We start from the raw sequence: 57,671 nt of genomic DNA on the forward strand, positions 1-57,671 counted from the left end.
CCTTGGCGGCGGGGGGGTGGGCGCGGGCGGCGCGGCGCTGCTGGGGGGGGGGGCGGTCCTCGCCCCGCGGCGGGGGCCGGGCCGCGGCGGCGGGGGGGGCCCCCCCCCCCCCGGCGGCCCGTAGGGTGGGTGTCGTGATCACCTGCGTCGTGCACTACACCGTGGACCCCGCGCAGATCGAGGCGTTCGAACGCTTCGCCCGCGAGTGGATGCGGCTGGTGGCCAAGCACGGCGGCGTGCACCACGGCTACTTCCTGCCGGCCGAGGGAGCCAGCGACCGGGCCGAGGCTTTGTTCAGCTTCGAGAGCCTGGCGGCGTACGAGCGCTACCGCGCACGGTTCGGCGACGACCCGGAGTTCGTGGCGGCCGACCGGATCCGCGACGAGTCGGGCTGCGTCCTGCGCTACGAACGCACCTTCATGCGCCCACTCCTGCCGACCGACTGATCCCACGATCTCCCGGCGCCGTGCGGAACCTGGCGCGGTTGATACTTGTCCCGTGACGGAGGAGCGCGCAACGGAGTCGACCCGGTGGACGATCCACGGTGAGCGGGTCGTGGACGACACCCGGCGAGCGCGGTTGAGCATCGCCGACGTCGAGCTGCCGGACGGTGTCCGCTTCGAGCAGTACGTGATCCGTGCGCCCCGCTCCGCCATGGTCGCCGTGCTCGACGAGCGGAATCGGTTGTTACTGATGCGACGACACCGGTTCGTCTTCGACCGGTGGGTGTGGGAACTGCCCGGCGGCTACGTCGACGACCAGGAGGAGCCGGCCGTCTGTGCAGTGCGCGAGGTCGAGGAGGAGACCGGCTGGCGGCCACGCACAGTCGAGCCGCTGCTGTCCTTCCAGCCGTGGGTCGGCACCGCCGACGCAGAGAACATGCTGTTCCTGGCCCGGGCGGCCGACCGCACCGGCGCAGCCACGGACGTGAACGAGGCGGAAGAGGTCGCGTGGATCCCGCTGGATGAGGCACGCAACCTGATCCGAACTGGTGAGATCGTCGGGGCCGGCACGGTGGTGGCCGTGCTGGAACTGATCGCCCGTCAGACGAGCGGCGAGTTGTAGCCGTCAGCGCCGAGTGCCGAGCGCAGCGCCGATCTGGCCGAGGAACAGTCGGACCGTCGGCCGGCGGCGGTGCGGTACCAGCCGGGCCTCAAGGTCGCGGAGATAGCGGACGGCCCGGGACGAGCGGAGGTGCCTGACCAGGGCCAGCGACTCCGCGCCGGTCGCGCACGCCCGGTCCGGCTCACCGCGTCGCAGTTGCACCGAGGCGAGCAGTGCCAGGTTGAACGCCTTGCCGCGGACATACCGCTGGTCCATCCGCAATGACCGGATGGCGAAGCGTTCGGCCTGGACCGGCTTGTCGAGGGCATGGAAACAGTGGGCGAACTTGGCCGACAGGTACGCCTCGTCGAAGTAACCCAGCCACTGGGGATTGGCGCTTCGATCCGCTCGGTCGAGCGCCCGCTCGGCGCGATGGAGAGCGGTCGCGCAGGCCCGTTCGTCCCCGGTCGTCGCCAAGGCGTGGGCCTCCAGGACGTACGCCTCGGCGGTGAGAACGGCAAGGCCGGCGCGCTGGGCGGTCAGACGGGCGGCGCGGGCGAGGTCCACGCCGACGGCAGCGTGACTCAAGTAGGTGGCTTGATGGCTCATCGCGGCCAGTACTTCTGCACCCAGGCCGGCGTCCTCGGCAGCGCGGGCGAGATTTAGCGCGAGGGTCAGGTAGCGCTGGGCGACGCCGTGCTCGGCCACGTCGTAGGCCTGCCAGCCGGCGAGCTGGGTGAGTTCGGCGGCTGCGCTCAGTAGGCGGCGGCCGGAGGCGCCGTCGTAGCGTCCCTCGGTCAGGAGCGGGGTGACCTCCTGGTGGAGGTAGCGCGCGACGGCCACCCGTGCGTGTCCGCCGCCGTACTGGTTGTCGAGGCGGCGGTATGTCGTGGACATCTCATGGATGGTGTCGATGTCGGGCTGACCGACGGCACGACGGCCCGTCGCGGCCACTGCCTGGCCGGTCGGCGCGGTGAACCAACGGAGTGCGGGGACTGTGTAGCCGGCCGACGTGAATGTCACCTGGCGGATCATGTCTCTCCGGTTCACATCGCCTTCCCAGAGCCGTACAGCGGTGCGGATGTCGTCCCGCCAGGATCGGTCGACCGGCGTGGCACTCTGCCGTCCCGGAGGCGGAGGGGCCGCGTCGGCGTGACATGGCCGTCTGCGGGGTGCCAGGCCGCCGAAGGCCATCCGCGACTCGTCCGGCATCTGGAGCCCGTCGGCGATGCGCTCCAGCACCTCGATGGACGTGACTTTGCGGCCGGCGATGACGCGACTGATGTAACCCTGCTCCAATCCGACTGCGGCACCGATCCGGGTCTGACTCGCCCCGGTCAAACCACAGATGCGCCGGAACAGCCCGCCCACGTCCCGGCTGCCGAGCGCGGTGCGCACGGCGGGATCGGTCCAGGCGCCCTCGGGGATACGGAGTGGATCGAGCAACACATCAGCTCCCGGCGTTGCGGAACGACTACCCACGGTGCTCGCCCCGCAGCCTAGCTGTGCGGTGGAGGCGGGACGAGAGGGTCATGTCGTCGTGACATGACCAGCCGACATGGCCCGTCGCCGGGGCGGAACGGGATGGTGCCGCCATGACGTGTGACTGTTCGGACCCGATCCATCACCGTGTCCTTCGCCCGGCCGGCAGCAGGTCCTGGTGGGACGGCAGATGAGAAGGCCTCAACTCTCTGGCGGCCGACAGGTGTCGTACGACGGGTACCTGATTGTGGCGGCGATGACGTTGGCGCGACGGCACCGGCCGGTGTGGTCGTGGCAGAGGTGGCGTCGGGTCTGCCGCTGCGGATCGGACTTGCCGTGCCGTGCCCGCCACCGCATCCCGATCAACCGGGCGCACTGGCCGGGAGAGCAGGAGTGACCAGCGCGTCCTTCCGGCTCAGGTGCTTCCCATGAGCGCCCATGGGCCAGTTCTGCCGATCTGGGCGTGTGGTGGCTGTGGTCGTTCATGGCCCTGTCCGACCCGGCGCCAGGAGTTGCGGGCGGAGTACGCGGGCGCTCCCGTGTCGCTTGCGCTCTACATGGGTGCGCAGCTCGTGCGAGCGTCGACCGACCTGCACTGGCTGCCAGCCGGTGCGCTGCACCGGCGGTTTCTGGGGTGGATGAGGTGAGCATTCTGCGTGCCGGCGACGAGAAGTTCACTACAGCGATGGTTCGCACCGGTGGATGCCGCCGACTCCGGACTATGACCAGGAGGTCTGGGAGGACCACGTGCGGCAGCATCAGGCGCGGCATCTGCGGGGCGAGCGGCCGTCGGTGCGCATGGCGCGGCTCGTGTGAGCGGGGTTTCGTTGACCGAGGACGCGTGGCGCTTCTACGGTGCACCCACTCCCACCGCTTGTGGAGGCAGCAGATGACGCAACGAGTGAAGGCGGCCGGCTCGCCCCTTACCGGAAGGAGACCCCCGCATGGCTGACTTCGTCGGCGCCGTGGACCAGGGCACCACCAGCACCCGTTTCATGATCTTCGACCACGGTGGCAACGAGGTCGGCCGCCACCAGCTCGAACACCAGCAGATCCTGCCGCGGGCGGGCTGGGTCGAGCACAACCCCCTGGAGATCTGGGAACGGACCCAGACGGTGGTCCAGACCGCGATGAACGAGCACGGCCTGGCCGGCTCCGACCTCGCCGCGCTCGGCATCACCAACCAGCGCGAGACCACGGTGGTGTGGAACCGCCGGACCGGCCGGCCCTACTACAACGCGATCGTCTGGCAGGACACCCGCACCGACCGGATCGCCTCGGCCCTGGAACGCGAGGGCCGGGGCGACGTCATCCGGCTCCGGGCGGGGCTGCCGCCGGCGACGTACTTCTCCGGCGGGAAGATCCAGTGGATCCTGGAGAACGTCGACGGGGTCCGGGAGGCGGCCGAGCGGGGCGAGGCCGTCTTCGGCAACACCGACACCTGGCTGCTGTGGAACCTGACCGGCGGCACCGAGGGCGGCGTGCACGTCACCGACCCCACCAACGCCAGCCGCACGATGCTCATGAACCTGGAGACGCTCGACTGGGACGACGAGCTGCTGTCGTTCTTCGGCATCCCGCGGGCCATGCTGCCCGAGATCCGGCCGTCCTCCGACCCGCGCTCGTACGGCAGCACGGTGCCGCACGGCCCGTTCAGCAGCCCCGTCCGGATCACCGGTGACCTGGGCGACCAGCAGGCCGCCACGGTCGGGCAGGTCTGCTTCGCGCCGGGCGAGGCGAAGAACACCTACGGCACGGGCAACTTCATGCTGCTCAACACCGGCACCGACATCGTGCGGTCCACGGCGGGGCTGCTCACCACGGTCTGCTACCAGTTCGGTGACGAGGCGCCGGTCTACGCGCTGGAGGGCTCGATCGCGGTCACCGGCTCGGCCGTGCAGTGGCTGCGCGACCAGCTCAAGATCATCAGCAGTGCCGCGCAGAGCGAGATCCTGGCCCGCCAGGTCGAGGACAACGGTGGCGTGTACTTCGTGCCGGCGTTCTCCGGGCTGTTCGCCCCGTACTGGCGCTCCGACGCCCGGGGCGCGATCGTCGGCCTGTCCCGGTTCAACACCGACGCGCACATCGCCCGGGCCACCCTGGAGTCGATCTGCTACCAGAGCCGCGACGTGGCCGAGGCCATGGAGCAGGACTGCGGGGTGCCCCTGGAGTGCCTGAAGGTCGACGGCGGCGTCACGGTCAACGACCTCTGCATGCAGCTCCAGGCGGACATCCTCGGTGTGCCGGTCAGCCGCCCGGTGGTCGCCGAGACCACCGCCCTGGGCGCCGCCTACGCGGCCGGGCTCGCCGTCGGGTTCTGGAAGAGCACCGACGAACTGCGCGAGAACTGGAACGAGAGCCGGCGCTGGCAGCCGACCTGGTCGCCGGAGCAGCGCGAGACCGGTTACGCCCGGTGGAAGAAGGCGGTCGGCCGCACCCTCGACTGGGTCGACGTCGACTGAGGGTGCCGGTCGGGTCAGCGCAGCGCGATGGTGACGGTGGCGGTCAGGCCGTCGGCGCGGCGGCGCAGGCTCAGCGAGTCGGCCAGGTGGTCCGCCAGCCAGAGGCCCCGGCCGCCCGCCGCGTCCCCGCCGACCTGCCGGATCGGCGGCGCGCCGATGCCCGGGCCGTGATCGACGACGTCGCAGAGCAGGAGGTCACCCTGCCGCCGCAGGTGCAGGTGGCCCGCGCCGCCGCCGTGGCGTACGGCGTTCGTCGCCAGTTCGTGGACCGCCAGGACGAAGTCCTCGGCGGGCTCGTCGGTCAGCCCCGCCGCCGCGACGGCCGCGGCGACGGCATGCCGCAGCTCGGTGATGCTGGCCGCGGTGAAGGCCCGGGAGAGCAGCGACGACGCCTCACGTCGCGCATGCCCGGCCCCCGTGGAATTGATGTCGGCCGGCGGTACGGAACCGCCCATGGGAAAAGAGGCTACCTGCATTCCGATTTTCCGCCCGCGTCGCCCCGGCCCCGCCCGCCTACCCCGGTGTGCCGGCGGGCTCCGGCGGAATCCGCAGCACGAGCAGGGCGATGTCGTCGTCGCTGCTGGCGGCGAATCGGGCCAGCAACTCGTCGCAGAGCTGCTCGGCGGTCGACCCGTGCCGGCCGGTGAGGCTCCGCACCAGTTCCGCCAACCCGTCGTCGATGATCGCGTCGCGCCGGTCGATCAGACCGTCGGTGTACAGCACGACGGCGCTGCCGGGCGCGAGGGTGACCCGGTGGTCGCCGCGCGCGACGCCGGCCTGGACGCCCAGCAGCATCTCCGGCGGCGTGCGCAGCAGGGTCGCGGTCCCGTCGGGGTTGACCAGGACCGGCGGCGGGTGCCCGGCGTTGGACCACGACAGGGTGTGTACGCCGCTGCGGGCCTGCTCCTCGTCCTGCTCCACCCGGGCCAGGACCGCGGTCGCCAACGCGTTCACGCCCAGGCCCCGCGTCGCCGCCTCCAGGCCCTCCAGCACCCCGCCGGGCGGCTTCCCCGCCGTGTACGCGACCCCGCGGAGCACGTTGCGGATCTGCGCCATGGCCGCGGCGGCCTGCTGGTCGTGGCCCGCCACGTCCCCGATCACCAGGGTGAGGGAGCCGTCGGGCAGCAGGAACGAGTCGTACCAGTCGCCGCCGATCCGTGCGCGTTCCGCCGCCGGCTGGTAGCGGACCGCCACCTCGGTCCCGGGCGGCTGGGCGGGCGGGGTCAGCAGGCTGCGTTGCAGCCGCTCGGACAGGTCGCGTTCCAGGATCGCGACCCGCCGTTCGGCCTGGCGGGCCTGGGCCCGCTGCAGCGCCTGCGCCACCGTCGTGCCCAGCAGCCGCACGAACCCCACGTAGCCGTCGTCGAGGGGCAGGTGCTGGCTCAGCCGTGCCACCAGGACCGCGTCCGCGGACGGTGCCGGGCCCGGCAGGCGCATCCGCATCACGGGGACGTCGGCCGTCGTCTCCAGCGCGAAGTCCCCGTCGCGGAGGATCGTCGACGGCAGCGCGGGCAGCGGCGGGCGGGCGGCGTCGCCGGCGGCGTCCGGGACGAGGATGTCGACATCCGGCAGGTCCTGCGGATCGGTGCGCAGCACCCCCAGCGCCCGGTCCAGGATCTCCGCCGGGTCCTCGAGGCCGCTGAGGGCGTCGCTGAGCCCGACCAGCATGATCAGCCGCCGCTGGGACAGCACCTGCGTGGTGGTCTCCGTCGCGATGTCGATCACGCCCTCGGCCCGGCCGTCCGGGTCGCGGACCGCGGAGTAGGAGAACGTGAAGAAGCACTCCTCGGGGAAGCCGCGCCGGTCCATGAGCAGCCGCATGTCCCGGGTCCAGGTCGCGCGCCCGGTCGACCGCACCGAGCGGAGCATCGGCCCGATGACGTCCCAGATCTCGGCGAACACCCGCGCCGCGGGGGCGCCGAGCGCGGCCGGGTGCTTCTGCCCGATCAACTCGACGTAGGCCTGGTTGTAGACCATGACGAACTCCGGGCCCCAGAACAGCGTCACCGGGAACCGGGAGTGCAGGGTGAGGTCGACGGCGGCACGCAGCGTCGGGCTCCAGTCGCGCACCGCGCCCAGTGACGTGGACGCCCAGTCCACCTCGCGGTACGCCGAGCGCAGCGTCCCTGCCGGCTCGAACAGCTCATCCACCGCCCGACCATAGCCGCACCCCCACCCCCCGGTGGGGCGCCGGGCTCAGGGGGTGCCCGAGCCCACGGCACCGTTCGGGCGGAGCCCCCGCCCGGGTGCCGGGCCGGACCCGGACGGCGCGTCACCGGTCCATGACCGCGGGCGTCGCTCCGGCCGGCCAGGAGCCGGCCGAAGACGACGGGGGCGGCGGCGCTGCTCGGTGAGAAGTGGCGGTTTCCGGATCCGACGTCGGCCGAGCCACCTGGCGAACCCCGCTCGAAAATCGATGGGAAAGAGCTTTGTGAAAAGCCGGTGACAGGACTGCGACGACACCCGGTCGAGGCGAGCCAGGGCGCTTTGTTGAAGCGCTTTTCCGACAGTCTCGGAATTGCCGAACAGCAGCAACAGGGTGGCGTCATCCCTGCTCAAGCCCCATGTCCCGGCCAGGGGAACCGGCAATGGTCGCACGCCCACCCCGTCCGGGTAAATGGCTGAGTCCGTTTGGTATCAGGAGCCTGGTGAATGAATTTCAGCGCCGCAGAATTCGAGGGCGACCGGGGGAATTGTCGCCCCGGCGGCTCTCATCATCAGGAGGTAACACCGTATGAGTCCAATGACATCGGGCGGACGCGGGGGAACGGTCGTGCGCCGTACCCTTTTCGCGTTGGCCGCCGCGATCGTCGCCACCGGCGCCCTCGGGACGCCGGCCATGGCCGACAGCAAACCCGTCACCCCGTCGACCCAGCCGGCCGAGGCCGTGCCGGGCGGGTTCGCCAGTTGGCGGGCGCTGTTCGCCGAGCAGGACCGGCTCAACGCGGCGGCCGGTGAGATCACCGCCGCCCGCGGCGAGGGCTTCGCCGGCGTGGTCGCCGCGCCCGAGGCCCGCAGGCTCACCGTCTACTGGAAGGGCCGGGTGCCCGGGTCGGTCCGTGACCTGGCCCGGCGGCTCTCCGTTCCGGTGAAGTTCAAGCCGGCCCGGTTCCACCAGCGCGAGATGGTCGCCGAGGCGCAGCGGCTCGCCGCCGACCCGCGGGCCGTCTCGGTCGCCGCCAAGGTCGACGGCAGCGGGCTCGCGGTGACCGTCTCCGGCAAGGCGCTGGCGTCGGGCAAGCGGGACGTCCTACGTACCGCGCGGCTGCCGCTCAGCGTGAGCACCACGCCGAGTGCCACGCCGCTCAACCGCCAGAACGACTTCGCCCCCTACTGGGGCGGGGCGCGCTACTACGCCGGCGGCGGCTGCAGCACGGGCTTCGGGGTGTACTGGAACGACGCCCGGCAGATCCTCAGCGCCGGGCACTGCGGCATCAACGGTCAGGTCGCGTACGACGGTGGTGGTCCCACCAACACGATGGGCCCGATCATCAACGACTGGAACCCCCGGGACACCTTGATGATCAGGGTCGCGGCCGGCGGCCGGATCTACACCGGGCCGTACAACGCGGCCACCAGCGTCGGGGTCGGCGGCGCCGCCTCCGACTACGTCGGCAACTACGTCTGCACCGGCGGATCCTCCAGCGGCGAGCACTGCAGCCTGCGGGTCGACGTGGTCAACCAGTTCATCAACATCGGGTACGTGATCGGGCCGGTCACGCAGGCCAACCACATCGTCGCCGGGGGCTGCGCCGCGGCGCCGGGCGACAGCGGCGGGCCGGTGTACTCGTACCGGTCGGACGGCCGGGTCGACGCGCGCGGCACCGTCTCCGCCGGCGTGCTCGGCACGGCGACCTGCCCCGGCGTGAGCCCCAACGGCTCCCGGACCGTCTGGTACGCCCCGCTGCTGCGCCCGGTCGGTGACGCCCAGATCGGGTCGCTGACCTACTACGGCGCCTCGCTCATCCAGGGCTGAGGTTCCGACGCCGGCAACGGCCGGCGTACCGCACGACACGACAGCGTGGGCCGGTCCATCCGGGACCGGCCCACGCCGACGCCTCAGCTCGCCGTCAAGAAGCGGTTCCGGCCGGTTCACCCGCCCGAGCGGCGCTGGCAGACTGGGGCGATGCCCTCCGCCGAGACGCCCGTGCCGCCCGTTCCCCGCCGCCGCACCCGGGCGCTCGTCGCGGTGGTCGTCGCGCTCGCCGTGGTGGGCGGGGTCGGCGCCTGGGCCCTGCGCGACCGGGTCGCCGGCGAGGGCGGCGCGGCGGATCCGGGTGGCGCGGCCGCGCTCGCCGGCCCGGCGGGCGGTGGCCGGGACTGCGCGGGCCGGCCGGCCCGGGCGACCCGCGAGCTGCGCGGCATGTGGATCACGACGGTGAACAACATCGACTGGCCGAGCCGGCGGGGGCTGCCGGCCGAGGCCGCCCGGGCCGAGTTCCGCGGCTGGCTGGACCTGGCGGTGCGGCGCAACCACAACGCGGTCTTCGTGCACGTGCGGCCGAGCGGGGACGCGCTCTGGCCGTCGAACTACGCGCCCTGGTCCGAGTGGCTGACCGGGCGCCGCGACGGCCGCGACCCCGGCTGGGACCCGATGGAGTTCATGGTCGCCGAGGCGCACGCCCGCAACCTGGAGTTCCACGCCTGGTTCAACCCCTACCGCGGCGGCCAGCCGGCCACCGTGGGCGGGCCGGGCCCCCGCCTGGACCAGCTCGCGCCGACCCACCCGCTGCGGCGGCACCGCGACTGGGTGGTGACCTATCCCAGCGCCGACAAGCCCGGCAGCCGCCTCTACTTCAACCCCGGCATCCCGGAGGCGCGCCGGTTCGTCGAGGACGCGATGCTGGAGGCGGTCCAGCGGTACGACGTCGACGGGGTGCACTTCGACGACTTCTTCTACCCCTACCCGGAGGCCGGCCAGGACTTCCCGGACGGCGCGGCGTTCGCCCGCTACGGCGGGCGGTTCGCCGACAAGCACGCCTGGCGCCGGGACAACGTGAACACCCTGGTCCGGGAGATGAGCGAGCGGATCAAGGCGATCAAGCCGTGGGTCAAGTTCGGCATCAGCCCGTTCGGCATCTGGCGCAACAAGCGCACCGACCCCGCCGGCTCGGCCACCGCCGGCCTGCAGAGCTACGACGACATCTACGCCGACACCCGGCTCTGGGTACGGCGGCAGTGGCTGGACTACGTCGTCCCGCAGCTCTACTGGACCATCGGCTTCGGCAAGGCCGACTACGCCAAGCTGCTGCCGTGGTGGGCGGCCACGGTGCGCGGCACCCGGGTGCAGCTCTACATCGGCCAGGCCGACTACCGGGTCGGCGAGCGCGGCGCCTGGCGGGATCCGGCCGAGCTGGACCGGCAGCTCGCGTTGAACCGGCGGTACGGGGTGAGCGGCAGCGTGCACTTCAGCGCCCGCCAGGTGCGCGCCGACCGGCTCGGGGCGGTCAGCCGGTACAGCCGGGCGCACTACGCCGCCCCCGCGCTGCTGCCCACGATGGCCCAGCTGCCGGCGGCGCCGCCGCCCGCGCCCGCCCTCACCGGCGCGCGGCGCCAGGACACCGGCGGTGTGGCGCTGACCTGGCGCGGCGACGACGCCGTGGGCTTCGCCGTCTACCGGGTGGACGGCGGAACGGCCCGACTCGTCGGCACCACCCGTGGTCGGGACTGGGTGGACCCGGCCGCCCCGGCCGGCGGACCCCTCACCTACTGCGTCTCCGGCCTGGACCGCGGCGGCAACGAGGGCGGGCTCAGCGCGCCGGCGTCCGTCGCGTGACGGTGGCGGGAGGCGCCCCGCCCGGCACGTCGGCCGCGCCGGGGTGTGCCGCCGCGGCCGGCTCCCGGTCGTCGGGCGGCCGCGAGGGGTCGGGCGGCTGGGGCGGTGAGATCCAGGTGACCAGCACCACCGAGATGATCATGAGGAGGAACCACGAGGCGAGCTTCGCCGGCGAGACCAGCTGCCAACCGCCCAGTTGGCTGGGGTAGAGCCAGGCGTTCGACCAGGTGGCGATGTTCTCGGCGAGCCAGATGAAGAAGGCGACCAGGAGGAACGCCAGCAGCAGCGGCATGCGCCACCGGTACCGGAAGATGCGGAACTGCATGACACAGCGGCCGAACACGAGCGCGACGGCGGCGATGAGCAGCCACCGCACGTCGAGCACGTAGTGGTTGGTGAAGAAGTTGGCATAGATCGCCGCGGCCAGCACCGCCGTCAGCCAGCGCCTCGGGTAGCGGGTGAAACGCAGGTCGAACAGGCGGTTCACCCGGACCAGGTAGGAGCCGACCGCGGCGTACATGAAGCCGCTGAACAGGGGCACGGCGCCGACCCTCAGCAGGCCGTCGGACGCGTAGGACCAGGAGCCCACCTCGGTTTTGAACAGCTCCATGGCCGTGCCGACGAGGTGGAACAGCACCACCACCCGCAGCTCGCGCAGGGTTTCCAGGCGGCCGGCCACCATCGCGACCTGGATGGCGACCGCCGCGAGCGTCAGGAGGTCGTTGCGGGCGAACGCCGCGTCCACCGGATACCAGAGGTGCGCCGCGAAGATGACCGCCAGCAGCGCCCCACCGAAGACGCACGCCCAGGCCTGTTTGAGCCCGAAGACGGCGAACTCGGTGAGCCAGCCGGCCGGCCCGTGCCGGGGCAGCCGGGCGAGGATCGCCCGCGAGCGGGTGTCGATGGCGCGTTCGGCCGTGGTCAGGGCGGCCGGTCCGGACGGGTTGGGCATCGCCGTCGACGCTATCGCGGGCCCGCCGGGGCCGTCCGGGTCGTCCCGCGCAGCCCGAGCAGGGCGACCAGGGCGAGCACGATGACCGCGACGGCGTACTCCTCGGCGGTCCGGCGCAGGCCGCCGCCGTGGACCACGAGGAAGCCGGCGATCACCGTGGGCAGGCCGAAACCGACGTAGGAGACGATGTAGAGCAGGGAGAGCACGCTGGCGCGCTCGTGCGCCTCGACCAGCGGCGTGACGGTCTTGAGGCTGCCCTGGAAGCCGCCCCCGAAGCCGACGCCCCCGAACGCGAGGCCGACGAAGAAGCCGGCGATGGAGTCGGCGGAGACCGACACCAGGGTGATGATCATGCCGATCACGAGCGCGGTGCTGCCGGTGAGCATGACGGTCCGCGCGGGCCGGTCGCGCAGCACGAGGATGGCGGCCGACCCGAAGACGGCGAAGACGAAGATGCTCAGGCCCCCGGCCACGATCGAGGAGTTCATGAGCGCGCGCACGAGCGCCGGGCCGAGCGCGGCGAAGAACCCCGCGAGGGCCCAGACGGCGAAGGCGACCGGTGCGACGACCAGCAGCGGCCCGCGTACCGCGCGGGGCAGCCGGATCTCCGGCCGCAGGCTCCGCAGCGCCCCCGACATGGGCGTGACCGTCTCCGGCATCAGCACGACCCCGACACCCTGGACGAGCAGGACCACGAGCAGGACGACGTACACCAGGCGCGTCGGAGCGGGCAGGTACTGGACGAGCAGCGCGGAGAGCAGGGCACCGACGCCGGTCCCGATGCCCGGGGCGATCGAGTTGGCGAGCGTGCCGCGGGCACGGTCGATGTCGAGCATGGCGGCGGCCGCCGCGCCGGTGGCGGTGCCGGCCGCCAGGCCCTGCACGACGCGGGCGGCGACCAGCGCCGGTACGCCGCCGGCGAGGACGAAGATCACCAGCGAGATGATCTGGACCGCGATCGCGGCGAGCAGGACCGGGCGCCGCCCGACATGGTCCGAGAGCTTGCCGACGGTGAGCAGCGAGGCCAGCACCGCGACGGCGTAGACGGCGAACACCACCGTGGTGGTGATCGGTGAGAAGTGCCAGCGCGCCTGGTAGATCCCGTACAGCGGGCTCGGGGCCGTCGACGCGGCGACGAACGACACGATGATCGAGGCGAGCAGGACCAGGGTGACGTTCGGCGTGAGGCGCTTCTGCTGCTGGGCGATGCTCATCGGGCGTGCTCCTCGGGTGAGCGGCGCGCGGCTCAGGCGGACACGTCGACGGCCGCGGCGCCGACGACGGCCCGCTCACCCTCCTGCTGCACGTAGCCGACCACCGACGCCTGCGCGGGGTCCAGATCCGGTGGCACCGCCAGGTCCACCCGGCCCTCCTCGGCGCCCAGTCCGACCGAGGTGAAGGCGCGTACGACGTTGTCCTGCCGCAGCCGGCGGCCGGCGTTCTCGCCCCGGGGGACGTCGTTCTCCAGGCCCCGCTCGACGACCGCCACGTGCAGCATGCCCCGCGCGGGCGGATGCTCGGTCCGGTAGTCCACCACCACGTGCCCGCCGCCCGCGTCCCCGACCGACAGGGTGAGCGGCGTGGTGGCCGCCGCCGACAGCGCGGACGTGATGGCCTCGGCGGCCCGCCGCCGGTCGGAACCGACGAACTCGGCCGTGCCGTTGACGACCATCTGCGGGGTGTAGAGGTGTCCGGTGCCGAAGGCCCGGGCGTACGCCTCCTGCCGGGCGGTGTACGCCGCGGCGGCGTACGGGTCCGGCCAGCCCAGGTGGTCCCAGTAGTCGACGTGGAACCCCAGGGCGAAGACCGGCTCGCCCCGCTGGCGGGCGTCCCGCTCGATCTCGGTGAGCACCTCCTCGGCGGGTGGGCAGCTCTCGCAGCCCTGCGAGGTGAACATCTCCACGACGGCGAAGCCGCCGTCGCCGGCCCGCGGCGGCGACCCGGTGGGCGAGAGGTCCGTCATGGCGTGGCTCCTGGCGTCCGTCGGTGCTGCTGGCGGCACTCCGATTCCCGTTGCGGCCCGGACCATGCGCCGACGTCCGCCCCGCTCAGGTCGGCGCCCCGTCCAGCGCCGCCAGGAAGTCGGCCACGAGGTCGGCCGTGTCCTCGATGCCGGTGGAGACGCGGACCAGCCCCTCCCCGATGCCGGTGGCCGCGAGCTGCGCGGCGTCCACGATCCCCGCCCACATCGACCGGGGGTGCACCACGAGCGTGCTGACGCTGCCCAGGCTGGCCGCGCGCTTCGCCAGCCCCAGCCCGGCCAGCAGGGCGGCCGCTCCCGCCCGGCCCGCCGCGAGGTCGACGCCGAGCACCCCGCCGAAGCCGGTCATCTGCCGGCGCGCGAGATCGTGCTGGGGATGCGACGGCAGCCCCGGGTAGCGGACCCGGGCGACCGCCGGGTGCCCCTCCAGCGCCCGGGCCAGGGCGAGGGCGTTGTCGTTGTGCCGCTGCACCCGCAGCGGCAGCGTGCGGATCCCGCGCAGCAGCAGCCAGGCGTCCACCGGGCCGAGCGTGCTGCCCGTGACGACGGCTGTCCGCCACACCCGCTCGACCAGCCCGGCCGGGCCGACGACCACCCCGGCGGACACGTCCGAGTGACCGCCGAGGAACTTGGTGCCGCTGTGCCAGACCAGGTCCGCCCCGGCGCTCAGCGGGCGCTGGTTGACCGGCGTGGCGAAGGTGTTGTCGACCACCACCAGCGCGCCGGCCGCGTGGGCCGAGGCGGCCACGGCCGCCAGGTCGGTCAGCTCCAGCAGCGGATTGCTCGGCGTCTCGACGAGCACCAGGCGGGTCTCCGGGCGCAGCGCCCGGTCGAAGGCCCCGCTGTCGGTCTGGTCGACCTGGGTGCAGGACACCCCGAAACGCGCCAGCAGGCCGGTGGCGAGCGACGTGGTGCCGCCGTACGTGCTGCGCTGCACCACCACATGGTCGCCGGCCGAGAGCAGGGCCAGGGCGATCGTGCTGATCGCGCCCATGCCGGAGGCGGTGACCAGGCCCGTCTCCGCCCCCTCCAGCTCGGCCACCACGGCGGCCACCTGCGCGTGGTTCGGGTTGCCGTAGCGGGTGTAGAAGGCGCTGCCCCGGGCCTCGGTGGCGATCTCGGTGAACCGCTCGTCGGACTCGGCGCTGAACGTCGCGCTCTGCACGATCGGCGGGGCCACCGCCCCACCGGGGACCAGGCCGTCGTCGCCGTGCACGGCGGCCGTGCTGAGGCCGGTCACGAGCGCGCCACCCGGTCCACCAGCGCGCCGTAGCTGCCGAGCGCCGTGAACTCGGGCAGCGTGAGGTCGCTGCCGTGGCGCTGCCGCAGCACGGTGACCAGCCGCAGGGCGCGCAGCGAGTCCCCGCCGGCGGCCAGGAAGTCGGTGGCCGGGTCGCGCGGCGCGGTCCCGAGCACCTCCTGCCAGGCCCCCGCCACCCGGGCGGCCCACTCGCCGCGCGGGTCGCCGGCCGCCGGCCCGGCGGCGGCGACCGGCGGCAGCGGCGCGGCCGGGTCGGCGGCGAGCAGCCGGCGGAAGCCGTCGGCGAGCGCGTCCACCCGCTCCGCGGGCACGTGCCGGTGGTCGTACTGGACGGTGAGGGCCAGCCGGCCGGTCCCGGCGTCCAGTTCGGCGTCGACGGCGAGGCTGAACGCCACGTCGACGGTGATGCCCCGGCTGTCCACGACGCGGCTCCCGCCGCCGGCCGGACCGGCCGGGAAGTGGGTCCAGTTGAAGAAGTGGTCGAAGCGGGGGACGCCCCCGCCGGCGCGGACGATCTCGGCGAGCGGGAAGCGGTGGTGCCCCATCAGCTCCCGCTCGGCGCGCCACACCTCGGCGGCCAGCTCGGCCGGCGACCGGGTGCCCAGCGCCACGCTCACCGGCAGGGTGTTGAGGAACAGCCCGAGGGTGGCGTCGCTGCCCTCGCCCTCCGGCCGGCCACCGACCACCAGGCCGCTGACCACGTCGTCCCGGCCGGCCAGCTCTCCGATCAGTCGCAGGTGGGCGGCGAGCAGCCAGGACTTGACCGGCACCCCGGCGGCCCGGGCCGCCCCGGCGACGACCTCGGTGGTGCCCGCCTTCAACGGCACGCGCTGGGTGGTGGTGGTCCGGGGCTGCGCCCCGCCGAGCAGCAGCGGCCGCGCCGCACCGGCGCCGTCCAGCCAGAACCGGCGGGAGGCCGGGTCGGCCAGGGCGTGCCGCTCGGCGGCCACGTACTCCCGGAACGGCAGGCCGGGGTCGGCCGGGTGGGCCCGGCCGGCCCGTTCGGCGTCGTACGCGGCGAGCAGGTCGGTGAGGAACCGGTGCAGGCTCCAGCCGTCGAGGATGCCGTGGTACTCGGCGACGAGCAGCGTGAACGCGTCCGCGTCCTCCCGCACGGCGTGCAGTCGCAGCAGCGGTGGGCGGGCCCAGTCGAAGGGGCGTACCCGCTCCTCGGCCACCAGGTCGTCGATCCGTGCCCGGCGGGCCTGCGGGTCGGCGGCGGCCAGGTCGGTCACCGGCACCTCGACCGGCACGTCCGCGTGCACGAGCTGCAACGGCTCGGAGTACGAACCCAGTGCGAACCCGGTCCGCAGCACCGGGTGGGCGGCCACCAGGCCGGCCAGCGCGCGGCGCAGCGCCGCCGCGTCCAGCGGCGCGGCGACCCGGTGCGCCGTGACGTTGTGGTACATGGCCGGGTCGCCGGTCAGCTCGCCGTGGTAGACCATGCCCTGCTGGAGGGCGGTCATCGGGTACGCGTCCGCGAGCCCGTCCGGCAGCCGTTCCCGGTCGGCGGCAGCCACCAGGGCGAAGCGCCCGGCCTCCGCCGCGCCGGGTGCCGTCTCGACGCCGTCGACGGTGAGCTGCCCGTGCGCGACCAGCTCCCGGATCGTCTGGTGGGTGAAGATGTCGTTGAGCTGGAAGGACAGCCCGCGCTTCTGCGCCGCCACCTGCATCTGGATGCTGCGGATCGAGTCGCCGCCGAGGGCGAAGAAGCTGTCGGTCACCCCGAAGTCCGCCACCCCGAGCACCTCGCGCCACGCCTCGACCAGGATCTCCTCGGCCCGGTTGGCGGGCGAGACGCCCCCGCCGGCGCCGGGCCGGCCGAGCCGGGGCGCGGGCAGCGCCGCCCGGTCGAGCTTGCCGTTGCGGGTCAGCGGCAGCTCGTCGAGGAGGACCACGGCGGCCGGGAGCAGGTGGGCGGGAAGCCGGTCGGCAAGCCAGCCGGGCAGCCGCTCGGACAGCGGGCCGGCCGCCGGCGCGGCCGGCGTGACCACGGCCGGGCGCGGGTCGGCGGCGTACTCGGGGCGCACCGCGTGCAGGGTGTGCCGGTCGGTGCCGGCCAGCAGGTCGTCCTGCCGGGTGACCACCGTGAAGCCGCGCGCCTCGAAGATCGCGACCAGCTCGGCCAGCCGGCCCGCGGTGTCGGTGCCGGGAGCGTCGTGCACCTCCATGGCGACCTGCGCGATCAGCGGCCAGTGCCGGTCGTCGAGGCCGGCCAGCACGTCCGCCTCGGCCCGCTGCACGTCGATCTTCAGCAGGTCGATCCGCTCCGGGGCGAGCTCGTCCAGGACGGCCGAGAGCGGCCGGACCGGCACGGTGAGCCGCCGGCCGGCGAAGCGCTCGGCGAGCAGTTCGTCGACCCGGCCGAGCAGGACGTCCCGCTCGCCCGCGCCCGCGTCCCGCTCGTTGGCCAGGAACCGCTTGATCACCGCCACCTCGGCGGCCGGGTCGGCGTACGCGGCGTGGCCGGACATCATCGAGTAGCCCGGGTAGTAGGTGAAGGAGACCTCCCCGGCCGCCCGGGACAGCCCGAACCCGTGCACCGTGGCCGGCACGCCGAACTCGGCGACGTTGCGCCGCAGCACGTCGACCACCGACGGCACCGGCTCGAACGCGTGGATCGTCGCGTCCGGGCAGACGGCGTGGACGAACAGCGAGAACATGCCGATGTTCGCGCCCACGTCGAGCACCGTCGCCCCGGGCCGCAGCACGATGCCGTCGCGCAGGTAGACCTGCTGCACGAAGATCTCGTCGTACAGGTAGCGGGTCTCGTGCGGGTTGACCCCGGCGATCCGGTCGACGTCGACGGCCGGGGCCGGGCCGGCGCCGGGCCGGACGTAGGCGACGAGGCGGTCGCCGTACCCGTCGTCGTCGCGGGCCACCACGGCGGCGTCGGCGACCTCGGGGTGCCCGCGCAGGACGGCCGCCACCTCGCCGGGCTCCACCCGGAACCCGTGGATCTTCACCTGGTCGTCCAGGCGGCCCAGGTAGCGCAGCCGCCGGTCGGCGTCGAATCGGACCCGGTCACCGGTCCGGTACACCCGTGCGGTGCGCCCGGTCGGCAGGGCCACCTCCACGAACCGCCGGGCCGTGGCCTCCGGGTCGCCCAGGTAGCCGTCGGCGAGCTGGGGGCCGCTGACGCAGAGCTCCCCGGCCACGCCGGGCGGCACCGGCCGCAGCCACTCGTCGAGCACCCAGACCGCGACGCCGGGCAGCGGCCGGCCGATGCTCGGGGCGTCCCCGGCGCGGATCTCCGCGGCGCTGGTGTCCACCGTGCACTCGGTCGGGCCGTACAGGTTGACCGCGCGGACGCCGGGCAGCGCCGCGACCGTCTCCCACAGGTCCGGCGGGACCGCCTCGCCGCCGAGCAGCAGCAGGCCGGGCAGCGGGGTGTCGCCGGCGCCGGCGAGCAGGATGCGCAGTTGGGCGGGGGTCAGGTCGAGCACGTCGACGTGCTGGTCGGCCAGTGCGGCGGCCAGCGCCGCGCCGTCCCGGCGGACCTCCTCGGGCACCAGGTAGAGGCCGCGCCCGTGGCCGAGCTGCACGAGCTGCTTGACCGAGGCGTCGAAGGTGAGCGGGGCGTTGACCGCCACGCGCAGGCCCGGGCGGCTGCCCGCGTACACCGTCTGTTCCAGCGCCCCGGCGAGGTGCGCCGCGGCGCCGTGCGACACCCGCACCGGGCGGGGCGTTCCCGTGGAACCGGACGTGAAGATCACGTACGCCGGGTCGGCCGGGACCGGCGCCGCGGCCGGCGGCGGGCCGCCGGCCGCGACCAGGTCCGCGACGCTCACGGTCGCCGGGCCGCCGGCGCCGACCACGACCTCCGCGCCGACCGCCCGGAGCTGGGCGGCGAGGCGCGCCGGCGGGGCGTCCGGGTCCAGCGGCACGAACACCGCCCCGGCCCGCAGCACGCCGAGGAAGGCCACGACGGTGTCCCGGGAGCGGGCGGCCAGCACCCCGACCGGCGCGCCGGCCAGGCCGCGCGCCGCGAGGGCGCCGGCCACCCGGCCGGCCCGGTCGCGCAGCTCACCGGCGGTGTAGGCGCCGTCGGCGGCGACCACCGCCGGGGCGTCCCCGGCCATCCCGGCGAGGCCCGCGTCCAGCAGGTCCACGAGGGTACGGCCGGGCGCCTCGGCCGCGGTCCCGGCCGCGTCGGCCAGCCAGCCGGCCTCCGCGTCGCCGAGCAGGGCCGGCGGGGCGTCCCCGGCCAGCGCGGCGGGCAGGGTGCGCAGGACCGCCAGCAGCGCGTCGAGCAGCCACTGCCCGCCGACCACCCGCAGGGTGACCAGGTCGCCGTCGGTCAGCGCGGTGAGCTGCGGACCGGTGGCCGGCGCCGGGTCGGCGACCGTCACCGCGGCCCCGCCGAGACCGGCCACGGTGGACGGATCCACCGCGGGCCGCAGCGCGAAGCCGGCGACCGCGCCGGACTGCTCGTCCACCGGGTCGACCAGGTGGAACGTCTCGTCGGCCGCGGCCTCGGCGGCGCCGACCAGCGCCAGCAGGTCGGCGGCGGAGGCCGGCAGCGGCAGGGGCAGCCGGAGCGGCCCGTAGCCGCCCAGCGGGCCCACCACCCCGGCGGTGCCGTCGGCCTGCCGGCCGTCGCTCCACCGGGCCAGCACCAGGTCCGCCTCGTCGGCCCCGTCCGGCGCCTCGGCCCGGCGGGACACGGCGACGGCCCAGGCGGCCAGCAGCACGGTACCGGGTGCGACGCCCGCGTCCCCCGCGGCGCCGGCCAGCGCGGCGGCGGGCACCGTGGCGGTGACGGCCGCGCTCGGGTCGTCACCGTGCGGGGTGACCAGCCGCGCGGCCGGCGCGGCCGGCTCGGCGGCCGGGGCCTGCTCCCGCTCCTCCAGCTGCCACTCGGCCACGTCGAGGAACTGCAACGCCTCCGGGTCCTCCGGCAGCGCCTCGCCGGCGTAGGCCCGCGCCAGGTCGGCGAGGAGCAGCCGCAGGCTGGCCGGGTCGGCGATCAGCGGGGTGGCGGCCACCTCCAGCGCGTCCTCGGTCAGCGTCACCGACAGGTCGCCCTGCGCCCCGACCGTCACGGTGCGGGCGTCGTCCACGTCCTGCAACGGCACCCGCAGCCCGGGGTGGTGCACCAGGGTGAGCCGCAACGCCTCGTGCCGCGCCACCACCGTGTCGACGGCGGCCTGCAACCGGGCCCGGTCCAGCGGCCGGTCGAGCCGGACCCGCGCCCGGACCAGGTCCTGCTTGCCGGCCCAGGCCAGGCGCTGGATCGGCGACAGACGGTATCCGTTCACACCACACTCCGGTTCACGTAGAGGTCGGACATGGCGACCAGGATCTGCCGGTCGCCGCTGAAGGGTTCCCGGCCGTGGGTGGCCAGGAAGTTGTCCACCACCAGCACGTCACCGCGCTGCCAGGGCACCGAGACGGCGTGCTGCCGGTACAGCTCGCGGATGCCGGTGACCACCTCGTCGGGGATCGGCTCGCCGTCGCCGTAGTAGGCGTTGCGGGGCAGCCCGTCCGGGCCGTACTCGCGCAGCAGCGCGCCGGACACCTCGGCCGGCATGTTGGAGACGTGGAACAGGTGGGCGTGGTTGAACCAGACCGTCTCCCCGGTACGCGGGTGCGTGGCCACCGCCTGCCGGCGGGCCCGGGTCCGCAGCCCGTCCCCGCCCAGCCAGGTGAACTCGGTCGCCGAGGCGGCGCAGTACGCCTCCACCTCCGCCCGGTCGGTGGTCTGGAACGCCTCCTGCCAGGGCAGGTCCAGGTGCGGGCCGTAGTTGCGCACGTAGCTGACGCCGGTGCGGAGGAACCGCTCCCGCACGTCGGCCGGGATCAGCGGCGTGATGACCCGCTCGCTGGCCAGCGGGGTGGCCCCGCCGCTGCCGGTGGCCGGCTGAGCGCACCAGAAGTAGAGGTGCGTCGGCCAGTTGTGCGAGTACGACATCTCGTGGTGCAGCGGGATCCACTGCTCGGCGTTGAACTCGGTGGAGGTGAACACCCGGTCGGCGACCTCGTGCCGGGGCGCGGCCCGCTCCAGGTAGCCGAGCAGGTCCGGGTTGACCGCCCGGGCGGCCAGGCTGAAGTCGTCGGGGGTGCGCACCTCGAAGCCGCGGAAGAACACCGCGCCGTGGCGGTCCAGGTCGGCCAGCAGCTCGTCGCGGCGGCCGGCGAGCCAGCCGGCCAGATCGAGGTCGGGCACGGCGGCCTCGACGAGCAGCACGAACTCCTCGTCCACGAGCACCCGCCGGGTCACCGGCGCGGTGACCGTGCCGGTGGCGCGCCGCCGGGGCGCCGGCCCGCTCGCTGCGCCGTCCTTCGTACGCGACTGCGGGGCTCGCAGGCCCGGCTCACTCCCCGCGCTCACGCCCGGCCGCCCGTCGCGGTCGCCACGGCGCCCGCGCGCAGCGCCTCGGTCAGCTCGGGCGCGGCGACCGGGTCGGACATCGCGGTGAGGATGCGCCGGGGCGGGGTGAACGGCTCCCGGGCGTGCGCGGCCAGCATGTTCTCCACCAGCAGCACGTCGCCGCGCTGCCAGGCGAAGGAGCGGGTCTCCGCGGCGTACGCGGCCCGCAGCTCGGCCAGCACGTCGTCGGGGATGGGCGTGCCGTCCCCGTACGCGGTCTGGTAGGGCAGGTCCTCCTCGCCGAGGGCGGCCCGCAGGCCGGCGCTGACGTCGTCGGGCAGCGAGGTGACGTGGAAGAACAGCGCGTGGTTGAACCAGGTCCGCTCCCCGGTGACCGGGTGCCGGCGCACCGCCGGCCGGACCTGTCGGGTCCGCAGCTGGCCCTCGCCCACCCACTCCACGTCGATCAGCGCCCGGGCGCAGTACGCCTCGACCTCAGCGCGCGAGTCGGTCTGGAACGCGGTCTGCCAGGAGAGGCTGATGCCGGGCAGGTAGTTGCGCCGGTAGAGCACCCCGTGCCGCTCGAACCCGGCGACCGTCTCCGGGCGGAGGCGGGCCAGCACCCGGCGGCTGTCCGCGAGGGGGGTGCGCCCGCCGGCGGCCGGCTCGACCTCGCAGTGGAAGACGATCCGCAGTGGCCAGTTCACCGTGTACGACTGCTCGTTGTGCAGCACGATCGGCTGGTCGGCCGGGTGCTCGGTGGAGGTGTACACCCCCTCGGTGACCTGGCTGCGCGGTGAGGAGCGTTCGCCGTAGGAGAGCACGTCGCCGGAGAGGGCCGCCATCACGGCGCGGAAGTCGTCGGCGCCGGCCACGGCGAAGCCGCGGAACAGCACCGCCCCGGCGCGCCGGGCCAGCTCGTCGACCTCGTCGCGGTGGCCGGCCAGCCAGCCGGTCAGGTCGACGTCGGGCACGTTGGCGCGCACCAGCGCCGGCAGCGGCCCGCCGGGCCAGTCGGGGCGCACGTCCACCAGGTTCCGCTCACGGCCGCGGCGGGGAATGGTCCGCGCGACCCGGTTCTGCTCAGTCATCTCTCACTCTCCAGCGGTGTCGACGCAGTCGGCGAGACTGCGCCGGGGGTCGGCGGCGGCGGTACGCAGCACCGCGCCGAACCGGCGGTGCCACGCGGCCACGCCGTCGTGGTCGAACAGGTCGGTGCGGTAGGTCCACAGGGCCGCCAGCCCGTCCCGCCGCTCGTCGAGCCAGAGCGTCAGGTCGAGCCGGGCGGTGTCCGGGGTGAGTTCCACGCCGGTGAACTCGACGCCGGCCGCGCCGCGGTGCCGGGCCGGCGGGGCGTTCTGCACCCCGAAGGCGACCTGGACCAGCGGGTTGCGCCGCGGCCGCCGGGTGGGCCGCAGCCGCTCCACCAGCAGGTCGAAGGGGACGTCCTGGTGGGCGGCGGCGAACAGGGTGACCCGGCGGGCCTCGGCGAGCAGGTCGGCGAAGCCGCGGTCCGGCGCCGGCCGCAGCCGCAGCGGCAGCGTGTTGACGTGGCAGCCGACGCTCTGCTCGGCGGCCACGCTGGTCCGGCCGGCGAAGGCGACGCCGACGAGCAGGTCACGCCGGCCGGTGGCGGCGCCGAGCAGGGTGGCGAACGCGGCCAGCCCGACCATGTGCAGGCTGGCCCGCCCGGCCCGGGCCAGCTCGCGCGCCGCGGCGGCGGTGGCGTCGTCCACGGTGGTCCGCAGCGCCGCGCCGCAGGGCCGGCCGTCACCGGGCCGCGCGGCGGGCGGCGGGCCCGGCCGGGCCGGAGCGGTCCAGCCGCGCCGGGGTGGGGCGGCGGGCAGGTCGAGCAGGTCCGGGGCATCCCGCAACTCGTCCAGCACCTCGGTGACGGCCCGCCGCCCCGCCGGCCCGGCCAGCCAGTCCCGCTGGGCCAGGGCGAACGTCGCCGGGCCGGCCGCCGGCGGTGCGGGCGCCGCCGCCGGGTCGCCCTCGGTGTCGTACGCCCGCGCCAGGTCGCGCACCAGCACGCCGAACGACCAGTCGTCGCAGACGATGTGGTGCACGACCAGCAGCAGCGCCAGCGCGCGGCCGGTGCCGTCGGGCACGAGGTGGGTGCGGAGCAGCGGGCCGGCGGCCAGGTCCATGGGCGCCCGGGTGGCCTCGGCGGCCAGCCGGCGCAGCCCGGCGTCGAGCGGTGTGCCCGGATCGGCCGGCGCGACGACCAGCGTGCCGTCGGCGGCGGGGCCGGCGTGCTGCACCGGCCCGTCCGGGCCGGACGGGAAGACCGTGCGCAGGGCCGGGTGCCGGTCCACCACCCGGCGCACCGCCCGGGCCAGCCGGTCCGGGTCCAGCGGCGTACCGAACCGGACCGCGAAGGCCAGCAGGTACGAGGTGTCGGCCGGGTCGAGCCGGTGCAGGAACCAGAGCCGGGCCTGCGCGGCGGAGAGCGGGGCGGGACCGGCCGGCGCCGCACCGGGCGGCCCGGCGACCGGATCCGGGTCGGCGGGGAGCCCGTCGAGGTGGGCGGCCAGCGCGGCGACGGTCGGGTGGGCGAAGAGGTCGGCCGGCCGGACCGGCCGGCCGGTGGCGGCGGCCAGCCGGGTCGCGCAGCGGACCGCGAGCAGGGAGTCGCCGCCGAGGGCGAGGAAGTCGGCGCCGGCGCCGGTCACCGGCACCCCGAGCAGTTCCCGCCAGACCGCGGCGACCGTCCCGGCCGTGCCGTCGAGCGTGGCGTGCGCTCCGGTGCCGTCGCCCAGGACGGGCGCAGGGAGGGCCCCGCGGTCCACCTTGCCGTTGGGCAGGGTGGGCAGCCGGTCGAGCCACACCACGGTCGCGGGGACCAGCGGGGCGGGCAGCGCCTCGGCGAGCCGGGCCCGGACGTCGTCGCGCCGCTCGCCCACCAGGTAGCCGACCAGCAGCGGGTCCCCGCTCGGTCCGGGGCGCACCGCGGCGGTCGCCTCCCGTACGCCGGGCAGGGCGGCGAGGCGGGCCGCCACCTCGCCGAGTTCGATCCGGTAGCCCCGCAGCTTCACCTGGTCGTCGAGCCGGCCCAGGTACGCGAGCTGCCCGTCCGGCCGCAGGCGGACCCGGTCGCCGGTGCGGTACATCCGTTCGCCGGGCCGGAACGGGTCGGGCCGGAACCGGGCGGAGGTCTCCTCGGGCCGGTCGAGATAACCCCGGGCCAGGCCCGCCCCGGCCAGGTGCAGCTCGCCCGGCTCGCCCGGCGGGACCGGCCGACCGTCCGGGCCGAGGACGTACGCGCGGGTCTGCGGCAGCGGCCGGCCGATCGGCGGGTCCCCGCTGTCCGGTGGCACCTCCGCCCAGGTCGAGTAGGTGGTGTCCTCCGACGGGCCGTAGAGGTTGCAGAGCCGGCGGACGTGCGGGCGGGCCCAGACCCGGGCGGCCAGCGCGGCGGTCAGCGGCTCGCCGGCCAGGCAGACGGTGCGCACGCTCGCCGGCAGGGCCGACGCGGTGAGCAGTTCCCCCATCGCGGAGGGCACCGTGTTGACCAGGGTCACCGGCAGCCGGTCCGCGCCGGGGGCGGCGAGCGCCAGCACGTCGTCGACCAGCAGCACCCGGCCGCCCCAGCAGAGCGGGCCGAAGATCTCGAAGACGGACAGGTCGAAGCAGACCGAGGTGGCGGCGAGCAGCCCGCCCAGTTCCGCGTCGTCGAAGGTCTGCCGGACCCAGTGCATGAGCACCGACGCGGAGCGGTGCTCGATGGCCACGCCCTTGGGGCGCCCGGTCGAGCCGGAGGTGTAGATGACGTAGGCCAGGTCCGCCGGCGTGGCCGGCACCGCCGGGTCGGTGCCGTCCTCCACCGGGTCGAGCCGGTCGACCGGGACCGCCGTGCCGGGGAACCGGCCGGCGAGGTCGGCGCGGGTCAGCACCAGCCGCACCCCGGAGTCGGCGGCCATGAACGCCACCCGGGCCGGCGGGTACGCCGGGTCCAGCGGCACGTAGGCGGCGCCGGCCTTGAGCACGGCGAGCAGGGCGACCACCAGCTCGGGGGTGCGCGGCAGGCAGACGCCCACCCGGTCCTCCCGGGTCACCCCGCGCCGCAGCAGCACCCGGGCCAGCCGGTTCGCCGCCTCGTCCAGCTCCCGGTAGGACAGCGCGTGGTCGCCGTGCCGGACCGCCTCGGCGTCCGGGGTGCGGGCGGCCTGCGCGGCCACCATCCGGTGCAGACAGTCGACGGCGGTCGGGCCGCCGGTCGCGCGCCGGCCGGCGTTCCGGCGGGTCGGGCCGGGTCGGGTGGGGACGCTCACCGGCGGGACCCCCGGCTCCGGAGCAGCGCGAGCCGCCGGTCGGCCTCCTCCTGGAGCCGGTCCTTGTCGGCGAGGATGACCGTGCCGGGGTCGTTGTCGGGCAGTTCGTCCTCCACGTCGCGGATCGGCCGGTACGCGATGCCGGCGGCGGCCAGGCCGAGGGCGCAGAGCCCGGCCACGATCGCCGCGAGGGCCATGCCCCGCCCCGGTCCGGTGCCCACGACGCCGGCCAGCAGTCCGCCGGGGGTGACCAGCGGGGCGAAGACGTGCTCGGCGAGCGGGCCGGCGCTCAGGAAGCCGGCCGGCACCATCAGCCAGGACAGCATCTGCCCCATGGACAGCACCCGGCCCTGGAGTTCGAGCCCCACCTTGGCCTGCACGATGGCCAGCCAGTGCGTGTTCACGAGCGCCGTGGCCAGGCCCATGCCGAACAGGCCGACGGCCGGGAACAGCGGGCTGGGGCGCAGGCCGACCGTGAGCAGCGAGGCGCCCAGCAGCACGACGCTGGCCAGGATGCCGGTGGTCCGCCGGGCCGTGCCGCCCCAGACGCCCATGAGCACCGAGCCGACCAGCATGCCGACGCCGCTGGCGGCGAGCACCCGGCCGAGGACCGCCGGGTCGCCGAAGGACAGGGTCAGCGGGGTGACCAGGACCTCGACCATGGCGAAGAAGTAGTTCAGCGACGCGACCAGCACGACCAGGGCGACCAGGCCGTGCCGGCGGACGATGAACCGCCAGCCGCCCAGGACCTCCCGCCGGAACGGCTCCTCCCGCTTGACGAACAGCGTGTCGGGGAAGCGGACCGACAGGGTGACGAGCACCGCGACGGCGAAGGTGAGCAGGTCGATGACGACGATCCCGCGCAGCCCGACCGCGATCACCAGCGCGCCACCGACCAGCGGCGCGAGCACCGTGCTGGTCGCCGTGGCGAGGGAGACGATGCCGTTGGCCCGCCCGTAGTACCGCTTGGGCACCAGTTGCGTGACGGCCGCCAGGTAGGCGGGTTGCTGGAAGGCGGTGGCCACCGCCGTGACGGTGATCGCCGTGAACACGTGCCAGAGCTGGAGCTGCCCCAGCCAGAGCAGCAGCGCGAGACTCACCGTGCCGGTGGCGGCCAGGCAGTCCGCGAGGATCATGATCCGTCTTCGGTCCCACCGGTCGGCGAGCGCGCCGGCGACGGGCGAGAGGACCACGGCGGGCAGCAGCGCCAGCACGGTGGCCGTGGCGAACAGCGACACCGACCCGGTCCGCTGGTAGACCCAGAGGCTCATGCCGAAGCCGGTCAGCCCGCTGCCGATGAGCGAGACGAGCTGGCCGATCGCGATCAGGTAGAACACCGCCAGGCTGGGCATCGCGCGGCGCGGGGCCGCCGGCTCCTCGCGGGCCGGCGCGGGCGCGGGCGCGCGCTCGGCCGCCGGCTCGGCGGCAGGCGCGGCAGGCGCGGTAGGCGCGGCGCAGTGCGCCAGGATGATGCCCGCCAGTTCGGCGGGCTGGTGCTTGGCGAAGTAGTGCCCGGCGCCCTCGATGACCTCCAGCGACACCCGGTCGGCGAAGAACTCCCACTCCAGGTACCGCTCCTGGTACAACTCCGTGGCACGGTCACCGCTGCCCACGACGCTGACCAGCGGCGCGGACAGCTTCCGGGGCAGGCCCTCGGCGTAGACGTCGGTGTAGTAGTCCTCACCCCGCGCCGAGTCGGCCAGGACCACGCGCATCACGAAGTCCTTCTCGTTCTCGTCGAAGACCTCGGTGAAGAAGCCCATGGCGCGCAGCGACTCCAGCGTGCGCCGCTTCGACGTCCAGCGCTCCACCGGGAACCACCGCCGCAGCCAGCCGAACAGCCGGCCGGGCAGCCGAGGGGCGGGGAAGTGGGCGCCGATGACCACGCCGGTCACCTCGACGCCGGCCGCCTCCAGCCGACGGGCCAGCTCGACCGCCTCGGCGCCGCCCACGCAGTGCCCGTACACGGCCACCGGGCCGGTGATCCCCTCGACCACCTCGGCCACGCAGCCGTCCACCAGGTCGTCCAGGTCGAGCAGGGGCTCGTCCGGGCGGTTCACGTCGTGGCCGGGGCGTTCCAGCGCGTACAGCGCGACGCCCGGCGGGAGCGCGTCGGCGAGGGGCTGGAAGGTGATGGCGCTGCCGCCGCCGAACGGTACGCAGACCAGCGTCAGCGTCGTCGGCGTGCCCGGCCGCGCCGGGGTCAGCTCGTGCAGCAGGCGCCCGACGGAGCCTCCGGTCGCCGCCAGGTGCTCGGTCAGGCCGCGGATCGTGGGGTGGCGGAACAGGTCGAGGACGCTGATCGCCGGGTCGCTGCCGGCCAGGGCCTTGATGGCCTTGAAGGAGTCGCCGCCGAGGTCGAAGAAGTCGTCGTCGATGCCGACGCTGTCGTACCCGAGCACCGCCGCCCACCGCTGCGCCAGCGCCTTCCGCAGCGGGGTGTCCGGCGGGGTGGCGCCGACGGTGCCGCCGCCGCGGCGGGGTGCGGGCAGCGCGGCCCGGTCGACCTTGCGGTTGGCGTTGAGCGGCAGCCGGTCGAGCACCACGAACGCCGACGGCACCATGTAGTCCGGCAGGTAGGTGCGGGTGAAGGTCCGCCACGGTGCCGGGTCGACGTCGAAGTCGGCGGTGATCTCCGCCTGGTCCGGGTCGGCGTCCGCACCGGGCCCGGCCAGCGTCAGGTACGCCACGATCGCCTTCTCGGCGCCGTCCTCGCGGACCACCACGGCGGTGTCGCGGACCGACTCGTGGCGGCGCAGCACCGCCTCGATCTCGCCCAGCTCGATGCGGAATCCGCGCACCTTGACCTGCGAGTCGCTGCGTCCGGCGAACTCGATGCGGCCGTCGGCCAGGCGGCGGCCCAGGTCGCCGGTGCGGTAGAGCCGGCCGCCGCCGCCCGGGTCCGGCACGAACCGCTGCGCGGTCAGCGCCGGGTCGCCGTGGTAGTCGCGGGCCAGCCCGGCGCCGCCGAGGTACAGCTCACCGAGCACGCCGACCGGGGTGGGGGAGAGCCGCGCGTCGAGCACGTGGACGCGCATGTTGCCGATCGGCCGGCCGACGGTGAGGTGCGTGAAGCCCGGCTCGATCCGGTCCATGGCGCACCAGACGGCGGCCTCGGTCGGGCCGTAGAGGTTCCACAGCGCGTCCACCCGCTCGGCGAGCTGCCGGGCCAGCGGCGCGGACACCGCCTCGCCGCCGCACACGGCGGTCAGGCCGGGGGTGCCCGTCCAGCCGGCCTCGACGAGCAGCCGCCAGGTCGCCGGCGTGCCCTGGGCCAGGGTGACCCGCTCCGCCCGCAGCAGCTCGGCCAGCCGCGGCGCGTCGTAGGCGACGTCGCGGCCCACCAGCAGCATCCGGGCCCCGACCACCAGGGGCAGGAACAGCTCCGGCACCGACATGTCGAAGGCGAAGCTCGCCATCGCGAGCATGGTGCCGTCGGCGGTCAGGCCCGGCCGGTCGCGCATGGTGGCCAGGGTGTTCACCACGGCGGCGTGGCTCACCCGGACACCCTTGGGGCGGCCCGTCGAGCCGGACGTGTAGATGACGTACGCGAGGTCGTCCGGACCGGCCGACGACTCGGGGTCGGTGTCCGGCTCGGCGTCCAGCGCCGCGCCGCCGCACACCACCTCGCCCGCGAAGCCGGCGAACCGGTCGGCCAGGCCCGCCTCGGTGACCAGCACCCGGGCGTCGCTGTGGGTCAGCACGTACCGCTGCCGCTCGACCGGGTAGTCCGGGTCCACCGGGACGTACGCGCCGCCGGCCTTGAGCACGCCGAGCAGGGTGACCGGCAGTTCGACCGAGCGGTGCAGGCAGACGGCGACCGTCACGTCCGGGCCGACGCCGGCCCGGCGGAGCCGGTGCGCGAGCCGGTTGGCCCGGGCGTTCAGCTCGGCGTAGCGGAGCGTGGTGGACCCGAAGGTCACGGCGGGCCGGTCGGGCCGCGTCGCGACCTGGTGGGCGATCAGGTCGACCAGGGTCGGCCGGCCCGGCACCGCCCAGCCCGGCTCGGTGGCGGTGTCGTTCCACGCGGCGACCCGGTCCCGCTCGGCGGGGGTGAGCACGGCCAGGTCCGCCAGCCGGACACCGGGGTCGGCGACGGCCGCGGCGAGCAGCGTCTCCAGGTGCCCCATCATCCGCTCGGCGGTCTCGACGTCGTACAGCGCGGTGTTGTACTCCAGCCGGAACCGCAGCCCCTCGTCCACCTCGTACGCGTACAGCGCCAGGTCCTGCTGGGCGATGCCCGGCTCGACGGCGAACGGCACCATCCGCAGGCCGGCCGTGCCCAGGTCCCGCTGTTCGGGCACGTTGAGCAGGTTGAACATCACCTGGAACAGCGGGTTCCGGCTGAGGTCGCGGGGCGCGTCGACGAGGTCGACGAGCCGCTCGAACGGCACCTCCTGGTGGTCGTACGCGCCCAGGGCCGTGCGCCGCACCGCGCCGAGCAGGTCCGCGAAGGTCCAGTCGCCGTCGAGCACGGTGCGCAGCGGCAGCATGTTGACGAAGAAGCCGACCATCGGTTCGAGCTCGGCGCGGACCCGGCCGGCGACCGGCGTGCCGACGCAGATGTCCCGCTGGCCGGTGTAGCGCCAGAGCAGGGCCTTCAGCGCGGCCAGCACGGTCATGGCCAGGGTGGCGCCCCGGGCCTGGCTGAACCGGCGCAGCTCGTCGGCGGCCTCCGGCGGCAGGACCCGGGTGCTCACCGCGCCGTCGAAGGTCTGCACCGGCGGCCGGGGCCGGTCGGTGGGCACCTCCAGCACGGTCGCCGCCCCGTCGAGCTGCCGGCGCCACCAGCGCAGGTCCTCGCTGTCGGGGTCGGCCAGCCGGCCGCGCTGCCAGCGCGCGTAGTCGCCGTACTGAACGGCCAGGTCGGGCAGCGGCGCGGGACGGCCCGCGCGGGCGGCGTCGTAGCGCGTGGCGAGTTCACCGGCGATGATGCCGAGCGACCAGCCGTCGGAGACGTTGTGGTGCATGGTCAGCGAGAGCACGTGCCGGTCGGCGGCGACCCGCAGCAGCACGGCCCGGAACAGTGGCCCGCCGGCCAGGTCGAACGGGCGCCGGACGTCGGCGGCGAGGGCCGCGTGCACCCACCCGGGCACCGCGTCGGCGACGGCCGACTCCACGATGCTGCGGGGCGCCACGTCGTCCGCGTCGTCGGGCGCGGTCACCACCGGCAGGTCGACCGGCCCGGCCGGCCGTACCTCCTGGACCGGGTCGCCGTCGGGGCCGAGCGGGAAGACGGTACGCAGCGACTCGTGTCGCCGGACCAGGCCGGCCAGCGCCCCGCGCAGCGCGTCCAGGTCGAGCTCGCCGTCGAGCAGCAGCGCCGTGCTGACGGTGTACGCGTTCTGCGCGTACGCCTGGTCGAGGAACCAGAGCCGGTGCTGCCCGGAGGAGAGCGGCGCCGGGCCGGCGCCGGGGTCGGCGCGGGGGATGGTCGGCTCGGCCGGCGCGGCGGGGGCCGGCTCGACCGCGGCCGGCGCGGCCGGCGCGTCGACGGTCGCCGGCAGCGCCGCCGCGATCCCGGCGACGGTCGGCTGCGCGAAGACCGTCTCCAGCGGCAGCGCCACGCCGAGCCGGGCCCGCAGCCGCACCACGACCTGGGTGGCGAGCAGCGAGTGCCCGCCCAGCTCGAAGAAGTTGTCGTGCGCCCCGATCGGCCGGATGCCGAGCAGCTCGGACCAGATCTCCGCCACGCGCTCCTGCGTCGGCGTGCCCGGTGCCGCGTAGGTGGTGCTCAGGGCCGGCCGGTTCCCGGCGTCGACGGGCTCGGGCGCGGCCGGCGCCTCCGGTGCGGCGGCCGGGGAGAGGGTCGCCGCGCCGGTGCGCGGGGCGGCGTCCACCCAGTACCGCTGCCGCTCGAACGGGTAGCCGGGCAGGGCCAGCCGGCGGCGCCCGCCCCCGTGGAACCGGGCCCAGTCGACCGGCGCGCCGGCCAGCCACAGCCGGCCCACGGCGTCGAGCAGCGTGCTGAGGTCGTCGGCGTCGGAGCGCGGATGCCGCATCGCCGCCACGGCCTGGCCCGGTCGCAGGCCGGCCAGCCGGGCCAGGCCGCCGAGGGCGTGCCCGGGGCCCAGCTCCGCGAGGACCACGTCCTGCTCGGCGAGGAGCGCGGCCGACTCGGCGAACCGCACCGGCTCGCGCATGTGCCGCACCCAGTACGCCGGGTCGGTGACCTGCCCCGGGCTGACCGGGCCGCCGGTCAGGTTGCTCAGGTAGGGGCGCTCGGGCTCGTGGAGGGTGACCCGGGCGACGTGCTCGGCGAACTCGTCCAGCACCGGGTCGAGCAGGGCGGAGTGGTAGCCGCGGGCGACCCGCAGCGGCCGGCAGTCGACCCCGTCGCCGGTCAGCCGCTCCCGCAGCGCCCCGACGGCCTCGGGATCGCCGGAGAGCACGCACAGCTCCGGGGCGTTGACGGCGGCCAGCGACACCCGGTCGTCCAGCAGCTCGGCCACCGCGGCCTCGGGCAGGCTCACGGCGAGCATCGCCCCGGCCGGGGTCCGCTCGACCAGCGCGCCGCGGGCGCAGACCAGGCGCAGCGCGTCGGGCAGCGAGAGGACGCCGGCCAGGCAGGCGGCGACGTATTCGCCGAGGCTGTGCCCCACCATGAGGTCCGGGGTCACACCCCGGGCGAGCAGCGACCGGGCGAGCGCGTACTCGCTCACGAAGAGCGCGGGCTGGACGAGCCGGGGCCGGGCGAGCAGCCGCTCGGCCTCCGCGTGGCCGTCCGGCGCCGGGCAGAGCAGCGTACGCAGGTCCAGCCCCAGGTCGTCGCGGACCAGCTCGGCGCACTCGTCCACCACGGCCCGGTAGGTCGGCTCGGCGCGGTGGAGGCCCGCGCCCATCGCCACGTGCTGCGCGCCGTGCCCGGGGAAGGCGAACACCAGCGGGCGCCGGCCGCCGGGATGGACGCCGCTGAACTGGCGCTCCGGCGCGTCGAGGGCGGCCAGCGCGTCGGCCCGGTCCGCCGCGACGAGGAACCGTCGGTGGGTCATCGACTGGCGCCGGCCCAGACCGGCCGCGACGTCGGCGAGGTCCACGTCGGGACGCCCGGCGAGCCAGTCGCGGAGCTGGCGGGCCTGCCGGTCCAGCGCCTCGCCGGTACGCGCCGACACGACCAGCAAATGCGGCCCCGCGGTCGGCGCGGTGGTCGCCCGCACCGGTGTGGCCGGTGGCTCCTCCAGCACCACGTGCGCGTTGGTGCCGCCCATGCCGAACGAGCTGACCCCGGCCCGGCGCGGGCCGTCGGCGACCCAGGGGCGGGCGCTGTCGGTGAGGTAGAACGGGCTGCCCGCGAAGTCGATCGCCGGGTTGGGCTCGCTCACGTTGATCGCCGGCGGCAGCGTACGGCTCCACAGGGCCATGACCGTCTTGATGAGACCGGCCACCCCGGCGGCTGCGTCGGTGTGCCCGATGTTGGCCTTGACCGAGCCGAGGGCGCAGAACCCACGGTCGTCGGTGCCGCGGCGGAACGCCTCGGTGAGCGCGGCCACCTCGATGGGGTCGCCGAGGCTGGTGCCCGTCCCGTGCGCCTCGACGTAGCTGACCGAGCGGGGGTCCACGCCGGCCGTGGCCAGCGCGCTGCTGACCACCTCCACCTGACCCGCCACGCCCGGCGCGGTGTAGCCGGTGCGGCGCGCCCCGTCGTTGTTGATCGCGGAACCGCGGATCACCGCGTAGACCGTGTCGCCGTCGGCGACCGCGTCCTCCAGCCGCTTCAGCACGACGACGCCGACCCCGCTGGACTCGATGCTGCCGCGCGCGTCGGCGCTGAACGGGCGGCAGTGCCCGTCGGGGGAGTAGATCCCGCCGTCGTGGTAGAGGTAGCCCCGGCGCTGCGCCGGGAAGATGCTGACACCGCCGGCCAGGACCAGGTCGGACTCGCCGGTCAGCAGGCTCTGCCGGCCGAGGTGCACGGCCACCAGCGAGGTCGAGCAGGCCGTGGCGACCGTGACGGCCGGGCCGGTGAGGTCGAGCTTGTAGGCGACCCGACTGAGCAGGAAGTCCTTGTCGTTGCCGATGGAGAGCTGGTGCTCGCCGATGGCCCCGGCCAGCTCGGGGTGGCTGCTCAGGTGGTCGAGCAGGTAGCTGCTGCGGCCCGACCCGGCGAAGAGGCCGATCCGGCCCGGGTGGCCGGAGGGGTCGTGACCGGCGTGCTCCAGCGCGTGCCAGGCGCACTCGAGCAGCAGCCGGTGCTGCGGGTCCAGGGTCTGCGCCTCCCGGGGCGTGATCCCGAAGAAGGTCGCGTCGAACTCGTCGATCCCGGGCAGCCAGGTCCCGGCCCGCACGTACGCCGGGTCGTCCAGCCGGGCGGGGTCGGCCCCGTCGGCGAGCATCTCCTCGACGGTGAACTCCCGGACCGACTCCACCCCGGTGCGGATGTTGTGCCAGTACTCGTCCACGGTCCGGGCGCCGGGGAAGCGGCAGGCCATGCCGACGACCGCGACCAGGCCGGTCGGCTGCCCGGTGTCCCCGGTCGCGCCGGCACGGGGCCGGGCCGTCCGGGCCGGCGCGACGGCCGGCGCGGCCGCCCCGGCGGTGGCGGTGGCCAGGAACGTGGCCAGCGCGTCGACTGTGGGGTGCCGGAACAGGTCGGTGACCGTGACGACGTCGCCGAGCCGGTCGCGCAGCCGTTCGAGGACGGCCAGCAGCCGCATCGAGTGGCCGCCGAGGTCGAAGAAGTTGTCCCGTGGCCCGACCCGGTCGACGCCGAGGACGTCGCGCCACACGTCCACGACCAGCCGCTCCAGGCGTACCCGGGTCGCGTCCCACCGGACCGGACCGGGCGCGGAGGCCGGCGCCGGCGGCTCCGCAGCCACGGGCTCGGGCGCGGGCCGCGGCCGGGGCACGTCCGGCGCGCGCCCGGGCGCGGGCAGCGCGTCCACGTCCACCTTGCCGTTGCCGGTCAGCGGCAACGCGTCGAGCCGGACGAACGCGGAGGGCACCAGGTAGGACGGCAGGTCGGCGGCGAGCGCCGCCCGGAGGTCCGCGACGTCGGCCTCCGCCGCGCCCGCGAGGTACGCGACGAGCCGCGGGTCGTCGGGGTCGTCCCGGCGCAGCTGCGCCGTCACGTCGAGGTCCGGCCGGCAGCGCCGGATCGCCGCCTCGACCTCGCCGCACTCGATCCGGTAGCCGCGCAGCTTGACCTGGCGGTCGGTGCGGCCGAGGTATTCGAGGTGCCCGTCGGGACGCAGGCGGACGAGGTCGCCGGTGCGGTAGAGCCGCGCGCCGGGGACGGCCGAGAACGGGTCCGGGACGAACCGCTCGGCCGTCAACCCCGGCTGGTTGAGGTAACCGCGCGCCACGCCGGTCCCGCCGACGTGCAGCTCGCCGACCGCGCCCGCCGGGACCGGGTTCTGCCACCCGTCGAGCACGTACAGCCGGGTGTTGGCGATCGGCCGGCCGATGGGGACGGAACCGCCGTCCGGTGAGGCCGGGTCGACCTCGTACGCGGCGCAGCCGACCACGGTCTCCGTCGGCCCGTACTCGTTGACCAGCGCGGTGCCGGGTGCGTGGGCGCGCCACGGCGCCACCTGGTCGGCGCGCAGGTTCTCGCCGCCGATCACGAAGCACCGGGTGCGGCCGGCCATCTCGGCGGGGCGGAGCTGGTGGCGGACCAGGTCGAGCTGCGCCGGAGTGATCTTGACGAGCCCGAACGGCGTCCGCTGCTCGCGCAGCGCCTCGCCCAGCGCCTCGGGGCCGAGGTGCTCGCCGATCATCCGCACGGTGGCCCCGCTGACCAGCGGCACCAGCAGGCTCGTCACGGTCAGGTCGAACCCGATCGACGAGTGCAGCGGGACGACGTCGCCGGGCCGCAGCCGGTAGGCCTGGGCCGCCCAGCGCACGTAGTTGCAGACGCCGCGGTGGGTGACCATGACGCCCTTGGGGCGGCCGGTGGAGCCGGAGGTGTGGATGACGTACGCCAGGTCGTCCGCCGACGGCTGCCGCGGGCGGCGGGGACGGCGCCGCGGGCCGGCACCCCGAGCCGGTTCGGCGGCCGGGACCGGCGTGTCGGGACCGGGCACCGGCAGCGCCGTGCCGTCGGGCACCAGGTGCGCCAGCTCGGCGCAGGTGAGCACGACCGGGGCGGCGGCGTCCGCGATGAGGTGCCGCAGCCGGGCCGGCGGGTTGGCCGGATCCATGGGTACGTAGGCCGCGCCGGTCCGCAGCACGGCGAGGACCGCCACCGCGAACGGGACGGCGCGGGGCAGCAGCACTCCCACCAGGCTGCCGATGCCGACGCCCCGCCCGCGCAAGGTCTCGGCCAGCGCCTCGGCCCGGGCGTGCAGCTCCTGGTAGCTCAGCGCGGCGTCGCCGTCGGTCACCGCCGCGGCGGTCGGCGTCTTCCGCGCCTGCCGCTCGATCAGCAGGTGGACCAGCTCGTCGGGCTCGGCGGGGGTGGCGGTGCGGTTCCACTCGCCGACGAGCTGCCGGTGCTCGTCGGCGGTGAGCATGGTGGCCGCGCCGACCGGCGCGCCCGGGTCGGCCAGCAGCGCGCGCAGCAGCGTCTGGAAGTGCCCGGCCAGGCGGGCCATGGTGTCCCGGTCGAACAGCTCGGTGCGGTACTCCAGCGCCGTGCGCAGGCCGTCGGCGTTCTCCCGGACCGAGACGGTGAGGTCGAACTTGGCGGTGTCGATCGGCACCTCGACCGGGGTGACCTCGAGGTCGTCCAGGCGTGGGGGCGTGGCCTCGCGGCCGTAGACGAACATCACCTGGAACAGCGGGGTGAAGCCGGGCCGGCGGGGCGGGCGCAGTGCCTCCAGCACGGTCCCGAAGGGCAGTTCCTCCCGGCTCAGGCCGTCCAGGGCGGCGGTGCGCACGCGCCCGAGCAGCGTCTCGAACGACGGGTTGTCGTCCAGCCGGGCCCGGACGGCCACGGTGTTGAGCAGGAGGCCGACGAGCCGTTGCGTGTCGGGCCGCCGCCGGTTCGCCACGGGCGTGCCCACCACGATGTCGCGCTGCCCCGTCCAGCGGGCCAGCAGCACGTGCAGCGCGGCCAGCATGACCATGTACGGGGAGACCCCCATCCGCCGGCAGAGCGCCGCGAGCGTCTCGCCGGGGAGGTCCAGCGGCACGGACAGGGTGGCGCCCGCGCTGGACGGCACGGCGGGGCGCGGCCCGCGGGTGGGCAGCTCCAGCACGGCCGGCGCGCCCGTGAGGTGCTCGCGCCAGTGGTCGAGCTGGGCGGCCGCCTCCGGGCCGTCCAGCCAGGCCCGTTGCCGGGCGGCGTGGTCGCGGCAGTCGGCGTCGACCGGGTCGAGGCGCGCCGGCCGCCCCGCGCGGTGCGCGGCGTAGAGCCGCTCCCACTCGTCGTGGAGGATGCCGAGCGACCACTCGTCGACCGCGACGTGGTGGAACGTCAGCAGCAGGACGTGCTCCTGCGGGGCGCAGCGCAGCAGGAGGGCGCGCACCACGGGTCCGCGTTCCAGGTCCATCGGCGTGTGCGCCTCGGCGTGCGTCCGGGCCCGCAGCTCCTGGTCACGCTGCCAGGTGGGCAGCCCGCTCAGGTCGTGCACCCGCAGGAGGCCGGGACGCGCCTCGTGGACCACCTGGACCAGGCGCAGCGCCGCGTCGTCGTCGCCGGGCGCACCGTCCGCGGCCGGGGCGAGGGTGGTGCGCAGGGCGGCGTGCCGGGCGACCAGGTCGTCGAGTGTGGCCGACAGGGCCGGCACGTCCAGCGGGCCGTGCAGCCGGTACGCCAGCGGCACGAGGTAGGTGGTCGTCCCCGGGTCGAGGCGGCTCAGCTGCCACATCTGGCGTTGTGCGGCGGAGGCCGGAGCAGAGGTCGCATCGGCCAGAAAATTGCCGGCCTCGACCCTTGTGATCAGTGTTTTCATAAGACAGGTGCAGATCCCTCGATAGGAATTTCCTGTCCACATCATCGGTAGCCGTGATCTTCGGCGGGATCCCCGGATCGGACGGGCGTCGATGCGTTCGGCCGAAGGCCTCGCACGTTCGTCTATTTTTTCGGCGGCGGTAACCTAGGCGACTGCACGGGCCGGCGGAGGCCGCCTCCGCGACGCCGCCGCACCGCCCCGTACCAGGGGATTTGACCTTCCCGGGCTGGCTCGGAGGGCGGTGCCGCCGGCCCCGCCGCGGCATCCGGGCGCCACTGTTGACAATCCGACTCCGGCCGAGGGTGTCCTGTCGGCGCATTTTGGTCGGATGCACACGGCCATATCCTCTCTATGCGGCTGTGCCTCTCCTATGTCGACTTGAGGTAGGCGCCGGTTGTGGTGGACAGGGGCTGGGAGCGATTTCACGGGCGGGCTCGCAATGAGCATTTCCGGCAGTTCGGTGATGAATCGCGGCAGTGGGGGCCGGGCCCGGAGGCGCGGTGGCGTGGTCGCACCGCGGGGCCGGTCCTCGGCGCGGGGGAGGATGTGACCATGAGTGGTCTCGAAGCAGTGGTTCCCCGGCGTGTCGTCGTCACCGGCGCGGCCGGAAAGCTCGGTCGCGCCGTGGTCGCGCACCTGCGCGCGGCGGGCGTCGACGTGCTCGCGGTCGACCGTGCCGGCGGGCGCGACCCGCGTGACGTCGACGGCGAGTTCCTCCTGGCCGACCTCACCGACTACGGGCAGGTGCTGGAGGCGTTCACCGGCGGCGCCGACGAGCACGCCGGCGGTGTGGGGGCGGTGGTGCACCTGGCGGCGGTCCCGGCGCCCGGGCTGCTGCCCAACGCGGTGACCTTCGCGAACAACTCGGCCGCGACGTACAACGTCTTCGCCGCCGCCCGGGCGGCCGGGATCAAGCGGGTCGTGTGGGCGTCGAGCGAGACCGTGCTGGGCCTGCCGTTCGACACCCCGCCGCCGTACGCGCCGGTGGACGAGGAGTACCCGCCGCGCCCCGAGTCGACCTACTCGCTGAACAAGGCCCTCGAGGAGGAGATGGCGCGGCACTTCTGCCGCTGGGACCCCGAGCTGGTCATGGTCGGCCTGCGCTTCTCCAACGTGATGGACGTCGAGGACTACGCGGGATTCCCCGCCTTCCAGGCCGACCCGCGGTCGCGCCGCTGGAACCTCTGGGGCTACATCGACGCCCGTGACGGTGCCCGGGCGGTCGAGCGGGCGCTCGCCCACGACCGCCCCGGCGCCGACGTCTTCATCATCGCCAACGCCGACACCGTGATGACCAGGTCCAGTGCCGCCCTGATGGCCGAGGTCTACCCGGACGTCGAGATCCGCGGGGAACTCGGCGAACACCAGACGCTGCTGAGCATCGACAAGGCCCGCCGGGTGCTGGGCTACGAGCCGCGGCACTCCTGGCGCGACCACGTCGATCCCGCCGGATGATCCGCCGATCAGGCGGCGAGGGCTCCGGTGAGCAGGGCACCGCCATCCGATCGGGGGAGCGGGTCGGTATCGGAAGGTGGGGCGGCCCGCCGGTGTGGCCGGAATTGAGGCCGTGCGGTGGAATCCGGGTGCGGCACGGTACCGCGAGAGGACCTTGCCTTCTACGGTGACGTCCGGCACGCGGGCGGGTGGACGTTGCCGGGGACCGACCCGGTGGTGCCGTCTCGGGCGTTCACAGGGAGTTGACTGGATGCAGGTCTGGAGTCGCACCGTCGCGGGTCTGGTCGCCGGGGCCGTCGTGGTGATGGGCGTACCGGCGGTCGCGGGCACCGTGGCGACCACGCTCACCGCCACGGGCGCCGGAACCACCGCGCAGTCCGGCGCGGCGGCGACGACCGGCGGCGCCGCGCTCGGCGCGGCGCGCACGGTCGCCACCGCCGCACAGGTGGTACCGGGGGACACCCGGCTGGTGCCGACGGCGCCGCGCACCGACACCCCGCGGATCACCAACGGCGAGATCAAGGACCTGGAGGTGATCGGCAACCGGGTCTTCGTCGCCGGCACCTTCACGTCGATCGCCAACGTCGGCGGGACGGCCATCGCGCAGAAGTCGCTGGCCTCGTACAACCTGGACACCGGCAAGGTCGACACCGGTTTCAAGCCGACGTTCGACGGGTCCGTCGAGGCCGTCGAGGCCTCGCCGGACGGGTCGGCGCTCTACGTCGCGGGATCCTTCAACACCGTCGGCGGCGTCACGAAGCGGAAGATCGTGAAGCTCAACCCGACCACCGGCGCGCCGGTCGCGGCGTTCACCGCGACCGCGAACGCCCGCGCCACGGCGGTGGCGGTGAGCAGCACCGCGGTCTACGTGGGCGGCCAGTTCAACACGGTCAACGGGGTGAGCCGCAGCGGCCTCGTCGCGCTCAACCCGACCACGGGCGCCGTGGACACCGGCTTCAACCTGCCGGTCACCGGCGGCATCGGGGTCGGCGGCATGCTCACCGTGCAGCAGCTCAAGCTGACCCACGACCGCAGCAAGCTGCTCGTCGTCCACACCGGCCGGCAGATCGCCGGCCAGGACCGCTACGGCGTCGCGCTGGTCAACACGGCCACCAAGGCCCTGCTGCCGTGGCGCACCCGGCTCTGGGAGGACAACCTCTCCTTCGTCGGCGGCATCCAGCGGGTGTTCGCCGGTGACATCGCGCCGGACGACTCCTACTTCGTCGTCACCAGCGGCTCGGGCGGCGACCGCCCGCCGATCAACGACACCGCCATCGCGTACCCGCTCACCGGGGCCGACAACGTCCAGCCGCTCTGGGTGTCGCGGCACTTCGACAGCGTCTACTCGGTCGCCATCACCGCCACCGCCGTCTACGTGGGCGGCCACTTCAGCTGGCAGGAGTCGCCGACCTCGAACGTGCCGTGGCCGGGTCTGGACAACGTCGGGTACGGCACCGGCCAGGGCCTGAGCGGTTACGGCCTCGGCGACCAGGTGGTCCGCCGCGACCACCTCGGCGCGCTCGACCCGACGACCGGCACGGCGCTGGAGTGGAACCCCGGCTCCAACTCCTACGAGGGCGAGAAGGCCATGCTGGCCACCGCGCGCGGCCTGATCGTCGGCGGCGACGGCAACGTCAAGGGCGGCAAGACCGTCGGCCGGGTCGGCTTCTTCGACCTGAACACGGTGCCGGCGCCGGCGGCGGTCGACACCACCATCGTCACCCCCATCGAGGGCGCGGTGAAGCCGGCCAACGAGTCGTTCACACTCGGCGGCCAGGCGCTCGCCCCGGCCGGCGTCACCCGGGTCCAGGTCGAGATCCAGAACCGGAACACCAGCCAGTACCTCCAGGACGACCTGACGACGTGGGGCGCCTCCAACAGCATCAACGCCACGGTCGCCACGCTGAACGCCACCTCGACCACGTGGACGCTCCCGGTGTCCCTGCCCTCCGGCGTCTACCAGATCCAGGCGAAGACGTTCGGCCGCAACAACACCAGCGACGCCACTAAGGCGGTCAAGAAGATCGAGACGTTCCGGTTCGACGACCTGCCGCCGTCGACGCGGATCGACTCGCCGCCCGGTGGCCTGCTCGCCACGAAGACGTTCGTCGCCACCGGCTCGGCCACCGACGACAAGGGCGTCAGCGCGCTGACCTACTCGTTCCGCACCCCCGACAACCGCTACCTGCAGGACGACGGGACGGTGGCCGCGGTCTACAACACCTTCCGCGGCGAGCCGGACGTGATCGGCGCGCTGTCGACCACCTGGCAGTTCGAGGTGGCCCTGCCGATCGAGGGCCAGTGGAAGATGACCGCCACCGCCATCGACACGACCGGCCAGAGCGACCTGCGCGGCGACACCCGGGACTGGACCGTCTCGTCGACAGGTGTCCCGCCGACCGTCGCCATCACCGCGCCCGTAGCGATGACCCCGCCGACCGCGGCCGCGCCGGTCACCGTCGGGCCGGGCGGCACCGTCACCTTCGCCGGCACCGCGCAGGACGACGACGCCGTCCGGTCGGTCGAGATCTACCTGCGCAACAACACCACGCGGGAGGCGCTGGCCGCCGACGGCACGTGGGGCGCCGACTCGGTGGCGGCCTACTACCGGATCTCCCCGACCAACCTCAACGCCGCGTCGTACGCCTGGTCGTACACGACCGTGCCGCTCACCCCGGGCGTCTACGACTTCCGGGTACGGGCCACCGACAGCCTGGGCCTGACCACGTCCGGCACGAGCATGGGCCGGCTCAGCGTCACCGCGCAGGTGCCCGGCGACGCGTTCCCGGACGGCCGGCTGAGCTTCACCGGTGTCGACCAGAACGTCGACCAGCTGCACCTCAACCTGGCCGGCACGGCGACTGACGACAAGGGCGTGCAGAGCGTCCGCGTGGCCCTGCGCGACCTGGACACCGGCCGGTACGTGCAGCCGAACGGCACCATGGCCGCCGCCTTCGCCACCGTGAACGCCACGCTGGCCGCGCCGGGCGCGACGAGCACCGCGTTCACCCTGTCGATCGACCTGCCGACAAAGGGCGAGTACAGCGTCGAGGCGTGGGCCGTCGACACGGCGGGCCAGCAGGACGGCTCGACCTCCGGCGCCACCGCCCGGTACCTGGTCTACCCGGGTGACCTCGACCCGCGGCTGGAGCCGAGCATCACCCCGGTGGAGGGCGAGGTCTACACCGGCGGCCGGATCGTGGTCACCGGCCGCGCCGTCGACGACATCGGGATGCTCCGCGTGGAGATCCAGATCTCCAACAGCGCGGGTCAGGGGATGAACGCGGCCGGCACGTTCAACACGCCGGGGACCCCGGGCAACTTCCCGTGGATCGCGTCCTTCCTCACCAGCCCGGGCTCCCCGGGGTCGAACTTCGCGTACACCTCGCCGGCGATCCCGGCGGGCACCTACACGGTCTCGATCCGGGGCGTCGACACCTACGGGCAGCTCCAGCAGCCGCCGCGGACCGTCTCGGTGACCGTCAGCTGAACCCGGCCGCGGACCGGTCCGGCCCTCCGGGGGCGGGCCGGTCCGCGGCGCGTTCAGCGGGGCACGACGAGGCACATCCCGCCGGTGGCGGGCCCGTCCATCGTGGTCAGCGCGTCGGGCACCGCGTCGAGGCCGATGGTCCGGGTGATCAGCTCGCCGGGGCGCAGCACCCCGGCGGTGACCAGCCGGAGCAGCTCCGGGTAGGCGTGCGCCGCCATGCCGTGGCTGCCCCGCAGCTCCAACTCGTACGCGATCACCAGCTCCATCGGCAGCGCCGGGCGGCCCCGGGCGGCGGGGAGCAGGCCGACCTGCACGTGCCGGCCGCGCCGGCGCAGGCTCTCCACGGACGCCACGCAGGTGGCGTGACTGCCCAGCGCGTCGAGGGACAGGTGGGCCCCGCCGCCCGTCGCCTCCCGGACCGCCGCGGCCACCGCGCCCGGACCGTCGAACCCGCGGCCGTCGAGGCAGACCGCCGCCCCGCAGCGCCGGGCGAGGTCCAGCGCGCCGGGGGCGATGTCGACCGCCACCACCCGCGCGCCGCAGGCCACCGCGATCATCACCGCCGACAGGCCCACCCCGCCGCAGCCGTGCACGGCCACCCACTCGCCCGCGGCCACCCGTCCCTGGCCGACCACCGCCCGGAACGCCGTGGCGAAGCGGCAGCCGAGCGCCGCGGCGGTCGGGTGGTCCAGGCCGTCGGGGAGCCGGACCAGGTTGACGTCGGCGTGGCGCACCACCACGTACTCGGCGAACGAGCCCCAGTGGGTGAAGCCGGGCTGCGTCTGCCGCTCGCAGACCTGCTGGTCGCCGGCCAGGCACATGGGGCACCGCCCGCAGGCGCAGACGAAGGGCGCGGTGACCCGGTCGCCGGGCCGCCAGCCGCGGACGCCCGCGCCGACCGCCGCGACCACACCGGCGAACTCGTGCCCGGGCACGTGCGGCGGGCGGATGTCCGGGTCGTGCCCCTGCCAGCCGTGCCAGTCGCTGCGGCACAACCCGGTCGCCTCGACCCGGACGACCGCGCCGTCGGCCGGCGCCACCGGATCCGGGACATCGCGGACCTCGGGCCGGGCACCGAACTCGTCGAAGATCACGGCACGCATGCCCGCATCCTCACACGCGCGAGGTCGCGTCCGGAGCCCCGCCGGCCCGCCGCGCCCAGATCCTGCCCTGGTGGGCGAGCCGGCGCGTACCGCCGCTTCCGCGCGCGACGGGTGCCACGATGTGAGCGTGACAGCGCCGGGCTGGTATCTGGTGGGGGCGCCGTGGGACTGCTCGGGCCTCGGCCGGGGTGAGCGGCTCGCCCCGGCCGCCCTGCGCGCGGCCGGGCTGTCGGAACTCGTGCCCGACGACGCCGGGGACGCGCCGATCGTCGTCGACGACGACCGGCGGGACGCCGCCACCGGTGTGCGCGCGCTGGGCCAGACCACCCGCGCGGCGCGGGTGCTGGCCGACTGGCTCGACGCCGCCGCCGGGCGCCGGCCGGGCCGCCGGCCGCTGGTCCTGGGCGGCGACTGCAGCCTGCTGCTCGGCGTCCTGCCCTGGCTGCGGCGGGGGCGGGCTCGCGTGGGCCTCTGGTTCGTCGACGGGCACCCCGACTTCCTCGACGGCCACTCCTCGCCGACGGGGGAGACCGCCGACCTGGACCTGGCCCTCCTCACGGGCGACGGTCCCGAGCAGCTCACCGCGCCGGCCGGGGTGAGCGCCCCGCTCGTCGCGCCCGACGACGTGGTGCTGGTCGGCCACCGTACCCGCGATCTCGACCCGGAGGCCGCCGCGGAGGTGGCCCGGCTGCCCGACAGCATCCGGCGGTTCGACGCCCCGGCGGTCGTCGACGCGCCGCGCCGGTGCGGCGAGCGGGCGGCGGCGCTGCTCGCCGACGTCGACGGCGGCGTCTGGCTGCACGTCGACTGCGACGTCCTCGATCCGGCGGACCTGCCGGCCGTCAGCTACCCGGAACCCGGCGGCCCGACCCCCGGTCAGCTCGCCGACGTGCTGGCGCCGCTGTTCGCCTCGCCCCGGTTGCTCGGCGTGAGCATCGCCGACTTCCGTCCGGACCTGGATCCGGACGGCCGCCACGCGGCGACCCTGGTCGCGCTGTTGCGCCGGCTGCTGTCAGACGCCGTCGACAATCCGATTTCGTGACCGGCGGTCAATGCGCGAGCGGTGCCGGCAGTCCCCTTTTGCCGGCTCGCACGGTAGGGTCGTTCCCGCTGCTCACTGAGGGTGTCGCTGCGCAATCGGCGGGCCGCAAATTGCAGACCGGCAAGGAATTCGCAAGACCGCTGGAACGCAATTCCCAAGCGAATTCCATTGACGTCGGCAAATCTTGACTTGAATCGTCGAGGAGTGCACCGTGAAAGGCGCCGGCACCCGAGAGGTCGCCGGGTCGCCATTTCAGGAGGCGGTCATGCGGTGGAATCCGTTCGCCGGCGCGTACCTCGCCGACCCGGCGCGGGTCTGGCGGGAACTCCTCGACTCCCCGGTCGGGGTGCACCACGACGAGGACCTCGGGCTGTGGCTGATCACCCGGCACGCCGACGTGCGCCGGGCGCTCGGTGACACCGAGACCTTCGGCAACGCCCTCACGCTCGCGCCGGTCTACGACGTCTGCCCGGAGGCGATGGCCGTCATCATGCAGATCGACGCCCCGCCGACCACGGCCGCCGCCGACCCGCCGGTGCACCCGCGGACCCGCCGGGCGCTGCGCGCCACCTTCGCCAACACCGCCGACCGGGTCGAGCAGCGGTACGGCGCGATCGTCCGCCGCCGGGTCGACGAGCTGGTCGCCCGCCTCGCCGCCCGGGCCGGCCAGCACGTCGACCTCGCCCGCGAGTTCACCACCGAGCTGCCCCTGCTGGTCCTGCTCGACCTCCTCGGTGTGCCGGAGCGGGACATCGCCCGGGTCCGCGCCTGGGCGGACGGCCAGATCGCCCTCGTCTGGGGGCGGCCGGAGCCGGCGGAACAGGTCCGGCTCGCCCGGGGGCTGCTGGAGTTCTGGCGCTACTGCCAGGGCCTCGTGCGCGACCGGCTCGACAGCGACCGGCCCGGTGACGGCTACGTCGACCAGCTTCTCGCGTACCGGAACGGCGACGACGAGGTGCTCACCATCGCCGAGGTGTCGAGCATCGTGTTCAACCTCCTGGTCGCCGGGCACGAGACCACGGCCGGGCTGCTCGCCCACGCGCTGGACCAGGCGCTCACCGACCCCGACCGCTGGCGGGCGATCGCCGCCGAGCCGCACCGGGTGCCCGCGTTCCTCACCGAGACGCTGCGCTTCGCGCCCGCCATCGACGGCTGGCTGCGGGTGACCAACCGGACGGTCACGCTGGGCGACGTCACCATCCCGGCCGGGGCGCGTTGCCTGCTGCTGATCGGCGCCGCGAACCGGGACCCGGCGGTGTTCGCCCACCCGGACCGGTTCGACCCGGGGCGGGTCGACGGGTCCGACCACCTGTCCTTCGGGCACGGGCCGCACTTCTGCATCGGCGCGGCACTGGCGCGGCTGGAGGCCGGGCTCGCGCTCACCCGGCTCGCCGCGGCCCTGCCCGGCCTGCGGCTGGCCCCCGGGGCCCGCCGGTCGTTCCAGCCCAACGTGGCGTTCCGCGCGCACCGCGTCCTACCCGTCGTGGTCGACGCGGCGGTGCCCGCCGCCCGGCGTCCGGCGGCCTGACCCGCGTCGCCGTGCCCGGCGCTGACCTGCGGAGGCGGTCACGGAGCGGAGTCATGTCTTCACACCCGTCCGGGAATGGGTTAAGAATTGTCCCCTGCGAATGCCCAGTCATCACCCCGCCCCGATCTCATGTCGATGCCGACCCGGCGTCGCGAAGGTGAGCACATGGATCGCACGCCCCCGTCGAGCGCCGCTCACTCCGCTGCCAGCCATCGCTTCCGCGCGGAGTTGCGGCGCTGGCGGACGCGGCAGGGGCTGACCCAGCGGGCGCTGGCGGAACGGGTGCGGTTCAGTCGGGAGACGGTCGCCGCGGTCGAGTCCGGCCGCCGGTTCGGCAGCCAGGAGTTCGCCGTCCGCTGCGACGAGGTGCTCGGCACCGGTGGCCGGCTGGCGGCGTTGTGGCCCCAGGTCGCGGCGGAGCAGTTGGCCGCGGACGGTCGCCGCGGGCCCCGGTTCGGCGAGGTGGCGCGGCTGGAGCCGGCGCCGGCCGCCCGGCGCGACGCGCGCGATCCGGAGGCGGTGGTGGCGGCCATCGACGAGTTGCGGGAGCTGATCGGCCAGGTGCTCGGCCAGCCCGAGGTCGACGGCCCGCCGCCCGCGCCGCCCGCCCGGCGCTGACCCGGGAGTCGCCCGGCCGGCGCGCACCGCCGGCGCTGCCAACTCTGGGTACAGATGCTGGTACGGGCTGTTTGTACCACCGTCAGGGCTGGTCTGAGCGCACGGCTTCCGGCGCAATGAAACGTGCAATCCGCAAATGCAGATAGACCGTTGTTGATGAGTGCGGGGAGTCAGCCTTGGCGTCGAGCACGAGGTCCCACGCGGCCCGACCCTACCCGACCCGCCGCCGCGGCTGGAAGATTGCCGCCCGGATGCGCCTCATCGTCGCGGCCCCGCTGGTCGCCGTGCTGGGCTTCGCCGGCCTGGCGCTGACCGAGAGCGCCCGCCAGACCACCCGCGCCAGCGACCTCGGCCTCCTGGCCCAGCTCGGCGCCGAGGCGGGCGACCTGGCCCACCGGCTGCAGAACGAGCGCATCGTCGCCGCCGACCTGCTCACCCGGGGCGCGCCGGAGCAGCAGGACGCCTTCGCCGACGCCACCACCGCCACCGACGCCGCCGTCGCCCACTACCGCCGGCAGCGGGCGAAGCTGCCCGCCGACTCCGCCGCCGACCAGGCCGTCCTGCCGCGGATCGACGCGGCGCTGGCCGGCCTGCCGCCGCTGCGCGCCCAGGTGCGCACGGCCGAGCGCGCCTCGGTGTCGGCGATGACCTTCAGCTACCGGATCGCCATCGCCGACCTGCTCAGCCTCCGGGAGAGCGTCACGCTCGGCGTGGTCAACGCCCGGATCGCGGACGGCATCCGGGCCTCCGCGGCGCTGTCCGAGGTGGCCGAGGCGATCGGCCAGCAGCAGGTCGCCGTCCTGCGCGCGATCGCGGCCGACCAGCTCACCCCCGCCATGCAGCAGGACATCACCGCCGCCCGGGCCGGCTTCACCGAGTCGAGCCTCGCCTTCCTGGCGCTGGCCCGACCCGCCTGGCGCGGCTGGTGGGAGCAGGCCGCCAGCGGCGAGAGCGCGCTGCTGCTGCAACGGATGCAGGACCAGGTGTCGCGGAGCGTCGCCGGCAGCCCGCTGGAGCTGGACCTCGACACCTGGGTCACCGCCACCCGGCAGTGGTCGGTGCGGCTGGCCGAGCTGCGCCAGCGGGTCGACGCCGTGGTGCTCGACGACGTCCGCGCCGCGCACGCCGAGCAGCGGGGGCGCGCCGTGCTGGAGGCGGCGGCCGTCGTGGTGGCCCTGGTGCTCACCACGCTGGTCACCTGGGCGGTGGCCCGGCAGATCACCCGGCGGCTGCGCCGGCTGCGGGACGCCGCGAACGCCGTCGCCTTCGAGCGGCTGCCCCAGGTGGTGGCCCGGCTGGAGCATCCGGACAGCTCCTCGGTGGACCCCGACGAGCTGGCCCGGCGGCAGGCCGGCGACGGGCTGGAGCCGTCCAGCGACGACGAGATCGGCGAGGTGGGGCAGGCCTTCACCGCGGTGCACCGGGCGGCGGTGCGCACCGCCGCCGAACAGGCGGTGATGCGGGCCAACACCGCCGAGATCTTCATCCACCTCAGCCGGCGGGAGCAGCGACTCGTCGACGCGGTGCTGGCCCAGGTCGACAAGGTCGAGCGGGACGAGACCGACCCCGACCGGCTGCACCAGCTCTACACGCTGGACAACCTGGCCACCCGGATGGGCCGGATCAACGCCAGCCTGCTGGTGCTCGGCGGGGTCGGCGTCGGGCGGGTACGCCACCACGACGTGCCGCTGCAACAGGTGCTCCAGGCGGCGCAGAGCCAGATCGAGCACTACGCCCGCATCCGACTCGGCCTCGTCGACGGCGACGTCGCCGTGAGCGCCGAGTCCGTCGACGAGGTCGTGCACCTGCTGGCCGAGCTCATGGAGAACGCCACCGGCTACTCACCGCCGGGGACCGAGACCTGGGTGACCGGCCGCAGCCTGGGCGACCGGGTGATCGTCCAGATCAGCGACGAGGGCGTGGGGCTGTCCCCGCAGCGCCGGCAGCAGCTCAACGACCTGCTCGCCCGCCCGCCCGCCGTCGACGTCGCCGCGGTACGGGCGATGGGGCTGGTCGTGGTGGGGCAGCTCGCCACGCGGCTGGGCGTGGCCGTGCAGCTCCGTCCCGGTCCGCGTCGCGGCACCATCGCCGAGGTGGCGCTGCCGGGGTCGATCATCCGGCCACTGCCCCCGGAGGAGTTCCTGCTCACGCCCGGCCGGCCGTCCCGGCGGGCGGCGCGGACCGCCGTCGCGCCGCCCTACCGCGCGGCGCCCGAGCCATGGGCCGGCAGCCCGCCGGCCGACCCGGTGCTGCCGGTGGCGCCCGTGTTCCAGCCCGCCGCAGCGCCGGACCGCGGCACCGTGCCCGCCGAGGAACTCGTCATCTACCACCAGGTCAACCACTGGTTCCAGGCCGACCGCCCGGGCGGCGACAACGGCACGCCGTGGGCCAGCCCGGCCGACGACGCCTGGCGTACGGCGGCCCGGGCCGACGCACCCGAGGTCGCCGGCACCACCACCTCGGGCCTGCCCAAGCGGCAGCCGCAGCAGCATTTGGTGCCGGGCGGCGTCACGATGCCGCGGCAGCGCTCGGAGCACCGCGACCCGGCCCGGGTGGCCACCGCGATGGCCGCGTACGCACGGGGGGTCGCCGGCCGCCGGCCCAACCTGATCACCAACTGACCGGACAGGGAGTGCACGTGACCGACCACCAGGACCTCGGCTGGCTGCTGGACGTCTTCGCCGAGCGCGCGACCGAGGTCAGCCATGCCATCGCCATCTCCAGCGACGGCCTCATGGTGGCCGCCACCCGGGGGCTCCCACCCGACCGGGCCGACCAGCTGGCGGCCACCGGCAGCGGGCTGGTGAGCCTGCTCCGCGGCGCGGCGGCCTTCTTCGACGCCGGCGCCGTGATCTCCAACGTCACCCAGCTCGAAGGCGGCTTCATGTTCTCCATGGCGTTCAACGACGGCGCCTCGCTGCTCGTGCTCGCCGACCCGCAGTGCGACGTCGGCAAGGTCTCCTACGAGATGACCGAGCTGGCCAACCGCATCGGCGACGCCCTGACCCCGGCGGCCCGGGCGGCCCTGAGCCGCAGCCGCTGACCCCGGCGCCCCCACGCCGGAACCCCACCCCTCACGTAGGAGCACACATGTCCCTCACCATGTCCCGGCGCGGCCGCGCGCGCACCGCGGCGCTGCTCGCCCTCGTCCTGCTCGCCGCGCCCGCGTGCGCGAACGACGAGGGCGGCGCCGGCGCCGGCGCGCCGGTCAAGATCGGCCTGCTGGCGTCGCTCTCCGGCACCTACCAGGCGGTCGGCAAGGACATCCGCGACGGCTTCCAGCTCTACCTGTCCGGCCACGACGGCAAGCTGGGCGGCCGGGAGGTGGAACTCGTGGTCGCCGACGAGGGCAACGGCGCGGCGACCGCGGTGCCCGCCGCCACGAAGCTGCTCAAGCAGGACCGGGTCGTCGCGCTGACCGGCGTCGTCGGCGGCGGTTCGGTGGCCGCCGTCTACCCGCTGCTCAACGAGACGAAGGTGCCGTTCGTCGGCTCCAACGGCCGGCCCGAGCTGAAGGATGTGTCCCGGGTCTGGCACACGTCCTACCTGTCCGACGAGCCGGGCGAGGCGATCGCGCAGCACGTGCGCGACGACGTCAAGGGCAGCGTCTACGCCATCGGCCCCGACTACCAGGGCGGCTGGGACGAGCTGCGCGGCTTCACCGAGGCCTTCGCCAGGGCCGGCGGCAAGCTGGCCAACCCGGACGGCAAGGCGACCTTCACCCCGTTCCCGGCGACCACCAACTTCACCCCGTACTTCGCGCGGATCAAGGCCTCCGGGGCGAACGCCGTCTACACGTTCTACGCCGGCAGCGCGGCCGTCGACTTCGTGAAGCAGTACGCCCAGTCCGAGGTGAAGGACCTGCCGCTCTACGCCGCCGGGTTCCTGACCGAGGGCGGGGTGCTCAACGCCCAGGGCGAGGCCGCCCGCGACATCTACTCGGTGCTCAACTACTCGCCCGACCTCGACAACGCGGAGAACCGCGCCTTCGTGGCCGCCTGGAAGGCCGAGCACGACGGCTCCCCGACGACGTACGCCATGGCCTCCTACGACGCGGCCGCCGTGCTGGACCGGGCCATCGCGGCCGCCGGGGACGAGGCGACGCCGGAACGCGTCAACGCGGCCATCGGCCAGCTCGGCCAGATCGCCAGCCCGCGCGGCACCTGGCAGTTCTCGCCGACCACCCACGCGCCCGTGCAGAAGTGGTACCTGCGCCAGGTGCGCCAGGACGGCCGCGCGCTGTCGAACACCGTGGTGGGTGACCTCGCCACCGTCGGCGGGTGACCGCGGTGGCCGCCGGCATCCGGTTCGACCCGTACGTCGTCCCCGCCCTCGACGGGGTCGCCTACGGCCTGCTGGTCTTCGTCGCCGCCGCGGGGCTGGTGCTCTGCTTCGGCGTCGCCGGCATCCTGAACCTGGCGCACGGCACCCTCTACGCGATCGGCGGCTACACGGCGGCCGCCCTGCTGGACGGCGGCTGGCCGAGCCTGGCGCTCGCGCTGGGCGTCGGGGTGGTGGCCGCCACCGCCTCCGGCGCGCTGGTCGCCGGGCTGCTCACCCGGGTCGCCGCGCGCAGCCACCTCACCCAGGCGCTGCTGACCTTCGGGGTGGCCCTGGCCGGCGGGAGCCTGCTCGTGAGCGCCTTCGGGCCGGACGACCCGCCGGTGCGGGTCCCCGCCGCGCTGGACGGGTCGGTGGCGGTCGCCGGGCACCGCTACGCCGCGTACCGGCTGGTCTTCATCGTCGTGGCGGCGCTGCTCGCCGGCCTGCTCCACCTCGTGGTGCGCCGCACCCGGGCCGGGATGCTGGTCCGCGCCGCCGTCGACGACGCCGAGATGGTCGCCGTGCTCGGGGTGAGCCCGGCCCGGATCCGGGTCGGCGTGCTGGCGGCCGCCGGGGCGCTGGCCGGCGCGGCGGGGGTGCTCGGCGCGCCGATCATCGGCCCCGGGCCGGACACCGCCGACGCCGTGCTGCTGCTGTCCCTGGTGGTGGTCGTCCTCGGTGGCCTCGGCTCGATGGCCGGCACCCTGCTCGCCGCGCTGGCCGTGGGGCAGATCCAGACCCTGGGCGTCGCGCTCGCCCCGTCGGCCGCCCCGTTCCTGCTCTTCGCCGCCATGGCGGTGGTGCTGGCGGTGCGGGCGCGGGGCCTGGCCACGGCCCGGAGGGCGACGTGAGGCGGGCAGCCGTCCGCGCGCTGCGCCGCGGCGTCGCCGCGATGGTGGTGGCCGCCCTGGTGCTGGCGCCGTGGACGGTCGACGACTACACCGTCGCGCTGCTCGCCCGGACCCTGGCGCTCGGCCTGGTGGCGGTGAGCGTCGCGCTGCTCACCGGCGTCGCCGGGCTGCCCACCCTCGGCCAGACCGCCCCCTACGCGGCGGGTGCCTACGCCAGCGCGGTCGTCGGCAGCCATCTCTCCGACGTCGGCCTGGTGCACCTGGCTGTCGCGGCGGCTGCCGGGGCGGCGTTGGCCGCGGTGACCGTGCCGCTGGTGGTCTCCGCGCGCGGCGTGGTGCTCCTGATGATCACCCTGGCGGTCGGCGAACTCGCGGTGACCGTCGTGGGGCGCTGGCGGTCGGTGACCGGCGGCACCGACGGGCTGGCCGGTGTCGCGGCGTCCCGTCCTCTGTGGGGGATGCCCGTGCTGGCCACCGACCGGGCGCGCTACCTCTACACCCTGGTGGTCGTCGCGGCGCTGGTCGGCGTGGTGCTGCTGGTCCTGCGCACCCGGGTCGGGCTGCTGCTGCGGGCCGGCCGGGACGACGAGGCGCGGCTGCGGGCCAGCGGCCACCGGGTGGCCGGGCACGTCGCCGGCGTGCACGTCGCCGCCGGGGCGGTGGCGGGCGCCGCGGGCTCCCTGCTCGTGGTGGCCCAGCAGTTCGTCTCCCCGGCCGACTTCGGTTTCGACACCTCCGCCCTGCTGCTGCTCGGCGTGGTGATCGGCGGCACCGCCTCGGTCGGCGGCGCGCTGGTCGGCGCCGCGCTCGTCGTGGCCGCCCGGGACTGGCTGTTCGGCGTGCTCCCCGGACAGGCGCCCCTGGTGCTCGGCCTGGCGTTCGTCGCCGCCGTCTACCTGCTCCCCGACGGCGGGCGCCGGCCGCCGGTGCGGGGCCGGCTGCTTCCGACCGTCCCGGCCCGCCGTCCCGCCCCGGAGAGACCGACGCCGACGGGAGTACGCGCATGATCCCGCTGCTGTCCGCCCACGGCGTCACCGTCCGGTACGGGTCGCTGGCCGCCCTCGACGGCGTCGACCTGCGGATCATGCCGGGCCAGCGGCACGCGCTGATCGGGCCGAACGGCGCCGGCAAGACGACGCTGCTGGACGTGCTCGGCGGGTGCACCCGGGCCGGCGGCGGCCGGGTGCTGCTGGCCGGCCGGGACGTCACCCGGCTGGGCCCGGCCGCCCGGGCCCGCCGCGGCATCGGCCGGATCCACCAGCGTCCCGCCGTCTGGTCGACGCTCACCGTGCGGGAGAACGTGCTGGTCGCGGCGCTGCCGAGGGCGGCGCGCGCGGGCCGGTGGCACCCGTCGGCGCGGCGGCGGGCGGCCGCCCGGACGGCGGACGCGCTGCTGGCCCGGGTGGGCCTCACCGGGATCGCCGGGCTCCCCGCCGGGCACCTGGCGCACGGCCAGCGCCGGCAGGTGGAGATCGCCATGGGGCTGGCCGGCCGGCCCCGGCTGCTGCTGCTCGACGAGCCGGCCGCCGGGCTGTCCGCCGTCGAGGTCGGCTGGCTCCTGGAGTTCCTGCGGACGCTGCCCCGCGCGGTGGCCGTGCTGCTGGTCGAGCACCGGCTGGACCTGGTCTACGCGCTCTGCGACACGGTGACCGTGCTGCGCGACGGCCGGACGCTGGCCACCGGGACGCCCGCCCAGATCCGCGCCTCCGGCCCGGTCCGCGAGGCGTACGCCGAGGGGGTGGCCTGATGCTGCGGATCGACGGGCTCTGCGCCGGCTACGCGGGCGGCACCGTGCTGCACGAGGTGAGCCTCGACGTGCGCGCCGGCACCGTCCAGGCGGTGGTGGGGCGCAACGGCGCGGGCAAGAGCACGCTTGTGCACAGCGTGGCCGGCCTGGTCCGGCCGTACGCCGGCCGGATCGAGATCGCCGGCGTGCAGGTCGCCGGCCGGCAGCCGCACCGCATCGCCCGGTCCGGGGTCGGCCTGGTCCCGCAGGGCCGGCGGGTCTTCTCCCGGTTGACCGTGGCCGAGCACCTGGTCCTGGCGGCCGCGCCGTGGCGGGCCGCGACGCCCGGCGGCGAGGGCTGGACGGTGGCCCGGATCCTGGAGCTGCTGCCCCGGCTCGGGAACCGGCTGCGCCACCGCGGCGACCAGCTGTCCGGCGGCGAGCAGCAGATGCTGGCCATCGCCCGGGCGCTGCTCGGCCAGCCCCGGCTGCTCCTGCTGGACGAGCCGTGCGAGGGCCTGGCCCCCGACCTGGCGGCCCGGGTGCGGGAACTCGTCGGCACGCTGGCCCGCACCGGGCTGACCGTGCTGCTCGTCGAACAGCAGCTCCGGCACGCCGTCGAGGTGGCGGACCGGATCGCGGTGCTGGAGTACGGCCGGGTCGTCTACGACCGGCCGGTGCACGAGGTCCGGGCCGACCCGGACGTCCTGGCGGCGATGCTCAGCGTCGCCGCGGTCCCGGAGCCGTCGGCTCCCCGACCGGTGCCCGGGCTCTGGTCCGACGCCGGGCACTGACCCCCACCCGCAGCGACAGGGATGAGGAACGATGCCGACCCACGCCCATGACACCGACTACGCCTTCGACAACGGCGCCCCGGACGCCGTGCCCCAGATGCGGGCGCTGGAGTCCTTCCTGGATCCGATCACCGCACGGCGGTTCGCCCCGCCCGTGCTCGCCCCCGGCGGCGTGTGCTGGGAGGTCGGTGCCGGCGGCGGTTCGGTGGCCCGCAGCCTGGCCCGGGCGGTCGGGCCGGGCGGCCGGGTGCTGGCCACCGACCTCGACACCGCGCACCTCACCCCCGCCGGCAACCTCGACGTACGCCGGCACGACGTGCGTACCGAGCCGCCGCCCGGCGACGCCTTCGACCTGATCCACGCGCGGTTGGTGCTGCTGCACCTGCCGGAGCGGCGGCGCGTGCTGGCCTCGCTGGCCGGTGCGCTGGCACCCGGCGGCTGGCTGGTCGTCGAGGAGTTCGACTGCACGGCGCCGCTGCGGGTGCTGGCCGCGCCGAGCGACGACGCGGCGAAGCTCTTCGCCCAGGTGACCGACGCGATGCTCGGCATCCTGCAGCGCCACGGCGCCGACCTGGCCTGGGCGCAGGACGTGCACGGCGAGCTGGTGGCGGCGGGGCTGGTCGAGGTGGACACGCTCGTCCACGCCGAGAGCTGGCCCGGCGGCTCCCTCGGGGCGTCGCTGTACGGGACGAACTCCCGGCAGTTGGAGCCGGAGCTGCTCGACGCCGGGTTGTCGCCCGGTCAGCTGGAGGCGTTCCGCCGGCTGCTGCGGGACCCGGGGTTCGCCGTCATGTCGTACCAGTTCGTGTCGACCCGGGGACGGCGGCCGGCGGCACGGTGAGCGCCGTCCCGCCGCTACCGCCCGAGGAACTCCTCGAGCACCGTGACCAGCCGCACCGGGGTCTCGTACATGGCGTAGTGGCCCGCGTTGGCGAGCACCTCGAGCCGGGCGTTGGGGTAGTGGCGCAGCCACGTCTCGCGCATCGTGTCGGCGCCCAGCGCGGGGTCGTGCTCGCCGACCACGGCGAGCGCCGGCACCGGGTTGCCCTTCACCTCGTCGGTGAAGTCGGTCCGCGCCCACGCGGTGAGGTACGCGCCGAACGCCTCCGGGGTGGAGTGGGCGAGGGAGAACCGCACCATCTCGTCGAGCCAGCGGCCGGACAGCCGGTTGCCCGTGGTGAGGTCGATGATCGCGCGCCGGTTGGCCGGGTTGGCCGCGGCCCCGTCGAACAGCGTCCAGCCCTGGAGGTCGAACGGCACGCCGCCCGCCGGGACCGGGCTGATGCCGACGAGGCGGGTCACCCGCCCGGGGGCGTCGGCGAGGACCCGCTGGGCGGCGCTGCCGCCCATCGAGTGCCCGACCACCGAGAAGGTGTCCCAGCCGAGGGAGTCGGCCAGCTCCAGCGCGTCGCGGGAGATCTCGGCGATGGTGTGCTCGCCGGCCACGTCCCTGCGCGCGCCGTAGCCCCGGTAGTCCGGGAACGCCCAGGTGAAGCGCTCGACGTCGATCAGCTCCGGCAGCCAGCCCCAGCCCTTCGCGGAGCCGAACCACCCGTGCAGGGCCAGCACCCGGTGCGGCCCGTGACCGACGGTGAGGTGCCTGGTCGTCATGTGCGGGCCCCTTCCACTGGTGCGGCGTGGCGACAGTGAACGACCTGACGGCCCGCAGGGGAACACCGGCGTCGGATAGGCGACGCCGCACCGAGGTGACCGCCCGCCCCGAGCGGGGGTGGGCGGTCACCCGGCGGTGCGGCGAGGGTCAGATCAGGCCGCCCATGGCCGGGTCGCTGATGCTGGGCTTGCCGTTCTCGACGTGACCGGCGTAGCGGACCGTGAACGCGGCGTCGGCGGAGACGGTCACGGTGAGGTCGTACCAGCCGTGCGCCCGCGACAGCGACCACGACGGCGTCGCCGTCTCGCCCGGCTTGAGCGACAGCCGGGTCCGCCGCGACGAGTAGCGGTCCGCGACGGCCACCTCGACCCGCTTCGCGCCGCGGTTCACCAGGGTCAGGCCGACGTGGTGGTCGCGCTCGTCGTAGCGGGCCCGGACGTCGATGCCCGCGCCCGCGCCGCCGGTGAAGCGGCGGAAGAAGCCGTTGGGGCCGTGCACCTCGAGGTCGTAGCCGGCGGTGGCGTCCCAGGTGTCGCTCACCTGCTTGCCCGGCTCGACCGTGTACGTGCGGGGCGCCTGCGCCGGGTCGGCCGAGCGCACCTGGAAGACGCCGGCGACGCCGCCGGAGTTGCGGAAGTCGAGCTGGAACGACGTGCCGGCGGCCCGCCCGTCCACATGCAGGGTGTACGGGATGGGTCGCGCCGGCCGCACCCCCCGCTCCTGGCGGGGCAGGCGCGGGTCGGCCGGCGGCACCGGCACCTCGTCGGGCTGGCGGGTGAGGTCGACCGGCTTGAGGTCGGCGGTGTCCGGCAGCTTCACCCGGGGCGAGGCGTTCGGCGTCCGGAAGTCGAACGCGCTGGTCAGGTCGCCGACCACCGCGCGCCGCCACGGCGTGATGTTGGACTCGACCAGGTCGGCCCTGCCCTTGGCGAACCGGGCCTCCAGGAAGCGGATCAGCGAGGTGTGGTCGAACACCTGCGAGTTGACCCAGCCGCCCCGGGTCCACGGCGAGACGACGATCATCGGCACCCGGACGCCGAGGCCGTACGGGCCGGCGGCCCGGCGACCGTCACCGGGGAAGATCTCGTTGGTGGTGGGCACGGTGGACAGGCCCTCGGCGCGACTCTGCGGCGGTGTCGGCGGCACCAGGTGGTCGAAGAAGCCACCCTCCTCGTCGTACGTGATGAACAGGGCCATCTTGCTCCACACCTCGGGGTGGCTGGCCAGGATGTCGACGACCTGCGACATGTACCAGGCGCCGAAGTCCGGCCCCCAGTTCGGGTGCTCGCTGTAGGCCTCCGGGGCGACGATCCAGGAGACCTGCGGCAGCGTCCCGTTCGCCACGTCCCGCCGGAAGTCGGCCAGCAGCGCCTCGGGGGAGCGGTCCTGCTTCGAGATCTCGGTGCCGGTCTTCGCCCGGTCCGCCAGCGGGTTGCCGGGCCGGGCGTTCTGGTACTGGTGGAAGTAGAGCAGCGAGTTGTCCCCGTAGTTGCCGATGAACGGGTCCCCGGTCCAGCCCCAGTAGCCGTCGGCGGTCAGGCCCAGGCCGACGTCCTGGTAGACCTTCCAGGAGACCCCGGCGCGCTCCAGCCGCTCCGGGTAGGTCGACCAGTCGTAGCCGGCCTCGGCGTTGTCGATGACCGGGCCGCCGCCCTTGCCGTCGTTGCCGACCCACCCGGTCCACATGTGGTAGCGGTTGGGGTCGGTCGAGGCCAGCACCGAACAGTGGTAGTTGTCGCAGACGGTGAAG

33 protein-coding genes (1 of these 33 cut by a window edge) are annotated in these 57,671 nt (G+C 75.0%); 18 read left to right on the forward strand and 15 right to left on the reverse strand.

Annotated features, from left to right (window positions below):
- The first annotated feature begins 134 nt into the window (after positions 1-134).
- Together ACZ6PY_RS25560 and ACZ6PY_RS25565 are read left to right on the forward strand one after the other, a co-directional pair.
- Positions 135-446 carry an NIPSNAP family protein gene (locus ACZ6PY_RS25560; RefSeq protein WP_313722179.1) on the forward strand — a complete coding sequence of 104 codons (312 nt, stop codon included), beginning with the start codon at positions 135-137 and terminating at the stop codon, positions 444-446.
- 52 nt (positions 447-498) lie between these two features.
- Positions 499-1,065: an NUDIX hydrolase gene (locus tag ACZ6PY_RS25565; RefSeq protein ID WP_466076034.1), complete on the forward strand. Its 567-nt coding sequence runs from the start codon at positions 499-501 to the stop codon at positions 1,063-1,065.
- Between the two features lie 3 nt (positions 1,066-1,068).
- Here ACZ6PY_RS25565 and ACZ6PY_RS25570 read toward each other — a convergent pair whose 3' ends face one another.
- Positions 1,069-2,493, reverse strand: coding sequence for a helix-turn-helix domain-containing protein (locus ACZ6PY_RS25570; RefSeq protein ID WP_466076038.1), 1,425 nt, complete (start codon positions 2,491-2,493; stop codon positions 1,069-1,071).
- A gap of 977 nt (positions 2,494-3,470) precedes the next feature.
- Between ACZ6PY_RS25570 and glpK the strand changes: the two genes are divergently transcribed.
- Complete coding sequence (glpK, locus tag ACZ6PY_RS25575) at positions 3,471-4,988, forward strand: glycerol kinase GlpK (protein ID WP_466076045.1); 1,518 nt, start codon at positions 3,471-3,473, stop codon at positions 4,986-4,988.
- Between the two features lie 14 nt (positions 4,989-5,002).
- Here the strand turns inward: glpK and ACZ6PY_RS25580 are convergent, their stop codons facing one another.
- Both ACZ6PY_RS25580 and ACZ6PY_RS25585 read right to left on the reverse strand, forming a co-directional pair.
- Positions 5,003-5,443 carry an ATP-binding protein gene (locus ACZ6PY_RS25580; protein ID WP_466076052.1) on the reverse strand — a complete coding sequence of 147 codons (441 nt, stop codon included), beginning with the start codon at positions 5,441-5,443 and terminating at the stop codon, positions 5,003-5,005.
- Between the two features lie 58 nt (positions 5,444-5,501).
- Positions 5,502-7,139: a PP2C family protein-serine/threonine phosphatase gene (locus tag ACZ6PY_RS25585; protein ID WP_466076056.1), complete on the reverse strand. Its 1,638-nt coding sequence runs from the start codon at positions 7,137-7,139 to the stop codon at positions 5,502-5,504.
- Positions 7,140-7,761: 622 nt separating this feature from the next.
- Here ACZ6PY_RS25585 and ACZ6PY_RS25590 point away from each other — a divergent pair.
- Both ACZ6PY_RS25590 and ACZ6PY_RS25595 read left to right on the forward strand, forming a co-directional pair.
- Entirely contained in the window at positions 7,762-8,964 is a 1,203-nt protein-coding gene (locus ACZ6PY_RS25590; RefSeq protein ID WP_466076060.1) for a S1 family peptidase, read from the forward strand.
- Between the two features lie 150 nt (positions 8,965-9,114).
- A complete protein-coding gene (locus tag ACZ6PY_RS25595) occupies positions 9,115-10,764 on the forward strand; it encodes a glycoside hydrolase family 10-like protein (RefSeq protein WP_466076063.1) in 1,650 nt (549 codons plus the stop codon).
- Here ACZ6PY_RS25595 and ACZ6PY_RS25600 read toward each other — a convergent pair.
- The 9 genes from ACZ6PY_RS25600 to ACZ6PY_RS25640 form a co-directional block, all read right to left on the reverse strand.
- On the reverse strand, positions 10,739-11,716 hold the full coding sequence (locus ACZ6PY_RS25600; RefSeq protein WP_466076066.1) for a DUF817 domain-containing protein: 978 nt from the start codon (positions 11,714-11,716) through the stop codon (positions 10,739-10,741). The genes ACZ6PY_RS25595 and ACZ6PY_RS25600 overlap by 26 nt on opposite strands.
- Before the next feature lie 11 nt (positions 11,717-11,727).
- Positions 11,728-12,930: an MFS transporter gene (locus tag ACZ6PY_RS25605; RefSeq protein ID WP_466076069.1), complete on the reverse strand. Its 1,203-nt coding sequence runs from the start codon at positions 12,928-12,930 to the stop codon at positions 11,728-11,730.
- Between the two features lie 32 nt (positions 12,931-12,962).
- Entirely contained in the window at positions 12,963-13,679 is a 717-nt protein-coding gene (locus ACZ6PY_RS25610) for a DUF1223 domain-containing protein (protein WP_466076074.1), read from the reverse strand.
- An 85-nt stretch (positions 13,680-13,764) separates the two neighbouring features.
- A complete protein-coding gene (locus ACZ6PY_RS25615) occupies positions 13,765-14,937 on the reverse strand; it encodes a trans-sulfuration enzyme family protein (RefSeq protein WP_466076077.1) in 1,173 nt (390 codons plus the stop codon).
- Positions 14,934-20,219 (reverse strand): non-ribosomal peptide synthetase, encoded by a 5,286-nt coding sequence (locus tag ACZ6PY_RS25620; RefSeq protein ID WP_466076080.1) that lies wholly within the window; start codon positions 20,217-20,219, stop codon positions 14,934-14,936. Before ACZ6PY_RS25620 ends, ACZ6PY_RS25615 begins: the two co-directional genes overlap by 4 nt.
- Positions 20,216-21,292 (reverse strand): TauD/TfdA family dioxygenase, encoded by a 1,077-nt coding sequence (locus ACZ6PY_RS25625; RefSeq protein WP_466076083.1) that lies wholly within the window; start codon positions 21,290-21,292, stop codon positions 20,216-20,218. The genes ACZ6PY_RS25620 and ACZ6PY_RS25625 overlap by 4 nt, the downstream gene beginning before the upstream one ends.
- Complete coding sequence (locus ACZ6PY_RS25630; protein WP_466076086.1) at positions 21,289-22,362, reverse strand: TauD/TfdA family dioxygenase; 1,074 nt, start codon at positions 22,360-22,362, stop codon at positions 21,289-21,291. Before ACZ6PY_RS25630 ends, ACZ6PY_RS25625 begins: the two co-directional genes overlap by 4 nt.
- Positions 22,363-22,365: 3 nt before the next feature.
- Positions 22,366-25,545 carry an amino acid adenylation domain-containing protein gene (locus tag ACZ6PY_RS25635; protein WP_466076089.1) on the reverse strand — a complete coding sequence of 1,060 codons (3,180 nt, stop codon included), beginning with the start codon at positions 25,543-25,545 and terminating at the stop codon, positions 22,366-22,368.
- Positions 25,542-37,424, reverse strand: coding sequence for an amino acid adenylation domain-containing protein (locus ACZ6PY_RS25640; RefSeq protein ID WP_466076092.1), 11,883 nt, complete (start codon positions 37,422-37,424; stop codon positions 25,542-25,544). Before ACZ6PY_RS25640 ends, ACZ6PY_RS25635 begins: the two co-directional genes overlap by 4 nt.
- 507 nt (positions 37,425-37,931) lie before the next feature.
- Between ACZ6PY_RS25640 and ACZ6PY_RS25645 the strand changes: the two genes are divergently transcribed.
- Positions 37,932-38,834, forward strand: coding sequence for an NAD-dependent epimerase/dehydratase family protein (locus ACZ6PY_RS25645; RefSeq protein ID WP_466076095.1), 903 nt, complete (start codon positions 37,932-37,934; stop codon positions 38,832-38,834).
- 250 nt (positions 38,835-39,084) lie between these two features.
- Positions 39,085-42,324, forward strand: coding sequence for a phage tail protein (locus ACZ6PY_RS25650; RefSeq protein ID WP_466076098.1), 3,240 nt, complete (start codon positions 39,085-39,087; stop codon positions 42,322-42,324).
- Positions 42,325-42,377: 53 nt separating this feature from the next.
- Here the strand turns inward: ACZ6PY_RS25650 and ACZ6PY_RS25655 are convergent, their stop codons facing one another.
- Positions 42,378-43,427 (reverse strand): zinc-dependent alcohol dehydrogenase family protein, encoded by a 1,050-nt coding sequence (locus ACZ6PY_RS25655; protein WP_466076101.1) that lies wholly within the window; start codon positions 43,425-43,427, stop codon positions 42,378-42,380.
- Positions 43,428-43,554: 127 nt separating this feature from the next.
- On the opposite strand from ACZ6PY_RS25655, the gene ACZ6PY_RS25660 reads away from it, so the two are divergent.
- The 11 genes from ACZ6PY_RS25660 to ACZ6PY_RS25710 all read left to right on the forward strand — a co-directional run bounded on the left by ACZ6PY_RS25660 (position 43,555) and on the right by ACZ6PY_RS25710 (position 55,150).
- The gene (locus tag ACZ6PY_RS25660) at positions 43,555-44,469 is read left to right on the forward strand and encodes an arginase family protein (RefSeq protein ID WP_466076104.1); all 915 of its coding nucleotides are present in this window, start codon (positions 43,555-43,557) and stop codon (positions 44,467-44,469) included.
- Positions 44,470-44,734: 265 nt separating this feature from the next.
- The gene (locus ACZ6PY_RS25665) at positions 44,735-45,997 is read left to right on the forward strand and encodes a cytochrome P450 (protein WP_466076107.1); all 1,263 of its coding nucleotides are present in this window, start codon (positions 44,735-44,737) and stop codon (positions 45,995-45,997) included.
- A 165-nt stretch (positions 45,998-46,162) separates the two neighbouring features.
- Positions 46,163-46,615 (forward strand): helix-turn-helix transcriptional regulator, encoded by a 453-nt coding sequence (locus ACZ6PY_RS25670; RefSeq protein ID WP_466076111.1) that lies wholly within the window; start codon positions 46,163-46,165, stop codon positions 46,613-46,615.
- 251 nt (positions 46,616-46,866) lie between these two features.
- Positions 46,867-49,236, forward strand: coding sequence for a sensor histidine kinase (locus ACZ6PY_RS25675; protein WP_466076114.1), 2,370 nt, complete (start codon positions 46,867-46,869; stop codon positions 49,234-49,236).
- Between the two features lie 17 nt (positions 49,237-49,253).
- The gene (locus ACZ6PY_RS25680) at positions 49,254-49,658 is read left to right on the forward strand and encodes a roadblock/LC7 domain-containing protein (RefSeq protein WP_262287513.1); all 405 of its coding nucleotides are present in this window, start codon (positions 49,254-49,256) and stop codon (positions 49,656-49,658) included.
- A gap of 47 nt (positions 49,659-49,705) precedes the next feature.
- Positions 49,706-50,899, forward strand: coding sequence for an ABC transporter substrate-binding protein (locus ACZ6PY_RS25685; protein WP_466076118.1), 1,194 nt, complete (start codon positions 49,706-49,708; stop codon positions 50,897-50,899).
- On the forward strand, positions 50,896-51,789 hold the full coding sequence (locus ACZ6PY_RS25690) for a branched-chain amino acid ABC transporter permease (protein WP_466076121.1): 894 nt from the start codon (positions 50,896-50,898) through the stop codon (positions 51,787-51,789). Before ACZ6PY_RS25685 ends, ACZ6PY_RS25690 begins: the two co-directional genes overlap by 4 nt.
- A complete protein-coding gene (locus ACZ6PY_RS25695) occupies positions 51,786-52,796 on the forward strand; it encodes a branched-chain amino acid ABC transporter permease (protein ID WP_466076124.1) in 1,011 nt (336 codons plus the stop codon). The genes ACZ6PY_RS25690 and ACZ6PY_RS25695 overlap by 4 nt, the downstream gene beginning before the upstream one ends.
- Positions 52,793-53,536: an ABC transporter ATP-binding protein gene (locus tag ACZ6PY_RS25700; protein ID WP_466076131.1), complete on the forward strand. Its 744-nt coding sequence runs from the start codon at positions 52,793-52,795 to the stop codon at positions 53,534-53,536. Before ACZ6PY_RS25695 ends, ACZ6PY_RS25700 begins: the two co-directional genes overlap by 4 nt.
- A complete protein-coding gene (locus tag ACZ6PY_RS25705) occupies positions 53,536-54,309 on the forward strand; it encodes an ABC transporter ATP-binding protein (protein WP_466076138.1) in 774 nt (257 codons plus the stop codon). The genes ACZ6PY_RS25700 and ACZ6PY_RS25705 overlap by 1 nt, the downstream gene beginning before the upstream one ends.
- 31 nt (positions 54,310-54,340) lie before the next feature.
- Complete coding sequence (locus tag ACZ6PY_RS25710) at positions 54,341-55,150, forward strand: methyltransferase domain-containing protein (RefSeq protein WP_466076141.1); 810 nt, start codon at positions 54,341-54,343, stop codon at positions 55,148-55,150.
- 14 nt (positions 55,151-55,164) lie between these two features.
- Here the strand turns inward: ACZ6PY_RS25710 and ACZ6PY_RS25715 are convergent, their stop codons facing one another.
- Positions 55,165-55,920, reverse strand: a complete 756-nt coding sequence (locus ACZ6PY_RS25715; RefSeq protein WP_466076145.1) for an alpha/beta fold hydrolase — start codon at positions 55,918-55,920, stop codon at positions 55,165-55,167.
- A gap of 148 nt (positions 55,921-56,068) precedes the next feature.
- Positions 56,069-57,671 carry the 3' portion of a phosphocholine-specific phospholipase C gene (locus ACZ6PY_RS25720; RefSeq protein ID WP_466076148.1) on the reverse strand. The gene runs 470 nt beyond the window's last position, so 1,603 of the gene's 2,073 nt are visible here — the last part of the coding sequence; the start codon falls outside the window, past its right edge; the stop codon is at positions 56,069-56,071.

The organism is Micromonospora sp. NPDC048907 (genome assembly GCF_055586885.1).

What these genes read in the sequence shown, in the direction of transcription:
- ACZ6PY_RS25705 (WP_466076138.1), top strand. Translation starts at nt 53,536, where the DNA reads ATGCTGCGGATCGACGGGCTCTGCGCCGGCTACGCGGGCGGCACCGTG.
- ACZ6PY_RS25630 (WP_466076086.1), bottom strand. Translation starts at nt 22,362, where the DNA reads ATGACTGAGCAGAACCGGGTCGCGCGGACCATTCCCCGCCGCGGCCGT.
- glpK (WP_466076045.1), top strand. Translation starts at nt 3,471, where the DNA reads ATGGCTGACTTCGTCGGCGCCGTGGACCAGGGCACCACCAGCACCCGT.
- ACZ6PY_RS25595 (WP_466076063.1), top strand. Translation starts at nt 9,115, where the DNA reads ATGCCCTCCGCCGAGACGCCCGTGCCGCCCGTTCCCCGCCGCCGCACC.
- ACZ6PY_RS25675 (WP_466076114.1), top strand. Translation starts at nt 46,867, where the DNA reads ATGCGCCTCATCGTCGCGGCCCCGCTGGTCGCCGTGCTGGGCTTCGCC.
- ACZ6PY_RS25715 (WP_466076145.1), bottom strand. Translation starts at nt 55,920, where the DNA reads ATGACGACCAGGCACCTCACCGTCGGTCACGGGCCGCACCGGGTGCTG.
- ACZ6PY_RS25605 (WP_466076069.1), bottom strand. Translation starts at nt 12,930, where the DNA reads ATGAGCATCGCCCAGCAGCAGAAGCGCCTCACGCCGAACGTCACCCTG.
- ACZ6PY_RS25645 (WP_466076095.1), top strand. Translation starts at nt 37,932, where the DNA reads ATGAGTGGTCTCGAAGCAGTGGTTCCCCGGCGTGTCGTCGTCACCGGC.
- ACZ6PY_RS25665 (WP_466076107.1), top strand. Translation starts at nt 44,735, where the DNA reads ATGCGGTGGAATCCGTTCGCCGGCGCGTACCTCGCCGACCCGGCGCGG.
- ACZ6PY_RS25700 (WP_466076131.1), top strand. Translation starts at nt 52,793, where the DNA reads ATGATCCCGCTGCTGTCCGCCCACGGCGTCACCGTCCGGTACGGGTCG.
- ACZ6PY_RS25600 (WP_466076066.1), bottom strand. Translation starts at nt 11,716, where the DNA reads ATGCCCAACCCGTCCGGACCGGCCGCCCTGACCACGGCCGAACGCGCC.
- ACZ6PY_RS25580 (WP_466076052.1), bottom strand. Translation starts at nt 5,443, where the DNA reads ATGGGCGGTTCCGTACCGCCGGCCGACATCAATTCCACGGGGGCCGGG.
- ACZ6PY_RS25655 (WP_466076101.1), bottom strand. Translation starts at nt 43,427, where the DNA reads ATGCGTGCCGTGATCTTCGACGAGTTCGGTGCCCGGCCCGAGGTCCGC.
- ACZ6PY_RS25710 (WP_466076141.1), top strand. Translation starts at nt 54,341, where the DNA reads ATGCCGACCCACGCCCATGACACCGACTACGCCTTCGACAACGGCGCC.
- ACZ6PY_RS25685 (WP_466076118.1), top strand. Translation starts at nt 49,706, where the DNA reads ATGTCCCTCACCATGTCCCGGCGCGGCCGCGCGCGCACCGCGGCGCTG.
- ACZ6PY_RS25670 (WP_466076111.1), top strand. Translation starts at nt 46,163, where the DNA reads ATGGATCGCACGCCCCCGTCGAGCGCCGCTCACTCCGCTGCCAGCCAT.
- ACZ6PY_RS25610 (WP_466076074.1), bottom strand. Translation starts at nt 13,679, where the DNA reads ATGACGGACCTCTCGCCCACCGGGTCGCCGCCGCGGGCCGGCGACGGC.
- ACZ6PY_RS25640 (WP_466076092.1), bottom strand. Translation starts at nt 37,424, where the DNA reads ATGATGTGGACAGGAAATTCCTATCGAGGGATCTGCACCTGTCTTATG.
- ACZ6PY_RS25650 (WP_466076098.1), top strand. Translation starts at nt 39,085, where the DNA reads ATGCAGGTCTGGAGTCGCACCGTCGCGGGTCTGGTCGCCGGGGCCGTC.